Source organism: Amycolatopsis sp. CA-161197, assembly GCF_050942255.1.
Classification (GTDB): domain Bacteria; phylum Actinomycetota; class Actinomycetes; order Mycobacteriales; family Pseudonocardiaceae; genus Amycolatopsis.
This window is the reverse complement of sequence record NZ_CP192059.1, coordinates 4,606,973-4,664,643: the sequence shown is the minus strand read 5'-3', so window position 1 is coordinate 4,664,643 and position 57,671 is coordinate 4,606,973. Positions and strand designations below refer to the sequence as shown.

43 protein-coding genes and 6 pseudogenes (1 of these 49 cut by a window edge) are annotated in these 57,671 nt (G+C 67.4%); 32 read left to right on the top strand and 17 right to left on the bottom strand.

What is annotated here, in order from left to right:
* Nucleotides 1–2,011 precede the first annotated feature (2,011 nt).
* The 6 genes and pseudogenes from ACQPXB_RS22215 (at nucleotide 2,012) to ACQPXB_RS22190 (ending at nucleotide 7,181) form a co-directional block, all read left to right on the top strand.
* Nucleotides 2,012–2,215: a recombinase zinc beta ribbon domain-containing protein gene (locus ACQPXB_RS22215; protein WP_366585310.1), complete on the top strand. Its 204-nt coding sequence runs from the start codon at nucleotides 2,012–2,014 to the stop codon at nucleotides 2,213–2,215.
* A 663-nt stretch (nucleotides 2,216–2,878) separates the two neighbouring features.
* Complete coding sequence (locus ACQPXB_RS22210) at nucleotides 2,879–3,235, top strand: YciI family protein (protein WP_432855359.1); 357 nt, start codon at nucleotides 2,879–2,881, stop codon at nucleotides 3,233–3,235.
* A gap of 16 nt (nucleotides 3,236–3,251) precedes the next feature.
* Entirely contained in the window at nucleotides 3,252–4,508 is a 1,257-nt protein-coding gene (locus ACQPXB_RS22205) for an RNA polymerase sigma factor (protein WP_432855356.1), read from the top strand.
* 512 nt (nucleotides 4,509–5,020) lie between these two features.
* Nucleotides 5,021–5,962 (top strand): IS481 family transposase, encoded by a 942-nt coding sequence (locus tag ACQPXB_RS22200; protein ID WP_432855353.1) that lies wholly within the window; start codon nucleotides 5,021–5,023, stop codon nucleotides 5,960–5,962.
* A 383-nt stretch (nucleotides 5,963–6,345) separates the two neighbouring features.
* Nucleotides 6,346–6,540: pseudogene (locus ACQPXB_RS22195) on the top strand (IS630 family transposase); the annotation flags it as partial.
* Between the two features lie 239 nt (nucleotides 6,541–6,779).
* Nucleotides 6,780–7,181: a hypothetical protein gene (locus ACQPXB_RS22190; protein WP_386955779.1), complete on the top strand. Its 402-nt coding sequence runs from the start codon at nucleotides 6,780–6,782 to the stop codon at nucleotides 7,179–7,181.
* A gap of 48 nt (nucleotides 7,182–7,229) precedes the next feature.
* Here the strand turns inward: ACQPXB_RS22190 and ACQPXB_RS22185 are convergent, their stop codons facing one another.
* A complete protein-coding gene (locus ACQPXB_RS22185; RefSeq protein WP_432855349.1) occupies nucleotides 7,230–10,076 on the bottom strand; it encodes an ATP-binding protein in 2,847 nt (948 codons plus the stop codon).
* Nucleotides 10,077–10,222: 146 nt separating this feature from the next.
* Here ACQPXB_RS22185 and ACQPXB_RS22180 point away from each other — a divergent pair, with 146 nt between their 5' ends.
* Nucleotides 10,223–11,584, top strand: coding sequence for a S8 family serine peptidase (locus ACQPXB_RS22180; protein WP_432855346.1), 1,362 nt, complete (start codon nucleotides 10,223–10,225; stop codon nucleotides 11,582–11,584).
* Nucleotides 11,563–13,950: a PQQ-binding-like beta-propeller repeat protein gene (locus tag ACQPXB_RS22175; RefSeq protein WP_432856748.1), complete on the top strand. Its 2,388-nt coding sequence runs from the start codon at nucleotides 11,563–11,565 to the stop codon at nucleotides 13,948–13,950. The genes ACQPXB_RS22180 and ACQPXB_RS22175 overlap by 22 nt, the downstream gene beginning before the upstream one ends.
* 763 nt (nucleotides 13,951–14,713) lie before the next feature.
* On the opposite strand, the gene ACQPXB_RS22170 is transcribed toward ACQPXB_RS22175, so the two are convergent.
* The 3 genes from ACQPXB_RS22170 to ACQPXB_RS22160 all read right to left on the bottom strand — a co-directional run bounded on the left by ACQPXB_RS22170 (nucleotide 14,714) and on the right by ACQPXB_RS22160 (nucleotide 16,749).
* Nucleotides 14,714–14,893 (bottom strand): Imm32 family immunity protein, encoded by a 180-nt coding sequence (locus ACQPXB_RS22170; protein ID WP_432856745.1) that lies wholly within the window; start codon nucleotides 14,891–14,893, stop codon nucleotides 14,714–14,716.
* An 890-nt stretch (nucleotides 14,894–15,783) separates the two neighbouring features.
* The gene (locus tag ACQPXB_RS22165; RefSeq protein ID WP_432855343.1) at nucleotides 15,784–16,068 is read right to left on the bottom strand and encodes an Imm53 family immunity protein; all 285 of its coding nucleotides are present in this window, start codon (nucleotides 16,066–16,068) and stop codon (nucleotides 15,784–15,786) included.
* 15 nt (nucleotides 16,069–16,083) lie between these two features.
* Nucleotides 16,084–16,749, bottom strand: coding sequence for a Hint domain-containing protein (locus ACQPXB_RS22160; protein WP_432855340.1), 666 nt, complete (start codon nucleotides 16,747–16,749; stop codon nucleotides 16,084–16,086).
* A 691-nt stretch (nucleotides 16,750–17,440) separates the two neighbouring features.
* On the opposite strand from ACQPXB_RS22160, the pseudogene ACQPXB_RS22155 reads away from it, so the two are divergent.
* The 3 genes and pseudogenes from ACQPXB_RS22155 to ACQPXB_RS22145 form a co-directional block, all read left to right on the top strand.
* A pseudogene (locus ACQPXB_RS22155) lies at nucleotides 17,441–17,573 on the top strand (IS481 family transposase); the annotation flags it as partial.
* A gap of 7 nt (nucleotides 17,574–17,580) precedes the next feature.
* On the top strand, nucleotides 17,581–17,760 hold the full coding sequence (locus ACQPXB_RS22150) for a hypothetical protein (protein ID WP_366585322.1): 180 nt from the start codon (nucleotides 17,581–17,583) through the stop codon (nucleotides 17,758–17,760).
* Nucleotides 17,761–18,207: 447 nt separating this feature from the next.
* Nucleotides 18,208–18,597 carry a ferric reductase-like transmembrane domain-containing protein gene (locus tag ACQPXB_RS22145; protein WP_366585306.1) on the top strand — a complete coding sequence of 130 codons (390 nt, stop codon included), beginning with the start codon at nucleotides 18,208–18,210 and terminating at the stop codon, nucleotides 18,595–18,597.
* Here the strand turns inward: ACQPXB_RS22145 and ACQPXB_RS22140 are convergent.
* Nucleotides 18,483–20,147: a PucR family transcriptional regulator gene (locus ACQPXB_RS22140; protein WP_432855337.1), complete on the bottom strand. Its 1,665-nt coding sequence runs from the start codon at nucleotides 20,145–20,147 to the stop codon at nucleotides 18,483–18,485. The genes ACQPXB_RS22145 and ACQPXB_RS22140 overlap by 115 nt on opposite strands.
* A 270-nt stretch (nucleotides 20,148–20,417) precedes the next feature.
* Between ACQPXB_RS22140 and ACQPXB_RS22135 the strand changes: the two genes are divergently transcribed.
* The 15 genes from ACQPXB_RS22135 to ACQPXB_RS22065 all read left to right on the top strand — a co-directional run bounded on the left by ACQPXB_RS22135 (nucleotide 20,418) and on the right by ACQPXB_RS22065 (nucleotide 34,054).
* Nucleotides 20,418–20,879, top strand: coding sequence for an Hsp20/alpha crystallin family protein (locus ACQPXB_RS22135; protein ID WP_366585189.1), 462 nt, complete (start codon nucleotides 20,418–20,420; stop codon nucleotides 20,877–20,879).
* Between the two features lie 10 nt (nucleotides 20,880–20,889).
* On the top strand, nucleotides 20,890–21,438 hold the full coding sequence (locus ACQPXB_RS22130; RefSeq protein ID WP_366585187.1) for a general stress protein: 549 nt from the start codon (nucleotides 20,890–20,892) through the stop codon (nucleotides 21,436–21,438).
* Nucleotides 21,438–23,315, top strand: coding sequence for a molecular chaperone DnaK (gene dnaK, locus ACQPXB_RS22125; RefSeq protein ID WP_366585185.1), 1,878 nt, complete (start codon nucleotides 21,438–21,440; stop codon nucleotides 23,313–23,315). The genes ACQPXB_RS22130 and dnaK overlap by 1 nt, the downstream gene beginning before the upstream one ends.
* A 9-nt stretch (nucleotides 23,316–23,324) precedes the next feature.
* Complete coding sequence (locus ACQPXB_RS22120; RefSeq protein ID WP_432855333.1) at nucleotides 23,325–23,864, top strand: nucleotide exchange factor GrpE; 540 nt, start codon at nucleotides 23,325–23,327, stop codon at nucleotides 23,862–23,864.
* A 6-nt stretch (nucleotides 23,865–23,870) separates the two neighbouring features.
* Complete coding sequence (locus tag ACQPXB_RS22115) at nucleotides 23,871–24,797, top strand: DnaJ C-terminal domain-containing protein (RefSeq protein ID WP_432855330.1); 927 nt, start codon at nucleotides 23,871–23,873, stop codon at nucleotides 24,795–24,797.
* On the top strand, nucleotides 24,797–25,093 hold the full coding sequence (locus ACQPXB_RS22110) for a chaperone modulator CbpM (protein ID WP_366585179.1): 297 nt from the start codon (nucleotides 24,797–24,799) through the stop codon (nucleotides 25,091–25,093). The genes ACQPXB_RS22115 and ACQPXB_RS22110 overlap by 1 nt, the downstream gene beginning before the upstream one ends.
* Nucleotides 25,084–27,714: an ATP-dependent chaperone ClpB gene (clpB, locus tag ACQPXB_RS22105; RefSeq protein WP_432855325.1), complete on the top strand. Its 2,631-nt coding sequence runs from the start codon at nucleotides 25,084–25,086 to the stop codon at nucleotides 27,712–27,714. The genes ACQPXB_RS22110 and clpB overlap by 10 nt, the downstream gene beginning before the upstream one ends.
* Nucleotides 27,711–28,214: a thioredoxin gene (gene trxA / locus ACQPXB_RS22100; protein ID WP_432855322.1), complete on the top strand. Its 504-nt coding sequence runs from the start codon at nucleotides 27,711–27,713 to the stop codon at nucleotides 28,212–28,214. The genes clpB and trxA overlap by 4 nt, the downstream gene beginning before the upstream one ends.
* A complete protein-coding gene (locus ACQPXB_RS22095; protein WP_366585173.1) occupies nucleotides 28,211–28,474 on the top strand; it encodes a ubiquitin carboxyl-terminal hydrolase 14 in 264 nt (87 codons plus the stop codon). The genes trxA and ACQPXB_RS22095 overlap by 4 nt, the downstream gene beginning before the upstream one ends.
* Nucleotides 28,471–30,162 carry an FAD-dependent oxidoreductase gene (locus ACQPXB_RS22090; protein WP_432855319.1) on the top strand — a complete coding sequence of 564 codons (1,692 nt, stop codon included), beginning with the start codon at nucleotides 28,471–28,473 and terminating at the stop codon, nucleotides 30,160–30,162. The genes ACQPXB_RS22095 and ACQPXB_RS22090 overlap by 4 nt, the downstream gene beginning before the upstream one ends.
* A complete protein-coding gene (locus ACQPXB_RS22085) occupies nucleotides 30,162–30,611 on the top strand; it encodes a DUF1931 family protein (protein WP_366585169.1) in 450 nt (149 codons plus the stop codon). Before ACQPXB_RS22090 ends, ACQPXB_RS22085 begins: the two co-directional genes overlap by 1 nt.
* 55 nt (nucleotides 30,612–30,666) lie before the next feature.
* Entirely contained in the window at nucleotides 30,667–31,215 is a 549-nt protein-coding gene (locus ACQPXB_RS22080) for an STAS domain-containing protein (protein WP_366585167.1), read from the top strand.
* 40 nt (nucleotides 31,216–31,255) lie between these two features.
* Nucleotides 31,256–32,155 (top strand): PrsW family intramembrane metalloprotease, encoded by a 900-nt coding sequence (locus ACQPXB_RS22075; RefSeq protein ID WP_432855314.1) that lies wholly within the window; start codon nucleotides 31,256–31,258, stop codon nucleotides 32,153–32,155.
* A gap of 82 nt (nucleotides 32,156–32,237) precedes the next feature.
* On the top strand, nucleotides 32,238–32,570 hold the full coding sequence (locus ACQPXB_RS22070; protein ID WP_432855311.1) for a hypothetical protein: 333 nt from the start codon (nucleotides 32,238–32,240) through the stop codon (nucleotides 32,568–32,570).
* Between the two features lie 929 nt (nucleotides 32,571–33,499).
* Nucleotides 33,500–34,054 (top strand): YceI family protein, encoded by a 555-nt coding sequence (locus ACQPXB_RS22065; protein WP_432855308.1) that lies wholly within the window; start codon nucleotides 33,500–33,502, stop codon nucleotides 34,052–34,054.
* A 13-nt stretch (nucleotides 34,055–34,067) separates the two neighbouring features.
* On the opposite strand, the gene ACQPXB_RS22060 is transcribed toward ACQPXB_RS22065, so the two are convergent.
* The 3 genes and pseudogenes from ACQPXB_RS22060 to fmdA all read right to left on the bottom strand — a co-directional run bounded on the left by ACQPXB_RS22060 (nucleotide 34,068) and on the right by fmdA (nucleotide 37,332).
* Nucleotides 34,068–34,583: a hypothetical protein gene (locus tag ACQPXB_RS22060; protein WP_432855305.1), complete on the bottom strand. Its 516-nt coding sequence runs from the start codon at nucleotides 34,581–34,583 to the stop codon at nucleotides 34,068–34,070.
* Between the two features lie 411 nt (nucleotides 34,584–34,994).
* Nucleotides 34,995–35,775: pseudogene (locus tag ACQPXB_RS22055) on the bottom strand (transposase family protein).
* A gap of 309 nt (nucleotides 35,776–36,084) precedes the next feature.
* A complete protein-coding gene (gene fmdA / locus ACQPXB_RS22050; RefSeq protein ID WP_366585157.1) occupies nucleotides 36,085–37,332 on the bottom strand; it encodes a formamidase in 1,248 nt (415 codons plus the stop codon).
* Between the two features lie 531 nt (nucleotides 37,333–37,863).
* Here fmdA and ACQPXB_RS22045 point away from each other — a divergent pair.
* Together ACQPXB_RS22045 and ACQPXB_RS22040 are read left to right on the top strand one after the other, a co-directional pair.
* Entirely contained in the window at nucleotides 37,864–38,040 is a 177-nt protein-coding gene (locus ACQPXB_RS22045; protein WP_366585155.1) for a hypothetical protein, read from the top strand.
* A 149-nt stretch (nucleotides 38,041–38,189) separates the two neighbouring features.
* A complete protein-coding gene (locus ACQPXB_RS22040; protein ID WP_432855301.1) occupies nucleotides 38,190–38,534 on the top strand; it encodes a hypothetical protein in 345 nt (114 codons plus the stop codon).
* Nucleotides 38,535–38,877: 343 nt separating this feature from the next.
* Here the strand turns inward: ACQPXB_RS22040 and ACQPXB_RS22035 are convergent, their stop codons facing one another.
* Both ACQPXB_RS22035 and ACQPXB_RS22030 read right to left on the bottom strand, forming a co-directional pair.
* On the bottom strand, nucleotides 38,878–39,015 hold the full coding sequence (locus ACQPXB_RS22035; protein ID WP_432855298.1) for a hypothetical protein: 138 nt from the start codon (nucleotides 39,013–39,015) through the stop codon (nucleotides 38,878–38,880).
* An 11-nt stretch (nucleotides 39,016–39,026) separates the two neighbouring features.
* On the bottom strand, nucleotides 39,027–39,263 hold the full coding sequence (locus tag ACQPXB_RS22030; RefSeq protein WP_432855295.1) for a hypothetical protein: 237 nt from the start codon (nucleotides 39,261–39,263) through the stop codon (nucleotides 39,027–39,029).
* Between the two features lie 325 nt (nucleotides 39,264–39,588).
* On the opposite strand from ACQPXB_RS22030, the gene ACQPXB_RS22025 reads away from it, so the two are divergent.
* Both ACQPXB_RS22025 and ACQPXB_RS22020 read left to right on the top strand, forming a co-directional pair.
* Nucleotides 39,589–39,912, top strand: coding sequence for a hypothetical protein (locus ACQPXB_RS22025; RefSeq protein WP_432855293.1), 324 nt, complete (start codon nucleotides 39,589–39,591; stop codon nucleotides 39,910–39,912).
* Between the two features lie 294 nt (nucleotides 39,913–40,206).
* Nucleotides 40,207–41,217, top strand: a complete 1,011-nt coding sequence (locus tag ACQPXB_RS22020; protein ID WP_432855290.1) for a pentapeptide repeat-containing protein — start codon at nucleotides 40,207–40,209, stop codon at nucleotides 41,215–41,217.
* A gap of 1,828 nt (nucleotides 41,218–43,045) precedes the next feature.
* Here the strand turns inward: ACQPXB_RS22020 and ACQPXB_RS22015 are convergent.
* The 6 genes and pseudogenes from ACQPXB_RS22015 to ACQPXB_RS21990 form a co-directional block, all read right to left on the bottom strand.
* Nucleotides 43,046–43,903 (bottom strand): Hint domain-containing protein, encoded by an 858-nt coding sequence (locus ACQPXB_RS22015; protein ID WP_432855287.1) that lies wholly within the window; start codon nucleotides 43,901–43,903, stop codon nucleotides 43,046–43,048.
* 63 nt (nucleotides 43,904–43,966) lie between these two features.
* Nucleotides 43,967–49,219, bottom strand: a complete 5,253-nt coding sequence (locus ACQPXB_RS22010) for an RHS repeat-associated core domain-containing protein (protein ID WP_432855284.1) — start codon at nucleotides 49,217–49,219, stop codon at nucleotides 43,967–43,969.
* A 108-nt stretch (nucleotides 49,220–49,327) separates the two neighbouring features.
* Nucleotides 49,328–51,517 carry a LamG domain-containing protein gene (locus ACQPXB_RS22005; protein ID WP_432856740.1) on the bottom strand — a complete coding sequence of 730 codons (2,190 nt, stop codon included), beginning with the start codon at nucleotides 51,515–51,517 and terminating at the stop codon, nucleotides 49,328–49,330.
* Between the two features lie 39 nt (nucleotides 51,518–51,556).
* A pseudogene (locus ACQPXB_RS22000) lies at nucleotides 51,557–51,802 on the bottom strand (hypothetical protein); the annotation flags it as partial.
* 398 nt (nucleotides 51,803–52,200) lie between these two features.
* Nucleotides 52,201–54,108, bottom strand: a pseudogene (locus ACQPXB_RS21995) (LamG domain-containing protein); the annotation flags it as partial.
* Between the two features lie 114 nt (nucleotides 54,109–54,222).
* On the bottom strand, nucleotides 54,223–55,119 hold the full coding sequence (locus tag ACQPXB_RS21990) for a hypothetical protein (protein ID WP_432855281.1): 897 nt from the start codon (nucleotides 55,117–55,119) through the stop codon (nucleotides 54,223–54,225).
* A 479-nt stretch (nucleotides 55,120–55,598) separates the two neighbouring features.
* On the opposite strand from ACQPXB_RS21990, the gene ACQPXB_RS21985 reads away from it, so the two are divergent.
* Entirely contained in the window at nucleotides 55,599–56,195 is a 597-nt protein-coding gene (locus tag ACQPXB_RS21985; RefSeq protein WP_432855278.1) for a hypothetical protein, read from the top strand.
* A 516-nt stretch (nucleotides 56,196–56,711) separates the two neighbouring features.
* Nucleotides 56,712–56,854, top strand: a pseudogene (locus ACQPXB_RS21980) (IS256 family transposase); the annotation flags it as partial.
* Between the two features lie 510 nt (nucleotides 56,855–57,364).
* On the opposite strand, the gene ACQPXB_RS21975 reads toward ACQPXB_RS21980, so the two are convergent.
* Nucleotides 57,365–57,671, bottom strand: the 3' portion of a protein-coding gene (locus ACQPXB_RS21975) for a hypothetical protein (RefSeq protein WP_432855275.1). Its footprint extends 176 nt past the window's final position; the window shows 307 of its 483 coding nt (coding positions 177–483); its start codon lies beyond the right edge, outside the window; the stop codon is at nucleotides 57,365–57,367.

The window sequence follows — 57,671 nt, the reverse complement described above, 5'->3', positions numbered from 1 at the left end:
GTCCTGCCGGAACGACGGCCACGGATGCGCCGCCACCAATTGCGCGCTCGCGAACGGAGCGTGCCTGCCACCAGGACGATGGCGCTCGGGGTTCCGCGCGGGGCGACGGGTGCCCCGCGGAACCGCGGTCTTCTCCACCGCCACCCGCGAACTGCTCGAACATCCGCCGGCTGACGTCGCCGGAGAGTGCCCGACCGAACTGGGCGATCCGCCCGGTGAGGTAAAGGCAGTGGTGGCCCGCAGCCGCCCCCCGCCCGGCTGGTCCTCGGCGACCAGCACGATGTCGGCCTGCGTCCGGCCGCCACCAGCGTCCTCGCCCTGGCCGAAGACGCGGAGCCTGTGTGCGCCGGCGTCACGTTCGGCCGCGTGCTCGATCCCGGCGAACGAGAGCCGGATCGGGCCGACTGCCGCCCGCGCCCGGCCGCGGTAGCGGTCGTCGCCGACGTGCTTGGTGAGCTCCGCCCGGACCGGGCGAGGAAGTGTCATCACCGCTTTCCCCTCGTGGCGAAACGGTACGCGCGCGCCAGCTCCCGCGCACCCGGCGCGGACAGCAGCCGGCGCCGGTAGGCGGGCGAGCCGTGCGGGTTCTCGGCGGTGTCGACAAGCTCGCCGCCGAGCGCCGCCGCCGGTTCAGCGAGAGCACCCGCGTCGCCTCCGGCATCGCGGTGACATCGCGAGTGACCGCTCGATCGGACACACCGAAGGCCGTCATCACGACCTCCTCCACCTGCCCACCGGACACCCGGACCCGGATCACGACGCCGGCGAGCGCGAAGTCGCCGTGGCGCCGGGCCACCTCGGCGAACCGGAAGCCCACACACACGGCAGCGGGAACCGGTCGACGGCGAGCACGTCCTCAGAGCCGAGGTCGCTCCACTGCGCACCGTTGAAAAACCCGGGGTGAATAACTCCTCACCACCGGGGGTCCGACCTCTATCGGCAAAAGGTCGGCAGCGCACTCCCACGTCACTGACGTGGCCCGCCCCGGGCCGACCGTTCGGTTACCGCGATCTCGGCGCGCAGACGCGCGGTGGTCTGCTCATCGCGGCCACCGCTGAGCTCAAGCGCCGCGCGTAGCCGCGCGGTCGCGGCGTCTGGGTCACCGAGGTCGCCCAGTACCAGGGCAGTTCGAGTGCGTCGGCCCGGCCCAGCTGTCGATGGAGGCGGTGAAGTGGGCAACAGCCTCTTCGGCGCGAGCGAGGGTACGCAGGTTTTCGCTGAACCGGCAGTGTGCCACGACCCACCGACTGCCCGTGCAGTACTAGACGCGGGCGCTGCCCCCTTGCATCTGGAGGCGAGCGGCAATGCGTCCATCCGGGTGCAGATCAGCCCCAACTCGTCATCGGTACCGGGTAACAGCGTTCCGTCCTCGACCCGGATCCGCCTCAAGCACCGAGGTGCACGATGATCACTACCGCCCTACCAGCCACCCCGACAGGCGCGGTGTCTCCGCGTCGGGCCGGTGCCCGATGTCGCCAGCAAACCGTGGGAGGCCGTGGGCTGAGGTTCGCGTTTTACGGGCGGATGTCCACGGTCGAGTTCCAGGATCGGACGACGTCGTTGGGCTGCCAGCGGGAGGTCGCCGACGAGACGATCCGAGGGCACGGCGTGATCGTGGCGGAGTACTTCGACGAATGATGTTCGCGTCGGCTGCCGTGGTCCGAACGGCCGGCCGCGGCACAGCTGATGGCAGCTGCGCGGCAGCCGAACCGTTCGTTCGATGCTGTCGTCATCGGGGAGTACGAGTGAGCGTGCTACGGAGTTCAGTTCGGCGCGGTGCTGACCGCGCTGTGGGTGCAAGGTATCGAACTGTGGCTCCCCGAAGCGGACGGTCCGGTAAACCTCGACGACCGCTCGGGTCCCAGTCGCGTCGCGAGGTGTTGCGAGCGCAGCACCGCGTGCTGGCAGCTATGCATACGCAGACCACCGTTCAAGGGAGGTTCCTCGGCGGCCGACCACCATATGGGTTCCAGCTCTCGTGGACGAGGCAACGTTCCTGGCGGTCCAGGGCATGCGTGCGGCCAGAACCACACGGCACGGCGACACCAGGACGTACATGCTGGCCGGCCTCGTGCAATGTCCGCTCTGTGGCCGCCGACTGGAGTCGCGCTGGGCGAACGGCCGACCCGGCTACCGCTGCCGCCACGGTCGCACCAGCGCCCGCAACCGCCCACAAGGGCTTGCAAAGAACGTCTACGTCCGCGAAGACCGCTAACTAAACGACCTTCGCGCCTGGTTTGCCGAAGAGTTGGGCCACGACACTTCCGCGATCGCGGACTACTTGAGGTCGGGTCACCTGACAATCATGTACGGCGGTCCCACGCGTGAAATCAAACCTTGTGGCCCACCACGCATACATGCCGCAACAGCCGAAACCACCGGAGGGCAGTTCCTGTTACTCTGACCTCGCCGCGGCATGCGGCTCTGTGGGGTAATTGAGTGTCCGTGACGATCTTGCACGTTAGCCACACGCCTCCAGGTGCTGAGATGATATCCGGTTGCGTCCGTTGAGCACGCTCGCACGCAGATAGGGATTTGGCAGTCCGTTGGGCCCGACATTGGGAACGCCGACCTGGATGGCGCAACCACCATGTGCGCGCTGCTGTGCGCAACGTGCTCGCACCTGACGTCGCACGAGGGCTGCGGGTACGCGGTGTGGAAGGTCCTCGGGTGGGGGCGACGCGGCGGTGATGCCGAGGGGCGTGCGGGTACACGAACACACTGGCGATGCGATCGCCGGGCGCGCCGTGAACCTGAGCCGTGGTCTCGCACGGATAAAGTCGACCGGGAGAGCGGCGGAGCATCGATTCGTGGCTGGTTCGTTCGTCGTAGAAACAGACGGGCCGAACGGAGGCCCCGAACCGATGGGATGCGTGAGATGGCGAAGTACCTGCTCCTCATCTATGGGGACGAGCAGATCTGGGAAGCGGGCTCCGCGCAGGAGAGGGCGGAGGTCGAAGCCGGGCATGCCGCGTTCAACGCCGCAGCCGGTGCCGCGGTCATCTCCGGCCACGAGCTTCTGCCGACGGCGACCGCGACGAGCCTGCGCGGCAGCGTGAGTGGCCGACCGACGCCGACCGACGGACCGTTCCTCGAGTCCAAGGAAGCGCTCGGCGGCTACTACGTGGTGGAAGCACCCGACCTGGACGCTGCGGTCAAACTCGCCGAGCGGCTGCCCGAGCTCAGGGTCGCGCACAGCGGGGTCGAGATCCGGCCGATCAACGAGCCGGACTAGACCGGATCGGCGCGCCTTGACCGGGAACGTCGACGTCACGGAGGCGGTCGCGCAGGCGCACCGTCGCGAGTGGGCCAGAGTGCTCGCCGCGACGGTGCGTGTCGTGCGCGATCTCGACCTTGCCGAGGAGTGCGTCCAGGACGCGTACACCCAGGCTCTGCGGAAGTGGACGGTGAGCGGAGTGCCCGCCCGGCCGGGCGCGTGGTTGACCAGTGTCGCGCGCAACCGGGCGAAGGACCTGCTGCGGCGGGAGTCGGTCCTGCGCTCGGCGTTGCCGTTGCTTGTCACGGACGACATCGTGACCGGGCCGGAGGACAGGGCGGACCCGCAAGCCGTCGGCGACGACCGGTTGCGGCTCATTTTCACCTGTTGTCACCCGACGCTGTCTCGCGATGCCCAGGTGGCACTGACCCTGCGACTGGTGTGCGGGCTGTCCACGACCGAAGTGGCTCGGGCCTTCTTGGTGCAGGACGCAGCGATGGCGGCGCGGATCACGCGGGCGAAGAGGAAGATCAGCGGTGCTCGGATCCCCTATCGGATGCCCGACCCCGCTGACCTTCCCCGACGTGTGGACTCCGTTCTCGACGTCGTGCACCTCGTCTTCACCACCGGCCACGTCACGCCGGTCGGCAACCAGCTCGTACGGCGGGACCTCGTCGACGGTGCCCTCCACCTCGCCCGCACCCTGCACCAGCTGCTGCCCGGCAACACCGATGTCGCCGGCCTGCTGGCGTTGCTGCTGCTCACCGACGCCCGCCGGGACACCCGGATCTCCGGGGACGGGGCGCTGGTCCTGCTCGCCGACCAGGACCGGCGACGGTGGGATGCGCGGCAGATCGAGGAGGGGACCGCCCTGCTGACCCAGTCTTTGCGGCGTACGGGGCCGACGAGGTACTCGGTCCAGGCCGCGATCGCCGCGGTGCACGCGGAGGCGGCGACCTGGGAGGACACCGACTGGGTGGAGATAGTCGGGCTGTACGAGGTGCTGCGCCGCTTGTGGCCGTCCGCGGTCGTCGACCTCAACTGGGCCATCGCCATCGGATTCCGAGACGGTCCGGAGGCCGGCCTCGCCGCGCTCGCGCCCCTGCTGGACGAACCCGCGCTGGGCACCCACGCCTACCTGAGCGCGGCCCGCGCCGACTTCCTGCGCCGCCTCGGCCGGTGGCCCGAAGCAGCCCTGTCATACGAGGAGGCCCTGACGATGACCGACAACGAGGTGGAACGCGCCTTCCTGCTCAGACGGCGCGAAGAAGTCGCGCTCCATCTCGACTGATCCAGTGAGCGGCGCGGGCTCAGTGTTCGGCACACCTGGACACACGTGGTGGTGCCAGCCTCGGGAACTGGGGAGTTGACGCGTTCCACTGCGAGGAGCCGGCCGACCATGCACGTCGCCGGTCTGCTTGCCCTGATCAATCCCGTGGTCGCCAGTCGGTGAACCGCGGGCCGAGCGGCCGCCGCGATCTGCTGACGTGGCCTGCTCACCTTCCGGGTGTTCCATGACCCAAGTCTTTCGCGAGGGTCGTCGGTGAGCTTTCAGGCGGCTGCCACTCACCGCCGTCAGGTCGCGGAACTCCTGAATCGATGGGCCCCACCAAGCGGAGATGGTCCCGTTGGTCCAGAGCCCCGCCGTAACGTCCTTGAAGACAACTGCAATGAGTTCCGCGGAGTCGACCGCGGCGTCGGTCGATATGCCTGCGACGCCCAGGTTTCACATGCACGTGCCCGAAGCTGGATTCGCCACTTGCGGCTGCGAGTTCTTAGGTGTGAACATGCTGGTCAGAGGCGTTGGGGGTAGGCAGGCTGCTGGTCGTCCAACGTCACCGGGCGGGATGGCCGCAGGCGCATATCGCGGCCGCGATGGGGATCTCCCGTAAAAGCGTGAAAACCTGGCTGGACCGATACGCCGCGGAGGGCGAGCCCGGTCTTCGCGACCGGTCCTCGCGCCCGCATTCCTCGCCGCGGCGGACCAGCGAGGAGACCGAACGCCGGATCGTGCACCTGCGCCAGCGCCAGCGCCGTGGACCGGACTGGCTGGGAGCCGCGCTGGGGGTGCCGACGAGGACAGTGTCGCGGGTGCTGGCCCGCAACGATATCCCGCGGTTGTCCGCGCTCGATCCGATCACCGGCGAGGTGATCCGGGCCAGCAAAACCACCGCGGTGCGCTACGAACGGGACCGGCCGGGCGAGCTGGTCCACATGGACGTGAAGAAGATCGGCCGCATTCCTGACGGCGGCGGCTGGCGAGCACACGGCCGCGCGAACCAGGACGCCACCCGTGACCGCAGCGTCAGGATCGGGTTCGACTACGTCCACTCCTTGGTCGACGACCACAGCCGGCTGGCCTACTCCGAGATCCTCCCGGACGAGAAGGGCCCGACCTGCGCAGCGTTCTTCACCCGAGCGATCACCTACTTCGCCGGCCACGGCATCACCCGCATCGAGCGGCTGATGACCGACAACGCCTGGGCCTACCGCTGGTCCCTGCGCCAGGTCTGCGCCAAAAACGGCATCCGGCAGAAGTTCATCAAACCCCACTGCCCCTGGCAGAACGGGAAAGTCGAGCGCCTCAACCGCACCCTGCAAACCGAATGGGCCTACCGGCAGGCCTTCACCAGCAACACCGAACGCACCGCAGCCCTTGCCCCCTGGATCGAGCACTACAACACTCAACGCCGCCACAGCGCACTCGGCGGACACCCACCCACCAGCCGACTGCCACCAACCTGATGGCCAAATACAACTAGTGCCGCGGCCGTTTGCGTGGGCGGACGTGCATGTACACAAGGAGACCTGCTCTCGCCCGATCAGCCTAAGGAAAGCGTTGTGGTTAGCGAGCAAGATCGTCCTCGGACACACAGCTTGGTCTCTGACCAGCGAATTCTCCACAACCGTGGTCCGGGCATTACGGTGAGACACGAGAGCCTCCGGTTGGAGTGGGTCCTAGACAAACCACACCCCAACCGGAGGCTCTCTCCATGTCAACCAAGACCACCCGCAACCAACGTCCTGGCCAAATACAACTAGTGCCTCGTCAAGGAACGTTGACGTGGTAACCGTGTCGCCTGGACATCGGGACTGGTGAGAGTGAGGCTGGCCGGTGGAGATGAGCCATGGCACGTCAGCCGGAGGTGTTCGCGCGGTCCCTGGAGCTGGAAGAGGCCCAGCGGCTGGTCAAGATCACGAGATCGACCCGGGATCGGGTGCGTCTGCGGCGGTCCGGGATCGTGCTGGCCTCGTCGCAAGGCCGGTCCGCAGGTGAGATCGCGGTGATGTTCGCCGCGACCGAGGGCTATGTGCGGGAGGTGATCCACGCGTTCAACGACTCCGGGTTCGCGGCGTTGTCCCCAAAATGGAGGGGCGGCCGACCAGCTAAATTCGGGCCGGCCGCCCGGGAGCAGATCTGCCGCATCGCCGCCTGCAAACCGACTGAGCTGGGACTGCCGTTCACCACTGGAGCCTGGCCAAACTGGTCGGCTACCTCGCCGAACACGCCTGGATCAAGGCGAGCACCGAGACCGTCCGGCAGATCCTGCGCGCGGAGGGCGTGTCCTGGCAGGCCACGAAGACCTGGAAAGCCAGCAAGGACCCGCACGAGGCCTGCACCAGACCCGGGGCGCATCACGATGGCCAGATGCAGCTTGGTCGTCCAGCCTCCCCTCGACCGGCCCAGCGCGTGGTCGGACGGCTCGGGCTCGCCGATACCGCCTGGCGGTTCTTTCTGCAGCTGTTGCTCGTCGAAGCCCGGCAGGGGCTTGATCCGGTCGGCCCAGTTGCCGGCTCGTACGCGCGGGCGTCCGTGTCAAGCACGAGCCAGACCTTCGCGGAGCGGGATGACTCCAACATCGTGCACCGGAGCCGGTTCGAGAAAGGCGGCCACTTCGCATCGCACGAGGTGCCCGAGGTCGTGGTCGGCGACATCCAGGCGTTCTTCGCCGCACCGCACTGAGTTCGCGGAACGCAGGCCAGGCCCACCCCGCGGGCCCGGCCTTCCGCGTCACGCGGGCTTGGAGTCGTCGAGGAGAGGGCCCGCCAGGTCCTTGCGGGACGAGCAACCGAGCTTGCGCAGCGCGCTCGAGACGTGGCTCTCGACCGTGCGGCGGGACAGGAACAGCTCGGTCGCGATCTCCTGGTTCGTCCGGCCCGCCGCCGCGAGGGCGGCCACGCGGTGCTCCTGCGCCGACAGCGTCTGCCCGAGCGCGGGCCGCCCGCCTCGCCACGGATAGGGGATCGGCACGTTGTGCAGCCGCATCGCGCGGCAGACGCGGGCGATGTCACGGGTGGCGTGCAGCGCGCCGTACCGTCGCAACGCGGCCTCCAGGTCCGCGCCGCCACGCGGGTCCCCGTGCCCGCAGCGCAACAGCCCCAGCCGTTCGGCGGCCTGCGCCTCCTCGTAGCTCAAGCCCGCGCCCGCCGTGACGACGCGGGCCTCGTCGAGGAGCCGGCCGGTCTCGCCGTCGGGGGCCAGGATTGCCTGTGCGGCAAGGAGAGCACCCCGCGCGCGGGGTGCGTCGGTCTGGTCGAGACCCGCCGCCAGCTCGTCGACGACGGCCGCGACCTCAGCTGCCCGGCCCAGCGCCTCCGCCAGGCACAGCACGGCCTCACCACCCCACACCCAGTTCCCCTTCGCGCGGACCTGGGTGATCGCGGCCCGGGCGTGCTCGGCGGCGCCGCCTGCGTCGTCCAGCGTCAGCAGCAGCCGCGCCATGGCGGTCCGTGCCGAGATGAGCGGCCACACGGCCCCGACCCGCTCCGCGACGGCGATGACCTCGCCGAAGCACTCCGCAGCCTCCTCCGCCGGCCCGATCGCCGCGAGCAGCGAACCCCGGAGCAGCCGCGAATCCAGCGCCGCTGCCCCGAACGCGGCGTGGGTGCCGCCGATCAGCCGGACCCGGTCCAGCAGGCCGTCCCACCGGCCCGCCGCGTGGTCAACCGCTGCCGTCACCAGGTCGAGCACCACCGCTACCCGCAGGTACTCCGCGTGGTCGGCGACCCGCCGCCCCTCCGCGAGCAACGCCTCCGCGTGGTCCAGACGGCCCGCGTGCAGCGCCCCCTGCGCCCAGTTCAGGCACGCGCGGGCCCGCTCGCGGGCGGACAGGCCGTCGCCACCGAGCAGCTCGTCGACCAGCGGCCAGCCGTCCGGCCGGCCCAGCTCCATCAACAGGCCCGCCCGCGTGATCCGCACGGCAACGTCGACACCGCGGTCACCGCTGCGGCGCGCCGCCACCGCCGCCTCGTCGCAGCGGGCGAGGTGCTCGTGGACGTGCCTGCCCGTGACGGTCTCGGGCGCGGCCAGGACGGCGAGTGCGCGCCCGAGAAGGGCGGGCTCGTCCGCGAGATCCTCGACGGCACGCTCGATCTCCAAGTGACCGGCTCGGGCGTCGCCGGATTGCCGGAGCAGGCGGCCGTGCGCGAACCGCAGCTCGCCCCGGACCGCGACGGGCAGCCGCTCGGTGGCCAGCAGCCGGTCGACGATCGGCAGCGCCTCGGCGTGCGCGAGCCCGTCGACGGCGGCCCGGCCGAGCTTCACCGCGAGCCGGACCCGGAGCTCCTGCGCGACTCCGTCCGCGCCGAGCGCCGTCAACAGGAACCGCGCGGCGGTGGCGTCGTTGCCGTGGGCGAGCGCGGTCTCGGCCGCAGCCTCCGCGTGGACCACCATCTCGGCGTGGTGACCGGCCTGCAGGTAGTGGTGCGCGAGCCGGGCAGGGGAGGCGTGGCGTGCCTCGAGCGCGCGACCGGTGCGCAGGTGCAGCCACCGCCGCCGCGCTGCGGGCACCGACTCGTACACGACCTGCCGTGCGAGCGCGTGCCGGAACCTGCTGTGCCGGTTGTCCTCCTGCAGGAGCCCGACCTCCTGCGCGCGGGCGAGCGCGTTTGCGATCCCGGCCGAGTCGCGCCCGGTCACCTCGGCGAGCAGGGCGTCATCGGTCACCAGACCGGTGACGGCGGCCGCGTCGAGGATCTCGCGGGCGTCGTTGCCGAGGGAGAAGAGGCGCTGCAGGACCACGTCGCGCAGCACGGTCGGCACCGCGAGGTCGTCGAGCGCCTCCGGCCGCCCCGACAGCTCACCCGGCTCCTCCAGATAGGTGCGGAGCACCTCCTCCACCACGAAGGGGATGCCGCCGGTTTTCTCGTAGAGTCGCTCGGCGAAGGCCGGCGCGGGTGGCGTGGCGAGGATCCCGCCGGCGAGCTGCGCGACCTCGACCCGGTCGAGCGGGCGCAGGCCCACGACGCGGGCGGCACCCGACGGGGCGCGGGCCAGCGCCTCCCGGATCGGCAGCCGGCCGGTCTCGGTGCGCGCGGTGATGATCAGCGCCAGCTCCGGTGGGAGGTGCGCGGCGAGGAAGGCGAGGAAGTCCAGCGTCACGGGATCAGCCCAGTGCACGTCCTCGAGCACGAGCAGCAGAGGGCCGACCCGGTCGAGGAGAGCGACGGCCGCGCGGAACACGCGGTGCCGGTCCGCGCCCGGGTCGGAGAGCGGCGGCGGGGGCGGCGGCAGGTACGCGGCGACCTCGGGCAACAACGGGGCCAGCGCGCCGATCACCGGGTTGAGCGCGCCGCCGGTCAGCGGGCCCGCCTGCCGGAACGCGTCGAGGAGAGCCGAGAGCGGCAGCGGCTCCTGGAGCTGTTCGCACTGGCCGACGAGGACCCGGCGCTCGGCGGCCGGGGGCAGGGCGAGCAGCTCGCGGACCAAGCGGCTCTTGCCGATCCCGGCCTCGCCCTCGATCAGCAAGACCGACGGGGTGGCGGTGATTGCCGCCTGGGCCAGGGCCAGCTCCGCTGCCCGACCGATCAGTGCACCGGCGGGTGGGTCCGCCCTGGTGGCCGGCGCTCCCGAGATCATCCGCCAACCTCACTCATGCCGCGTTCTCCCTGGTCGGCCTAGGTTACCGCCATTCTTCCGTGTGCGGTACGGATGGCACCCGGGTGGTCCGTCGCTAGCGTCAGCGAAATTCTCGACGCGGAGGGTGAGCGATGGAACGGTCCACAATGTCCAGAGCCCGGCGGTGGCTGCCGGCCGCCGTGGCGGTCGCGGTGGTGGCGTCGGCGGTGACGCCCGTCGCCGCCGCGGCCGAACCCGGCACCGCCGCGGCGCGGCAGACCTATATCGTCCAGATGGCGCTGGATCCCGTCGTCGCCTACGCCGGTGGCGTCGCCGGGCTGCCGCCGACCAAGCCGGCTCGCGGCCGCAAGGTCAACCCCAGGTCGGCGCAAGTCGCGGAGTACGCCGACCACGTCCGGGGCCGGCAGGACCAGGCGGCGCGGGCGGTGGGCGCGAAGAAGCGCAGCACCTACGTCTACTCCTTCGACGGGTTCGCGGCCGACCTGACCGGCGCGCAGGCCGCGCAGCTGCGGGCGATGCCCGACGTCGTCGCGGTCACCGCCGACCGGAAGGTCACCACGCAGACCTCGTCGACCGCCGGCTTCCTCGGTCTGGACAAGCCGGGCGGGCTGTGGGACCAGCTGCAGGGCCCGGAAGGCGCGGGCGAGGGCCTGGTCATCGGCGTGATCGACAGCGGCATCTGGCCCGACAGCGCGAGCTTCGCCAACCCCGACACCGATGGGAAGATGTACGCGCCGCTGAGCGACTTCCACGGCACGTGCGAAACGGTCGCGAACGCCTCGTGGCAGCCGGACGACTGCACAGGCAAGATCGTCGCCGCGCGGCACTTCGACGCGGCGTGGGGCGGCGACGCGGGTGTCACGAGCGCGATGCCGTGGGAGTTCCCCTCCCCGCGTGACTACAACGGGCACGGCACCCATACCGCTTCGACCGCGGGCGGCAACCACGGCGTCGCGGCTACCGGCCCGATGTCCGTGCTCGGTGCGATCACCGGCATGGCGCCGCGCGCCCGGATCGCCGCCTACAAGGCGCTGTGGTCCAGCGAGGACGGCTCGACCGCCTCGGGTGCCACCTCCGACATCGTCGCCGCCATCGACCAGGCCGTGGCCGACGGTGTCGACGTGCTCAACTTCTCCGTCTCGGGGACCACGACCGACCTGCTCGACCCGATTGAGATCGCGTTCCTCGCCGCGGCCGAGGCCGGGGTCTTCGTCTCGGCCTCCGCGGGAAACAGCGGCCCGGCGGCCACGACGGTCGCTCACCCGTCGCCGTGGGTGACGACGGTCGCCGCGAGCACCACAACCGGAGCACGACCGCCACCGCCACCCTCGGCGACGGCACCACCCACACCGGCGCGTCACTCGCGACCACCGCGGCCGGCCCGGCGCCGCTCGTCTACTCCGGAGCGGCCACGACCGGGCAGTCGACGGCCAGCGACCAGCTCGCGAGGCTCTGTTACGCCGCGGTCGACAACGGCGGCACGCCCGTGCTCGACCCCGCCAAGGTGACGGGGAAGATCGTCGTCTGCGAGCGGGGCAACAACGCACGCATCAACAAGAGCCGCGCGGTGAAGGAGGCCGGCGGCGTCGGCATGATCCTCGTCAACACGACCCCGGACGACGACGGGCTCGTCGCCGACGTCCACGCCGTGCCGACCGTGCACCTGACGGCCACGAACCAGGCTGCGATCCAGGCGTACGCCGCCACGCCCGGTGCCACGGCGTCGGTCTCGGCGGCCACGATCTCCTACAACACGCCCGCGCCGTACATCGCCGCGTTCTCCTCGCGCGGGCCGTCCACGGCCGCGGGCGGTGACCTGCTCAAGCCCGACCTCACGGCACCCGGGCAGGACATCCTCGCCGCGGTCGCGCCGCCGGGACAGGGCGGCCTGGACTTCAACCTGATGAGCGGCACGTCGATGTCGGCACCGCACGTCGCCGGGCTCGCGGCGCTGCTCAAGCAGCGGCACCCGGACTGGTCGCCGATGGCCGTCAAGTCGGCGCTGATGACGACCGGCAGCGATGTCCTCGACGGGCCGGGCAGCGACCCGGCGGTCGCGTTCGCACAGGGCGCCGGGCACGTCGTGCCCAACAGCGCCGTGGACCCGGGGCTGGTCTTCGACAGCGGCGCCGACGACTGGATCGCGTTCCTGTGCGACACCACCAAAGGCGTGACCCAGACCGCCTGCGACGCCGAGGCGAAGAAGGGAAAGTCGTTCGACCCCAGCGACCTGAACACGCCGTCGATCTCCATCGGGCGCTTGCCGGGCACGCAGACGGTGACGCGCTCGGTGACCAACGTCGGCCGCGACCAGACGACGTACACCCCGGTGGTGACGGGTCTGCCCGGCGTGTCGGTGAAGGTCAAGCCCGACCGGCTCACGCTGCGCGGAGGCGAGACGAAGTCGTTCACCGTGACGTTCACCCGGACCAGCGCGGCCGTCAACACGTACGTCTCCGGCCAGCTGACCTGGCGCGACGCCCGGCACAAGGTACGGATCCCGATGGTGGTCCGCCCGGTCGCCCAGGCGTGGACCGCGGATCACGGCGTCGCGGGCGTGCAGGACTCGGGTGAGCAGGTCGTCCTCGCGCCCGACGGCAAGCGGGTTTTCGTGACCGGCGTCAACTACGGCTCGGCGCCCGGGCAGTACAACCTGAGCATCGCCACGGTCGCCCACGACGCGAAGACGGGTGCCGAGCTGTGGTCGGCGAAGTACGCGGGCCCGGCAGGCACGTACGCCGAGCCCCACGACATGCAGGTGAGCCCGGACGGGCGGACGCTGTACGTCACGGGAGCCACGGCCGCGGACGCCACCGGCAACGACGCCGTCACCATCGCCTACGACGCCGCGACGGGCAGGCAGAAGTGGGAGGTGCGGTACACCGGCCCGGGCGCCTTCACGGCCTGGAGCAACGGGATCGTGGTGAGCCAGGACGGCAGGCGCGTGTACGTCACGGGCATGACGACCCTCGCGGACGACGGCATCGACGATTTCTTCACCGCCGCCTACGACGCCACCACCGGCAGGCAGGTCTGGGCCACGACCTACGACGGCGCGGGCAAGGCGACCGACGACGCCCGGATGATCGCCCTGGCCCCGGACGGCAGGACGGTCTTCGTCAGCGGGCAGAGCCCGGGGCCGACCGAGACCGGCTACGACTGGGGCACGGTCGCCTACGACACGGCCACCGGCAAGCAGAAGTGGGTGGCCCGGTACGACAGCCCGACGCACGGCTACGACATGCCGTCCGCGATGACGGTGTCGGAGGACGGCCGTTCGGTCATCGTGACCGGTGCGAGCACCGAGGGCGCGACGGCGGTCGACCTGACGACCATCGCGTACGACACCCGCACCGGCGCCGTGCGGTGGTCGGACAACTACGACGGCCCGGGACACGCCACCGACAACCCGTACGCCATCACGGCTTCCCAGGGCCGGGTGTACGTCACGGGCAACACGGAGGGCGCAGGCACCGGGTTCGACATGACCACGGTCGCCTACGACGAGCGCACCGGCAGGCGGCTGTGGCTCCAGCGGTTCGACGGCAAGGCCCACCAAGACGACACGTCATCGGGCATCGTGGTCACACCCGACGGCAAGAAGGTGGTCATCACCGGCACGAGCGCGGATAGCGGCGCGGGCAGCGACTACGTGACGATCGCCTACGACGCGGCCACCGGCAGGCAGACATGGCTCGGCCGGTACGACGGCCTGGCCGGCGGCCCGGACGGCGCCCACGCGATCGCCATGACCACGAAGAAGGACGGCATCCGGTTCTACGTGACCGGCCAGAGCGCCACGGCGGGCAGCCTCGAGACCGGCGTGGAGGTGGAGATGACCACCATCGCCTACGTCGACCCCTGGCAGCAATGAGCAGCTGATCACCTGCCGTGAAAGGCGCTTTCGGGACGCTGGACAACCCGAAAGCGCCTTTCACGGCGTATGGCATCCTCATTCCGGGCAGGGCGTTTCAGTCAGGATGGGTGTCCGAGATGGACGCTCGGCCTGATTCGCTTTGGTGAAAACACTTTCTGGCGCGATTGGCCGTCGAGAGAAGACAGTCCTGGCGCTGCTCGGAAACCGGGCGCCGGCCTGAGCTTCGTGAAGGTGAATGGACACGGCGACGACGGTCCTCGAGATGGCGGCGTCCTGCCGGGCCGGCGGGTCGGCCGTGGGTACGGACACTGGCCCCACCTGGGCGGAGTCGACTCTGGCCCAGGTAGTCGCCGGCCAGGCGCCGCCGCCCGACGGGGTGGTGCGGAACCTGGTTCGCGGGCCACCGGCGCAGCGACCGATCACGGTCGCCCACGAGCTGGTCGGCGAGTTGAGGCGAAGAGCCACGCGCGAACGCGGGAACCGTCCATCTTCATCAGACTGCTGACAACCACTGCGCTTCGACAACACCGGCGCCCGTGACCGACCCAATGGCCGCCGCTACCAAACAACGAGTAGGCAACGACGGACACCGAACCACCGGGATCCGAGAAAGTGTCACAGTCCTCCAATCGGTGTAGTCACGATTGCGGAACAACAAGCCGCTGGGATCCTGCTCAGTCGAAATGGTCGGGCCTTCGTCTTCCGCGTGTCCTTCAGGAGTTGACGGCCGTTGCTGTAGCTGCCGGCCGAGACGTGGCCGTCACAAATCAGCGCGTTCGACAACGAGGTCAGCGTCACCGTCGAGTTCGGAACCTCCCGTGAGATGTAGGTGAGATCCGGCGGGGACTGACTCTTGAGCCAGTGTGAGCAGGTGGCGCGCAAGCGACCTCAGCCCCGCAGGGTTGCCCCGGACAAGTACCGCTGATCCATCGATGGTCACGTCCAGGGCAAAACCGTCGTCCCAACGGAACTTCAAGCCCTCGCCCAGAACGTACTGATCGAATTCGATTCGTGATTCCAATTTCACTCCGGTTCGAAGTAGCCGCCGGGACCGAGCCACTTCTCGGCAGCGTCCAGTGCCGCGTCGGTGCTGATCCTAGTTCCGTCGATAGGATGCCCGTCCGCGTCGTACGGACCACACGAACTCCATGGTGCGGAGTTGTGCGCGAGATCGGCGCGTCGGCGGTCGATGGCGACGCAGACGCGTGGTCGACCTCAACCGGGCGCAAGCCGATCGAGGGGCCGCTCAGGCAGAACTGATGAGGGCCGGCGAACCTCCGGGACTCGGCGAGGCCGAGGTCTACGCAATGATCGACTCGCTCGGCAAAACGTCAGCGCCGCGCTGGCCAACGGCAGCCGGGCCGGCGGCATGATCTCCACCTCGAAGGTCGCGAAGACGACGTTGATCGGCAGCTGCTCGTCCGGCACGAGGCGCCACAGCACGGCGAGTTGCGCCCCCTGGGTCAGGCCGCGGGCGAGGCGCTGCACGAACCCAACCGCGGCGAGACCGGTGAAAGAGACGGGTCTGCGCAACCTCCCTATGCACGGGTTCGACGCCAACCGGACCTGGATCGCCATCGACTGCCTCGCAACCGAACCAACCGCTCGGCTGCAGCTGCTGGCCATACACGGCACGACGCACGCCGATGCGAACCCAAACGGCTGTGCCTGCGGCTGCTCTCCGCGACGCGGATGCGATCCTCGCAGCGGGTGCGGCGCCGGTGCCGCACTTCGAGATCCGGTCGTTGGCCGCCGGTGGCGTCGGCGGCGAACGCGCCCGGGCCAGTGGAACCCCGGCACCCAACCCGCCGAACGGGTCACCGACTCAGTTTATTTGGCTTCGGCAAACTTCTGAAACTCTCCAATAGCCACGTCAAAGGAGTGCACATCACACACAACATTAAATTCTTCCCCATTGGACCACGATCGAACCCATCGCCTATGTTCCGGTCCCCAAGTGCGTGGCTCCATTACTCGGCCGGAAATATCCGTTTCGGAAAGGTTCACCTGAATTAGCCATCCAGGGTTATCGATGGTCGATATCTTTATGCCGTATTCATGCTCCCAATCACCGTTACAATTATTTGCATACCAGTCCAGGGAGATATTGGACACTCACTTCCAGCGACACTAGCATCCTCCCGGCAATTCCCATTGTTCAAGGGTTCTAGCACTGCCGTCCGGCAGATTGATGTGCGGAGTCGAAATGATTGAACCATCACGGTTTACATGTGCCGGGCCGTAGCGGTCAAAACGCTTCTGCAAAACAAGGGGCTTTGGGTCGCGCGGATCTGACGGTGGCGCCCACTCGGCATACATCTTGATCTCATCGGTGTCTCCTGCGTATCGGAACGTAGTGTGCGGTCCTTCCGCCGCCGGGTCTGGAGCCTGGCGTGGGGGGCGCCCATTGTGCACCAGGATCGCCTGGTCCCCGGACATCACACGATACACGTGGTCAACGTCTACGGTGATGTTGTAGACCCGCAGTGGCCGCATGACCTTGACAGTTGATGCGATGCGCACTTGCCGGTCGATGCCTCGCACCATGTCGCCGGTACGGAGCTCACTCGCCGGTACGCATGCTTGCCTTGTCGGCAACCAGAACGGATGACTGCCAGTGGCCGCAATCGTCTCCGAGCTACCGGTCATCCGAATCTGGATCAGAGTCTTCCAGCCCTCACCTGTCACCGTTCCCACGACTTGCCGCGCAACACTCCGGCCGGTGACAGGGTCAGCGGCTTCTACCCATTCTCCCAGCTTGGTCGACTCGATTGATCGCCGAGATCCGTCAGCCATCAACACGAGTGTTCCAGGTAGGAAGCTATTGCAAGCCCTGATCGTTGACAGTCGTCGCCCTGCACTCTCAACCGCTCGCAGATCAGCCATCTGCATAAACGCGGTCAACGCGGGCCGGGCACCGGGTCCGGACGATCTTCGTCCACCGCCCGGCGAAGGACCTCGCCGAACGGGCGTTGCGGACATCACGAAAACCGTTCGGACCCGCCTGGTTTTTCACCCGCCGCCGCAAGACGGCTCATCCGATCCGCACCGTCAAATACGCGGTGACACCCCGCCCGGTACGCCAGGTGAGCCGGGCTATCTACACGGTGACCAACCCGCTCGGTGCGGCCGAGAACGCGCTTGTCAACAGCCTCTTCGCCGGGCGCGGAAAGAACCGCCGACGCACCGCGACGCGCGCAGCCGCGCCCCGCGCGACACCAACCACCTCCACTTCAGACGTGCGAGCCGCCGAAGGCGCCGCCGCTCACGACCAGCTCGCGGCTTTGACGTCCGTCCAGAGGGAGCGGTTCTCCCCGGCACAGCGACCGGTCATCAACTCGCCCGTCCCGGTCGACCGCGAGGCCCTAGCTGTGCTGTTCGGGCACGTTGGTGACGTGGCGACACGGTCTTGATGATCTTGATATGGGTGAGGACCCCGGGTTTCGGTGTGGATCACCACAACCTGCACCGACTCCCGGAGGCCCTCATGGTCCACCGTAACGCCCCGTTGACCCCGACCGGCAGGCTCCGGTTGCCGCAGTGTGTCATCGATCAAGGCTGGTCACTACGCCGCGCAGCTGAGCGGTTTCAGGTCTCACACACGACTGTTGCTCGCACCACGCGCCGATGCGCCTCGAGCACGAAATCGAGACGGACGGGAGCCGCTCAGGCGGCGAGGACAAACGCCGGACCGGCGGCGACACCGGCATCGGCGATCCCCCGGTCGACACCGGCGCGTTCCGCGGTCCGGCGGATGAATTCCTGGCGGCCGAACGGCGTCGTACTGACTGTGCACACCGTTCTTGAACTCGCCAACAGCGCTGTGCGCGTCCTGTGAGCCGGGCATCCCGCCGAACGGGCTCTCCTTTTCGCTCCGGCCTCCTGTTGCCCAGCAGATCAACGTTCCGGGACTGCGCGAGAGCATCTCCCCCTCGACCGGATCGAGGGGAGATACCGTTTTCTCACCCCGATCACGCCGGAGACTAACCGGGCTCCGGAAGGGTGATGACACCACGTCACCGCCAAGAGAGCCCGCATGTCCCCCTCACGACGTGCTGGCGACATGAGCGACGTTGCTGTTCGTCACCGCGCTCAGGGCGGCGCACCAGGGCCTGCAGCAGCTGGGCTCGGTCGCTTCCGGACTCACGTCCGCGGGCCGCCTGACCGGGCTGCTCTCGTCCGCCCTGCTCCTGCTGCAGGTACTGCTGATCGCCCGGATCCCCCCGGGTCGAACTCAACTCCGGGCAAGACACGCTGGCGCACGGGCACCAGCTGACCGGGTTCACCTCGTTCGTCCTGCTGTGCCTGCACATCGTCCTGATCTCTCTGGGCTACGCCATGACCGACCACAGTGGACTTATCGCCGAGGTGTGGAGTCTCGTCACGACCTACCCGGGCATACTGCTGGCGACCGCGGGTACGGTCGCGCTCGTCTTGGTCGTCCTCACCTCGGTGTGGGCCCCGCGCCGCCGGTTGCGCCACGAGTCCTGGCACCTGCTGCACCTCTACTCCTACCTCGGCGTCTCCGTTCACTCCGAACCCTGCAGCACCTGCCAGACCCTGGTGGCCACGTGCAGGTTGAGTCTGCTGTCGACGTCATTGAGGTCGCGGTCGGTGATCTCCCGGATCCGGCCGAGCCGGTAGCGCAGGGTGCTGCGGTGGATCACCAGCGCGGAAGCGGTCTCGTCGTAGTGTCCGCCGCATTCGAGGTACTGCGACAGCGTCTGAACCAGATTCGTGTTCTTTTGCTCGTCGTAGTCGAGAAGCTGGCCCAGCCATTCCCGCACGAACGCGACGATTTCGGCGCGATTGTCTCCGGTGTCCAGAATGCGGTAAAGGCCCAGTTGGTCGAATGTCGTCGCACCATGGGGTGACCTTGATTTCTGGCGGACGTCCAGGGCTCGCAAGGCTTCCGAGTAGGACCTCGGAAAGTTGCCAGGGCTGTCGCAGCGGGCACCGACCCCGATCGCACAGGCGCTTCCGAGGCTCTCCGAGAGGGTGCGGCACAGCGCGTCCCCGTCCGGGCGTCCGCGGACGAGGAGCACCACGGCTCCCGAGCGCCGGGAGATCATCGAGCTCAGCTGAAGCGAGGCGGCCGCCCGGCCGGTGGCGTGGGCGAGGGCGTCGTCGGCGTGCCTCCCGTCCCATTGGACGACGATCACGTAATGAGGGCCGCGCAGGTCGTGCCCGATCGCGTCGGCGCGAGCGTAGGCGCTCTCGTCGTCGGTGCCGGTGATCAGGTCGTCGACCAGGTCACGGTGAAGGCGTAGTTCGACCTCGGCGAGATTGCGCTGGTGGGACAGCTCCAGCGCCAGCACCGTTGTCCCGTATTCGAGCGCGAACATCTCGTGGCTGCCCACGGTCCTGCGGGGGTCCACGAGCGCGATCACGCCGAGTACCTCGTAGTGCGGTTTGACGAGCGAGATCAACCGGTCCTTCTCCCGGACCGGATGGGGGACCGCCGCGGCGCGCCTGAGCAGCTCCTCGCGCCGGTGGGATTCGGGCTTCGGGTACGGGTCGGGCTTGCCGGCACCGGCCCAGGCCCGCAGGTTGCCGAACCGGTCTTCGATCGCGACCGACAACGATGTCAGCTGGTGCAGCGCATGGGCGATGCCAGGCTCGCCCGCACCGGACACGGAGATGTTGGTGAGTACCTCGTGCACGTGCCCCTGTTGCTCGAGCCGGGCGACCGACGCAGCCAGCCTGCCGTTGAGCTCTTGCAGAACGAGGGCCTGTTCCCGCTCTCGCCGGTGGAGCGCGGCGTTGGCCAGCGCATCCGCCGCCTGTTGACTGAGCGCTTCGAGCAAGAAGAACTCGTCCTCCGACGGCTGAATTGCCGCGTGCACCACCAGGTAGCCTCTCAAGACGTTCAGCCCGCGCAGCGCGAAGCCCCAGCACCAATCGCCGCCGGGTAGGACGAGCGAGCCGCTGTCGCCGTCGAGAAGCCACACCTGCTGGTCAAGCTCCGCGTTCGGCTCCGCGTCATCACAACGCTTGAGTGCGCCGTCGATGATCAGGTACACCGCCTTGGTGCCGCAGCCGCTCAGCGACAGCACCGAGGTGGCGGCCAGTCGAACGATGTCGTCGGCTTCACGGCCGACGAACGACCCCCGCAAATTCGACAAGTGGCCACGCCACCAGCCGTCCGAGCTCTGTGGATTTTGGTGGGTTCCGCCCGCCGCCGCGGGTGCCATCCGGGCCTCCAACCGCCGACTGAACAAAGACTCTACACGGATGATCCTGCTCTGCCGGGTCGATCGTTCGCGCCAGTTTCGGCCTGCCAGGCGCACGCGCGAGCATGGCTCTGCTTGGCACAGTCTGCTGTGTCACGAAAAACCGCTGCGACGGTCCCGATTCTGCCGGTAACCGCAAATTCGCATGCGCCAGGAGAAGCGCGTCACAGAGTTTGTTCGACGCGGTAGGTCCATTCGCGACACGTACTCGGACGAGGAATGAGGAGAGTCATGACATTAATGCGTTTCGACCCGTTCCGCGATCTCGAACGGTTGACCGAGCAGGCCGTGGTGGGCGCCCGCGGCCCGCGGGCGATGCCGATCGAGGCCTTCCGCCGCGGCGACCAGTTCGTCGTCGCGCTGGACCTACCGGGAGTGAACCCCGACGACGTCGACGTGACGGTGGAACGCAATGTGGTGACCGTACGTGCCCGTCGCGCCCCGCTGCGCCGTGAAGGTGACGAACTGGTGGTCGACGAACGGCCGCAGGGTGAGTTCAGCCGCCAATTCTTCCTGGGCGACAACCTGGACAGCACGCGGCTGTCCGCGGAGGTCGACCACGGTGTGCTCATGCTCGGCATCCCGGTCGCCGAAGCCAGCAAGCCTCGCAAGGTCGAAATCGGCGGCGGCACCGAGACGGCTGAAAAGAAGCCTCAGATCAAGGCTTCTCGCGAAGAACACGCGAACGTCTAGGAGCCGGACGATGACTGCGCAGCCCGGCGCCACGGCGCCATCACCGCGTGACTCTTCGGACCAGCAAGCTTCGGATGAGCTCACCTCGGAACAGCGCACCGCGAGCCGGCGTCGTCCGATCGGCGCTTACGAGACCTACAGCGAAGCCGAGCGTGCCGTTGACTACCTGTCGGACAACGGCTTCCCGGTCCAGCGGGTCGCCATCATCGGCTCGGACGTCAAGCTGGTCGAGCAGGTCGTCGGGCGCCTGAACTACGGCGGCGCCGCGCTGCGCGGAGCCGGCTCGGGTGCCGTCACAGGACTGCTGATCGGTTGGCTGTTCGGGATCTTGAACTGGTTCACGCCGTTGCTGGCGGCCTTCACCCTCGCCGTGTACGGCCTTGTGTTCGGCGCTGTGATCGGCGCGATCTTCGGCCTCGCCGTCCATGCGCTCCAGCGTGGCCGCCGCGACTTCGCCTCGGTCCGGGTCATGACGCCCACCCGCTACGAGGTCGTCGCCGACGAAGCGGTGGCCGACGAAGCCAAGAAACTGCTCGCCAAGATGAAGGGAAGTGTGTGATGGCCAAGGCGGTCGGCATCGACCTGGGCACGACCAACTCGGTGATCGCCGCCTGGGAAGGCGGCGAGCCCACGGTCATCGCCAACTCCGAAGGCACCCGGACCACCCCGTCGGTGGTCGCGTTCACCGAAAGCGGCGAGCGGCTGGTCGGCCAGCTCGCCCGCCGGCAGGCGATCCTCAATCCGAAGGGCACCGTCTACTCCGCGAAGAGGTTCATCGGCCGGAAATACGACGAGGTCGGCGACGAGGCCAAGGCTGTCGGCTTCGACGTCGTCGAGGGCGAAGGCGGCGTCGTCCGGTTCAAGGTCCGCGACAAGCTCTACTCGCCGGAGGAGATCAGCGCGCAGATCCTGCGCAAGCTCGCCGACGACGCGGGCAAGTTCCTCGGCGAGCGGGTGACCGAGGCCGTCATCACCGTGCCGGCGTACTTCAACGACGCCCAGCGGCAGGCCACCAAGGACGCCGGCAAAATCGCCGGCCTCGAGGTCCTGCGCATCATCAACGAGCCGACCGCCGCCGCGCTCGCCTACGGGCTCGACTCGAAGAGCCACGAGACGGTCCTCGTGTTCGACCTCGGCGGCGGCACCTTCGACGTGAGCCTGCTCGACGTCGGAGACGGCGTGGTCGAGGTCCGCTCGACCGCCGGGGACACCCATCTCGGGGGTGACGACTTCGACCGCCGGATCGTGGATCACCTCGCCGATCAGTTCCAGAAGGACAACGGCATCGACCTGCGGGCGGATCCGCAGGCGCTCCAACGGCTCTTCGAAGCCGCGGAGAAGGCGAAGGTCGAGCTCAGCTCGGTCAGCCAGACGAGCGTGAGCCTGCCGTTCATCACTGCGGATAAAGACGGCCCGAAGCATCTCACGACCACCTTGATGCGCTCGGTGTTCGAGCAGATCACCACGGACCTGGTCGAGCGGTGCCTTGGCCCGGTCAAGCAGGCGATGAGCGACGCGAAGGTGACCGCGAACGACATCGACGAGGTCATCCTGGTCGGCGGATCGACGCGGATCCCGGCCGTGCAGAGCCTGGTCCGCAGGCTGACCGGCGGCAAGGACCCGAACATGAGCGTCAACCCGGACGAGGTCGTCGCGCTCGGTGCGGCGGTCCAGTCAGGTGTGCTCAAGGGCGAGGTCAAGGACGTCCTGTTGCTCGACGTCACACCACTGTCCCTCGGCGTCGAAACCCAGGGCGGCGTGATGACGAAGATCATCGAGCGCAACACGACCATCCCGGCGCGGCGGACCGAGGTGTTCTCCACCGCGGAGGACAACCAGCCCGCGGTCGACGTCGTGGTGCTCCAGGGCGAGCGGGAGAGGGCGGCCGACAACCGGGTGCTCGGGCGCTTCCAGCTCACCGACATCCGGCCGGCTCCGCGGGGCGAGCCCCAGATCGAGGTCACCTTCGACGTCGACGCCAACGGCATCCTCGATGTCACGGCCAAGGACAAGGACACCGGCGCGCAGCAGGGCATCACGATCAGCGAGAGCTCGAATCTCGACCAGGCCGAGATCGACCGCATGGTCACCGAAGCCGAACGCAACCGGTCCGAGGACCTGCGGCTGCGCGAAGAGGTCGACGCGCGCAACCTGCTCGACTCGGCGGCATACCAGGTCGAACGGGCGATCACGGACACCACCCCGCCGCATGAGAAGGCGCGGGCGGAGATGCTCGTCAACGAGGCTCGTGAGGCCGTGAAGAACGCGGCTCCGGTGGACCAGGTGCGTTCGCTGACCTCGGAGTTGCAGCAGGTGCTGGCCGGGCTCAACGCTTCCCGGGCGAGCGGCGGCGAAGGTGGCAGCGGTTCCGGCGGCGGCACGCAGCAATCGGCCGACGAGGACGACGTGATCGACGCGGACTTCGACCGGGCGTGAGGCGGATCGATGACCACCCCAGGAAAGGCCGCGGAGCAGGGAAACCCCTCCGCGGAGGTCGCCGAGGCCGGCACAGTGCCCGGCCCGCAGGCAGTGCCGGCCCCGGCGGCCGGGGCGGAGGAGAAACTCGCCGAGCTCGAGGACCGGTGGCGGCGGGCCGTGGCCGACCTCGACAACGTGCGCAAGCGCCATGCCACGGAGATGCGGCGGGAGGTGGAAGCCGAGAGGGCCAGGGTCGCGGCGGCCTGGCTTCCGGTGCTCGACAACCTCGAACTGGCGCTCGCGCACGCCGAGGCGGACCCGTCGGCCATCGTGCAGGGCGTCCACGCGATCCGGGATCAAGCCGTCCAGCTGCTCGCCGGTCTCGGCTACCCGCGGGACGACGAAACCGATGTCCGGTTCGACCCGAACAGGCATGAGGTCGTCGCCGTCGTCGAGGACCCGGCCACCGAACCGAACACCGTGACCCGGGTGGTGCGCCCCGGCTACGGGACCGACCGGCACCAGCTGCGGCCGACGGCCGTGACGGTGTCCAAGTCACCGGGGTGATGCCCGGTGGCAACCGATTTCTACCAGGCTCTCGGTGTCGCCAAAACGGCGAGCACCGACGAAATCCAGCGGGCATACCGAAAACTGGCGCGGCAGCACCACCCCGACGTGAACTCCGACCCGGGCGCCGAAGAGCGCTTCAAGGAGATCAGCGAGGCCTATCAGGTCCTGTCCGACCCGGAACAGCGCAAAAAGTACGACCGGTTCGGCGCGGATTTCCGCCGCGTGCCCGACGACTTCGACGAGCGGGTGTACGCCAGTGCCGGCGGGCGGGGTGGCGGCCGCGGCCGCTCCACCCGGGCAGGCCCGGGATTCGGCGGCGGGTCCGAGGGCTTCGAAGGCGTCGACCTCGAGGACCTGCTGGGCGGCTTCTTCCGGAGCCGGGGCGCCGGTGGGCCGATCGCCGGCGCCGACCAGGAGGCCGAGCTCGAGCTGACGGTCGAGGAGGCCTACCAGGGCGGGCGACGGCATTTGAGCATCACCGGCGCGGGTGAGCGCGGATACGACGTCGACATCCCGGCCGGTGTACTCGACGGCCAGCGCATCCGGCTCGCCGGTCAGGGCGGGCGGGCGTCCGGGAACGCGGCGCCCGGCGACCTCTACCTCGTGGTACGGATCAAGCCGCACCCTCGCTACCGCCTGTCCGGGCGCGACATCACGGTCGAGCTGCCGGTGTCGCCCTGGGAGGCGGCGCTCGGCGCCACGGTTCCCGTGCTGACCCCCGGCGGTGAGGTGAAGGTGCGAGTCGTGCCCGGCTCGTCGACCGGACGGCGGCTGCGGCTGCGCGGCGAAGGCCTGCCCAACCCCAAGGGCAGGCCGGGCGATCTCTACGCCGAGGTCCGCGTGATGGTGCCGAAGAAGCTCGGCAAGCAGGAGCGCGAGCTCTTCGAAGAGCTCGCCGCGGTGTCCGATTTCGACCCGAGGAGGACCTGATGGCCGAGTACCTGCTCGCCCGTCCCGTCCGGCTCAGCCTCGACACGGTAGCCGCGCGAAGCGGGCTGCATCCGGATCTGATCCGCCGGTTCGTCGCGCTGAGCCTCGTGGACGGCGCCGCCGATGCGAGCGGGCGGCTGTGGTTCGCCCCGTCCGCCGTCGCCACCCTCGCGCGCATCCAGCGCTTGCGCGCGGGCCTTTCCCTCAACTACGCGGCCATCGGGCTCGTGCTCGACCTGCTGGACCGAATCGACGTCCTCGAAGCCCAAGTCAGGAGCCACCGGCGATGGACATGAACAAGCTGACCCAAAAATCGCAGGAAGCCCTGCAGGAGGCCCAGAGCGTGGCGCAGCACCACGGCCACACCGAGACCGACGGTGAGCACCTGCTGCTCGCCCTGCTCGATCAGTCCGACGGCCTGGCGCCCCGGCTGCTCGTGCAGGCCGGCGCGGACGTCGACGGCCTGCGCGAAGCCGTCGAAGGGGAGCTCGCGCGGCGGCCGAAGGTGACCGGCCCCGGCGCCACCCCCGGGCAGGTCTACCTCACTCGCCGCCTCGCCGGCCTGCTCGACGCCGCCGAACGGGACGCCAAGCGGCTCAAGGACGAATACGTCTCCGTCGAACACCTCGTGCTGGCACTCGCCGACGAGGGTGCGAAGTCCGCTGCGGGGCGGCTGCTGACCCAGCACGGCGTGACGCGCGAGTCGTTCTTGACAGCGCTGACCAAGATCCGCGGCAACCAGCGGGTCACCTCCGCTACTCCCGAGGGCGCGTACGAGGCGCTCGAAAAGTACGGCCGGGACCTCGTCGCCGACGCGCGATCAGGCAAGCTCGACCCGGTGATCGGCCGGGACGCCGAGATCCGCCGGGTGGTCCAGATCCTGTCGCGGAAGACGAAGAACAATCCCGTCCTGATCGGCGACCCGGGGGTCGGCAAGACGGCGATCGTCGAGGGCCTCGCCCAGCGGGTCGTGCGCGGCGACGTGCCGGAAGGCCTGCGGGACAAGACGATCTTCTCTCTCGACATGGGCGCGCTCGTCGCCGGGGCGAAGTACCGCGGCGAGTTCGAGGAGCGCCTCAAGGCCGTGCTGGCCGAGGTCAAAGCCGAAGAGGGACGCATCCTGCTCTTCGTCGACGAGCTCCACACGGTCGTCGGGGCCGGCGCCGCCGAAGGCGCGATGGACGCCGGGAACATGCTCAAGCCGATGCTGGCGCGCGGTGAGCTCCACATGATCGGCGCGACGACACTCGACGAGTACCGCAAGCACATCGAGAAGGACGCCGCGCTGGAGCGCCGGTTCCAGCCGATCGTCGTCGACGAACCCTCCGTCGAGGACACCATCTCGATCCTGCGTGGACTGCGGGAGCGGCTCGAGGTGTTCCACGGGGTCAAGATCCAGGACGGCGCGCTGGTCGCCGCCGCGACCATGTCCCACCGCTACATCACCGATCGTTTCCTCCCGGACAAGGCGATCGACCTGGTCGACGAGGCGTGCGCGCGGCTGCGCACGGAGATCGATTCCATGCCCGCCGAACTCGACGAGCTCACCCGGCGAGTCACCCGTCTGGAGATCGAGGAAGCCGCGTTGTCCAAGGAACCCGACAAGGCCAGCAAGGCCCGGTTGGCGGACCTCCACCGGGAACTCGCCGATCTTCGTGCCGAAGCGGACTCGAAGAAGGCCCAGTGGGAAGCCGAGCGTCAGGCGATCCGGCGGGTCCAGCAGCTGCGGTCCGAGCTGGAACGGCTGCGCCACGAAGCCGAGGAAGCGGAACGGAACTACGACCTGAACCGCGCGGCCGAGCTGCGCTACGGCGAGATCACCGAAGCCGAGCGCCGGCTTGCCGCGGAGGAAGAACAGCTGGCGGGCAAGCAGGGCCGGAAGCGGCTGCTGCACGAGGTCGTCACCGACGAGGAGATCGCCGAGATCGTCGCCTCGTGGACCGGGATCCCAGTTTCCCGGTTGCAGGAAGGCGAGCGGGAAAAGCTGCTGCGGCTCGATGAGATCCTGCACGAGCGGGTCATCGGCCAGGACGAGGCCGTCCGGCTGGTCGCCGACGCGATCATCCGGGCGCGTTCGGGTATCCGCGATCCTCGCAAGCCGATCGGGTCGTTCATCTTCCTCGGCCCGACCGGTGTCGGGAAGACCGAACTGGCCAAGACCCTCGCGGCCGCCTTGTTCGACAGCGAGGAAAACATGGTCCGGCTCGACATGAGTGAGTACCAGGAGCGGCACACCGTCTCGAGGCTGCTGGGAGCTCCGCCGGGTTACGTCGGCTACGACGAGGGCGGGCAGCTCACCGAAGCCGTGCGGCGCAAGCCTTACTCGGTAGTTCTGTTCGACGAGATCGAGAAGGCGCACCCGGACGTGTTCAACACGCTGCTCCAGGTGCTCGACGACGGCCGGATCACCGACGCGCAGGGCCGTACCGTCGACTTCCGCAACACGGTGATCATCATGACCTCCAACATCGGCTCGCAGCACCTGCTCGACGGGGTCACCTCCACCGGCGAGATCAAGCCGGATGCCCGGGACGCCGTGCTGGGCGAGCTGCGGCACCACTTCCGGCCGGAGTTCCTCAACCGCGTCGACGACATCGTGCTGTTCACGCCGCTCGGGCCGGCCGAGATCGAGCGGATCGTCGACCTGCAGTTCGACGAGTTGCGCCACCGGCTGGCCGAACAGGGCATCTCGGTCGAGCTCACCGCGCAGGCGAGGAAACTCATCGCCCAGCACGGATTCGATCCCGTGTACGGCGCCCGGCCGCTGCGCCGGTACATCTCCCACGAGGTCGAGACCAAGATCGGCCGCACGCTCCTGCGCGGTGAACCGACCGAGGGGCTGGTGATCACCGTCGACGCCAAGGACGGCGAGCTCGTCGTCACCTACAGCGGGGGCGAAGGGAGGTCCGCGGCATGAGCACCGGCACCGGTAACACCTCCGGCACCACCGGCACGGTCGTCTGCGAACACTGCGGGCACAAGAACCGCCTGCCGGCGGCTGCCGCGGGCAAGCCGACCTGCGGGCACTGCCACGAGCCGCTGCCCTGGATCGTCGACGCCGGCGAGACCGACTTCGCGGAAGTCGCGGAGCAGGCCACGATGCCGGTGCTGGTCGACCTCTGGGCCGCCTGGTGCGGGCCCTGCCGACAGGTCAGCCCCGCGCTGGCCCAGCTCGCACGGGAGCGGGCCGGGAAGGTCAAGCTCGTGAAGGTCGATGTGGACAACGCACCCGGGCTGGCCCAGCGGTTCGACGTGAAGGCCGTGCCGACGCTCATGGTGCTGCGCGGCGGTGAGGTCGTCGCGCGGCAGGCGGGGGCTGCGCCCGTGAACGTGCTGCGCGAGTGGCTCGATCAGGCGCTGGCGCGGGCCGAGAACACCTCCGAGGCCAAGTCGATGAGGGAAGGTGACGTGCGATGACCAGTGTCGTCGACCGGCATCTCGAGTTCGTCCGGGACGTTGGGCCGCGAACCCCGCAGGGTTGCGAGGAGTGCCTGGTCGCCGGCACGCCGTGGCTGCATTTACGGCTGTGCCTGACGTGCGGGCACGTCGGCTGCTGCGACTCGTCGCCGATGAAGCACGCCAGCAAGCACGCCCACGCCATCGGACATCCGATCGTGCGCTCGTTCGAGCCCGGCGAGACCTGGCGCTGGTGCTACGTCGATCAGGCATTCGTATGACCGCCTTGACAGGGATCGACCTCAGCGCGCCGCTGACCGAGACCCCGGATCCGCACGGAGCGTTCCCCTCGCTCACGGACGAGCAGATCCGCACCCTCGGCAAAGGCGGCAAACGCCGTCCGGTCCGGGCGGGCGAGGTGTTGTACGCACAGGGCGAGCCGACATCCGAGTTTTTCGTGATCCTGACCGGCAAGGTCGCCGTGGTGGAAGGAACCGGGCGCGACGCGAAGGTCGTCCGCGTCCACGGACCTCGCCGGTTCCTGGGTGAACTCGGGCTGCTCGAAGGGCAGCCCGCGTTCGTCGGCGCCGTGGCCGTCGAGGCCGGCCAGGTGCTCGCCATCCCGGCAAGCGCGTTGCGGCGCCTGGTGCTCGGCGATCCGGTGCTCGGCGACCTGATCCTGCGTGCCTACCTCGTGCGGCGGACGCTCCTCATCGGATCCGGCACCGGGCTGCGGATCGTCGGCTCCTGCTATACCCCGGACACCAAGCGGCTGCTGGAGTTCGTGGCGCGCAACCGGCTCCCGTACCGGCTGGTCGACGTCGACAAGGACCAGCAAGCCGAAGCGCTCCTGGAGCGCTTCGGCGTTGCCGTCGAGGACACCCCGGTGGTCGTGCTGAACGGCACCGAAGTGCTGCGGAACCCGAGCACCGCCGAGCTGGCCCGGAGAATGGGGCTGCGGCCGCCGGAACCGGAACGCGGTGTGCGGGACTTGCTCGTGGTCGGTGCCGGGCCCGGCGGGCTGGCCGCGGTGGTCTACGGCGCTTCCGACGGGTTGCGGCTGTCGGCGTTCGACGCCCTGGCGCCGGGCGGCCAGGCCGGAACGACGTCCCGCATCGAGAACTACCTCGGCTTCCCGCCGGGGATCTCCGGCGCGGAGCTGGCCGAGCGATCGGTGATCCAGGCGGCCAAGTTCGGGGCTCGAGTCGCCGTCCCGGCCGAAGCGCGCACCCTCGAACCACGCGCCGGCCGCTACGTCGTCGGATTCGACGACGGCATCGAGATCGTTTCCCGTGCCGTCGTGATCGCCACCGGTGCTCGCTACCGCAGGCTCGTCATACCTGGCATCGAGACATTCGAAGCGACCAGCGTCTACTACGCCGCGACTCTGCACGAAGCGCGTCGATGCCTCGCCACCCCCGTCGCAGTGGTCGGTGGCGGCAACTCGGCCGGCCAGGCGGCGGTCTTCCTCGCGGAGGGTTCGCCGGTGGTCCACCTGGTCGTGCGCGGCGGCGATCTCGCTGTGAACATGTCCCGCTATCTCGTCGACCAGGTCGAACAGCATCCGCGGATCACCGTGCTCAAGCACACCGAAGTCCGCGAGCTCGTCGGCGGCGACAGCCTCGAATCCCTGGTCGTCGAGGACAACCGCACCCGCGAGCGCCGCGTCCTCGACGCCCGTGCGCTCTTCGTCTTCATCGGGGCTTCCCCGCACACCGCCTGGCTTTCGGGGATGGTCGCCCTGGACGAGGACGGGTTCGTGCTCACCGGTGCGGACGCCGAGGGGCACCGGGACCCCGACGTGTGGCGCGGGGTTCAGCGCCCGCCGCTGGTGCTGGAGACGAGCAGGCCGGGCGTGTTCGCTGTGGGCGACGTGCGCCACGGCTCGGTCAAACGAGTGGCCTCGGCGGTCGGGGAAGGCGCCATGGCCGTCCGGTTCGTACACGAACATCTCTCGATGGAGGCCTGATGCCGGTCATGGGCGCGGCAAGGTTCGAACGGTTCTTCCGGGTGGCCGCGAGCCTGAATGTCGACAAGAGCGATCTGAAACGGTACGACGAGTTCTTGGACCGCAAGATCTACGACCTCTTCGTAGTCGCCAAGGCCACGGCCAAGGCCAACGGGCGGGACGTCATCGAACCGAGGGACCTGCCGATCACCAAGGGGCTGCAGGAGTGCATGCACGAGTTCCTCAACATGGAAGACGACCTGGAAGTGGTGCCGCTGATCGAGCAGCTCCTGAGGCGTCCCCCGCTCGAGATCGCGATCGCCGAAGACACCGAGGCACGGCTCCCGGCCATCGCCGGCGGCCTCAGCGTGGCTCTCGCGCAGGCGTTCAAGATCATCGCCCCGCGGGTCAAGAACCCCGGCTCCGCCGAGTGGGAACAAGTCTTCCGGATGTTCGAACTGCTCCTCTGAAAGGGCGTCAGGCATGGTCAACGGACTCTCACGCAACCTCGATCAGCCGGCGTACGTGGCCGCGTTCGCCGAGCTGCAACGCCTCACCGGACAGGCGCGTGGCGCACCGGCCGAGGCCGCCCACACCACGGGGGATCTAACGGTCACCTCGACGATGCGGGGCGAGCGCTACACAGTCGTCACGATCGGTGGTTCGATCGACGCGCGGGCGCTGCGCCTACTGTCCGCTCACTTCGCCGGACTGCTCCACGCCGGTACCCGGCACCTGGTGGTCGATCTGTCCCAGGTCAAGGAGGTGGACGACAGCCTGTTCGGACTCATGCACAAGGTGGAGGACAGGCTAACGGCGCTCAACGGCCTGTTCGAGCTGACCGGGCTCGCGCCGCCCGTGCTGTACGCAATGGACGACGCCCTGCTGGCCGGAGTCTTTTCCTGGCACCGCGCCGTCATCGAGGACCCGAGACCGCGTGCCGCACTGTGGTCGGCATTGCGCTGCCCGCAAGGGCTCGAGAACGTCGCGGAGCCCGGATCCGCGGACCGGCACCGGACTTTCATCGACACGGCCGCCCACGGCCGCGGCGAGCGATGGGGGAAGCGCAGGTGAGAGCTGCTGCCGAACGACCGAAACGAGTACGTGGCTTCGGATGCTCAGAGTCGGCCTGCTCCTGTGGACAATGTCCGCGGTCGTCACCTACCTGACCGGAAACCCCAACCTCATCCCCACCCTGGTGCTGCTCGGCAGCTTCCTGGTGCCGGTGACCTTCGTGGCGTGGGCGTTCGAGCACCGGGACTCCGGCGAGATCACCGCCGAACTCGTGTTCCGCATGTTCACAGTCGGCGGTGTTCTCGGCGTGCTCGGCGCGTCGGTGCTGGAAACATACCTGCTGTACCCGTCGCCGTGGCTGTACGTCGGCGTCGGACTCATCGAGGAAGCGGTCAAGCTGGCCGCGCTCGCCCTGCTGACGAGGCGCTTGGCCGTGAAGTCCGTGCGCGATGGGTTGATCCTGGGTGCCGCGGTCGGGTTCGGGTTCGCCGCCTTGGAGTCGGCCGGGTTCGCGCTGACCGCGCTGTTCACCTCTCAGGGACTGTCTCTGGCGAACTTGGTGACCACCGAACTGTTGCGCGGGCTCCTCGCCCCGGTCGGCCACGGGCTGTGGACCGCGGTTCTCGGCGGGCTCCTGTTCGCGTGGAGCACCCGCGACCATTTCGTCCTCACCGCCCGGCTCGCACTGGCCTACCTGGGCGTTTCGCTGCTGCACGCGCTGTGGGACTCGATGTCCGTGATTTCCCTGTACATCACGCTGCTGCTGACCGGTCAGCCGTGGCAGTACGACCTGCTGGCGCGCGGCCTGCCGGCCGCTCCGACCGGCACCCAGGTCGGGTTGTACACGACGCTGACCTGGGTGGGCCAGGGCCTGATCGCGGCGACCGGGGTGGTGTGGCTGCTGGTGCTGGTCGTGCGGGCACGCCGGGAGCGGCAGGGCACGCGACCGGCACTGACCTACCGCGTGGCGACGTCCCGGCATCCGGCTCTTCCGTTCTGACCCGCTGTCCGAGCCAATAGCCGAGCTCGCTGCCGGGCCGGGTGATTTGGCCGGCGCCACCCGGGGAATCCGACGGGTACCGATGAGCGAGGTGAAACGGATGAAGGCACCACGCCAGGTGGCCGTCGGAGTGCTGGCCGACGAAGGGCTACCGGAGCAGGTGATCACGACGATCGCCGACGACCTGCCCGGGATATTCGCCGCCCAGGTGAGCGAGAAGACGCGATGGCGGGTGGCGGACCAGGTGGAGCAGTTGCCGCTGGACGAAAACGATGACCTCCCGATGCGCACCTTGTTACAGCGGCACCGGCAAGACCAGCGCTGGGACCTGCTGGTCCTGATCACCGATCTGCCCCGGCGCGCAGGGACGAAACCCGTCGTCGCGGGAATCGACGTCGAGCACCAGTCGCGATGATCTCGCTGCCCGCGCTCGGCGCCGTCCTAGTGCGTCACCGGGCACGGGCGTTGCTCATCCGCGTGATGCGGCAGCTGGTGTCGCGGCTCGGAATCGACGCGGATCACGGCCGAGTGGCTTACACGGAAATCGTGACAGGGCCCCGCCCGGGATATCGCTGCCGCACGGCCGCACCTCGACCGCCTCATCGGCCGCGCAACGTCTATATTCGGGAGGACCACCTTCTGGTGACGTTGACGGGCTTGCTTCACGAAGACGGACAGGCCCACGACCGCAGCCCGCGCGAGATACGTGAGGACCTTCGAAACCGCGGATTGGCGGTCTTATGCGGTCGCGAGACTCGCGAACTTCGGCCGGCCGTCGCGCAACACGTCGCCTGCCCGCCACGACCACCGAATCAGCTCACCCTCGAATTGGACTGCAGTCACCACGCGGGCACGGCACCGGAGCACCGGACAGCGGCCGTCGACGAGCATCACCGCACATTCCCTGCAACCGGCGAGCGACCGATATCATCAGGCGGTGGCAGCCGTGGACCGATATAGAAGTACCCCACGGATCTGAAGATTCGTGGGGTAAAGGAGTGTCCGAGACGATCTTGCACGCTAGCCACAACGCTCCGGATCCCCGGCTGACGTGCAGGTTCTCACTTGTCGACCCCGAAGCCACCCCACGCCCCATGGGTAATTGAGTTTCCGACACGATAACTACAACACTGGCCGCTATCGAGAAGTTCGCCCGCTGACAAGTCGCCACCTCGCCCGGCAGGGCGGGGTGGCGATCCGGTCGATCGTGTTGTTGTCGCAGTCGATCTCGACCCTGACCGGGACGACGTAGCGGACCCGGCGCCGGCCAGGAAGCGCCCGCGTCGCGACCCGGACGGCGACGTCGACTTGGACGGCTGAGCGTCCCGGCGTAACGTCGAGTTTATGTCGTTTCGGGACGGCCAGTACCGGTCCGGTCCGCAGTCGGCCGAGCTATTGGTGAAGACGCGGCGCACTGGACTCGGCTCGCGCGTCGGGCACGATCTCACGATCGAGGCGTCAGAGTGGGTTGCCGCCGTGTCGGTGAACACGGCGGACCCCGCGCTGTCCTCGGTCTTGGTCGACGTCGTCGCCGGCTCGCTGCGGGTGCGGTCCGGAAGCGGCGGAATCAAACCGCTCACCGACTCCGACCGCGCCGAGATCGAGAAAAACATTCGGACGAAGATTCTGCACACCGACCGATATCACGCAATCACGTTCCACTCGACGCGAGTCATTCAAGATGGCGAATCGCTCACCGTCGACGGCAATCTGACCATCATGGACCAGTCACACCCGATCACCGTGCTGGCCACGGTCAGCGACGACCGCAGGATTCGAGGCGGCGCAACCATAGTCCAGACACAATGGGGCATCAAACCCTATTCGGCGTTTTTCGGGGCGCTGAAGCTGGCAAACGAGGTCGCAATCGAGTTCGACGCGGAACTCACCGCGCTCTAGCCACGCAGAATCATCAGGCCGGCCGCCGCTCGCCGAAATGCAGCATACTGGGTGCCGGCTGAGCGCGGTGGTCGTGGACAGTGGCCAGGCTGGCCCGGCAGGCGCTCACAATCTGGCGAGTGGCAATGCCCTTGGGGGTGCGGCGGCAGCGCGGGCAAGCCATTGTCACGTCGCCAGTGAGCTCGTCGATAGCCACCGTGACTGCGCACTGACAGTCACGGCACCAGCGATGACCCGTGACTGGGCTGGCGTGCTCGGGGGAGGCGATGCACTGATGGATCCACCGGCGGTGGGCGGGGCAGGTCAGCCGCTCGAACGGGGACAGGCCGGTCTCGACGGCGGCGTCTTCGGCGGCCAGCTTCGCGGCCAGGCTGCGGTCGGCCAGGTCCGCATAGCGGCGGCTGGCGGACGCGGCCGCGCGATGCTGGGCTATCAGGGACACGACAGCGTCGGCCCGCCGGTGGACAGAGGGCCGGGTCTCGCCGCCGGTCGGCGTGGTCGCCGGAACGAAGGTCTGCTGGAACATCATCGCCCTTTCCTGCGAGAACAAGGCCGGTCAGGACCTCGCTCCTGAGCCACGCACGCCATTGGTCGCTGTCTGAGGTCAAGCCTCGCTCACCAACCCGGGTATGTCGTCACAGCAGGCAACCATCTTGGCGTAGCTGCTCGCCGGGGCTGCGCGATACCAGCTACCAGGAAGCGGCACAGCTGGCTCAAACTTTGTCGCGCTGACTCATTCCCCCTGGCAGCGGCGCATCGTGGTCGTCCGGAATTCCCCGGGGGATGGTCAGCGCGGAAAGCGCGCCGGCGGCAGCCGCGACGGCGAACGCCACCCGGAACCCGTCGGCCCTGGGTACGGACACTGGCCCCACCTGGACGGTGAGCGTGGCTAAGGGCTGTCTCGTAACTGGTGTTGTGGTTGGTGGGGCTGGTGGTGCGGTCAGCCGGCGAGGATGATGTTGTGCAGGTGCGCGATTGCGGACACCGTGTCGGCGAGTGTGCTCGCGGCGCGGCGGTAGTCGCGAAGGATCTTGAAGTTCTTCATCCGGGACAGAACGTGCTCGACGCGGGCTGGGACCTTGCGGTGGGTGGCGTTGAGGTCTTGCTTCCAGCCCGGCAACTCGCCCCCGTCACGGGGTTTGCGATAAGGCATGACCACGTCGGGGGTGCCTTGGTAACCGCCGTCAGCCATGACCGGCCGGTCGGCGAGTTGTTCGGCGATGCCGGAGTCGCGGTAGACGGTGCAGTCGTTGCGGCCGCCCGGCTGTGGGGCGCCGGTGGCGCTCACCAGCCGGGTGTCGGCATCGATCGCGACCTGCACATTCGTGGAGTAGCGGTAGTTCTTCGACGGGGTGGCCAGCCGGTGATCCCGGGTCGGGACCAGAGTGCCGTCCACGATCGCCACCGCGTCGATCCGGCGTTTACGGACCGGCGCCAGTGCCAGCAACGGGCCGATCGTGTCGCTTCCCCCGGTGCGCTGCGGAAGGCAATACCCCGAACAGCGGCCCGATCTGACGCATCGTCAGGTTCGTCCGCCAGTAGGTCGCGACCAGCAGAACCCGGTCTGCCAGCGGCAATGCCCACTGCCGGCCAGGGCTACCGTCCGCGATCTCGTCCCCGCCCCGCTTCGCGACCAACCGCACCAGCTTCCGGAACTGCCCCGGCTCCAACCCGGTAAACGGGACAATCCACTCCGGCCGCGATGCTGTGATCACCTGCACCACGACAACATGATCACCGACCGGCCCAGCGAGACCGAGACCGGGTTACGAGACATCCCTTAGTAAGCTAACGACCCACCGGCCGCATTTGGCGCCACGACGACCGGCCTGAGCGAGCCGTGCTCGACGAACGCCACCGGTCGCCCGTGATCGGTCGCGCGGAACCGGTTCGGACGGCGGTCCACCGCGACGGACCTTGCTCCGCAGCACAGCCGCACGGAAACGCTCGGCTGGGAGTCCCAGCCGAGCGTTTCGCCACTGTCGGTCGACACCGAACGAAGTCCGGCCTCGCTGAAACCCCTCCGCAGGTCAGGACGTGACCGCGCACTGTCCGCGATCGGCCCTCACCGGGCCTTCGCTCGTCGGGCGCACGTCGAAATCGAAGATTTCGGTGGGCACGTAGAGCGTGCAACACGCGTTGGGGATGTCCACGATGCCGCTGATCCGGCCTTCGATGGGCGCCGAACCGAGCAGCAGGTAGGCCTGTTCACCGGTGAAGCCCCACTTCTTGAAGTACTCCACCGCGTTCAGGGCCGCATTGCGGTAGGCCATGGTCGCGTCGAGGTAGAGGTTCTCGTCGGTCTCCCGGTCCACTGAGACGCCCACGAACGAGAGGAACTCGGAATAACGGGGTTCGACGTTTCCCGGCATGAACACCGGATTCGTGGTGATGCCGTACTTCTCCATGCCGCCTTTGATGAGGTCGACGTGGAAGTCGATGTACCCGCCCATCTCGATGGCGCCACAGAAGGTGATCTCGCCGTCGCCCTGGCTGAAGTGCAGATCTCCGCCGGAGAACTTGGCGTCGTCGACGTAGACCGGGTAGAAGACGCGCGATCCCCGGGTGAAGTTCTTGATGTCGTGGTTCCCGCCGTTCTCCCGGGCCGGCACCGTGCGGGCGCCCTCGCGGGCGATGTGGTCCGCGGTCGACCCGTCGGCCGTTCCGGCGAGGGTCCCGTCGAGCAACGGCGGCAGGCCCAGCGGCGGTACGCGGTCGGGCTCGCGGTCGACCAGCGCCCGCTCCCTGCGGTTCCACCGCTGGAGCAGCTCGGCCGAAGGCGCGGTGCCGAAGAGGCCGGGGTGGGTGATTCCGGTGTACCGGATGCCCGGCAGGTGGCGCGAGGTGGCCTGCTGACCGTGGAAGTCCCAGATCGCCTTGTAGGCGTCGGGGAAGTAGTCGGTCAGGAACCCGCCGCCGTTGGCCTTGGCGAACACCCCGGTGTAGCCCCAGCCCTGCCCCGGCGCGTCGCCGGTCTCCTGCGGAACCGGGCCGAGGTCGAGGATGTCGACGACGAGCAGGTCTCCGGGTTGGGCACCCTCGACGCCGATGGGACCGCTGAGCATGTGGCAGCGTGACAGGTCGACGTCCCGCACGTCGTTGGCCGAGTCGTTGTTGCCGAGCTGGGCGTCGGTCCATTCCCGGCACTCCACGCGGAACTCCTGCCCGGGACGGACCATCGCGGCGACCGGTACGTCCGGATGCCACCGGTTGTGGCCCGGCACCGCCTGATCGCGCATGGATTTTGTCTGGTCGACGCTGAACACTACTTCTGGCATGCGAATTCTCCTCTGTTTGCGGGCCCTTGACGATTCGCCCGCCGTTCTCGGGTCAGTACCTGTGAACCTCCCGGTCATATTCGGCGACGTTCGGCAGAAAAACCGACGCCTGGATTTACGAAAAACCTGATTTCGCCGACGATATGAAATTCTGCAAAAAGACCTTCGCTGTTCGGCGATCCGTACCCACGCCCTGAGGCAAGCATCGACGACTCCGGCCGGCGCTGATCGCCGTTGCGGTTGCGGTCGCCACACCGACTGCTTGCGGGCTACTTTCCGTGACGGCCCGGGCGGACTCACGAGGACGTTCGGCCACTCCCGAGACCAGGACGGCACTGGCCCGACGCCGCATCTCGAACGGGATCGCGCTGTGCGCAGCGTATTCGCACGTCGCGCAGGGATGTCAAGGGCAACGAAAAACCACGCTCCGGCTTGACTTAAGGTATATCGTTTCGTTATCTTGCCTCGTCTTGCACCGGCTGCCCGTTACGGGCGTCGAACCAATGCTGATCAAGAAAACGATGGAGCGTCGTGGAAGCGAAGTCCGACGACGACGGCTCGATGGAGTTCGTCGTCCTCACCGCGTGGGAATGCGCCAGCTGCGAGGTCGCCGGGCGGACTCCGCCGGGGGCGGCGGTCGAGTGCTGGAGTTGCGGCGGCTCGGTCGTGATCACCGCACGGCCCAGCATCCGGCGCTTGGCCGGGTAGCCGCACGCGGCTCCACCTGCGGTTTCGTCCGCGACCCGCGAGGCCCTGTCTGTCGCCCCGAGAACCCGAGTTGACTGGCCTTCCGAACGGCACCTGCGCGACCTGCTCGGCGTGGCGCGGTTCACAAGTCGGCCTACGCCTCGCACGTGATGACGCTGGTCGACCTGCCCTGGCGCTCGGCCAAGGCCAGTACCCGGCTGCAGTCGTTGCGGGCGTGGGGCAACCGAGGCCCGGTGCCCCACGACCTCCTCGGCGTGCGGTGGGACCCGACGCCGACGCCTGACTTCACGACGCTGGTGCCCAAGGCGTTGGAAGGTGATCTCAACTCGCGGGCAACGCTGCAGGTGGCCGGCGGCATCGCGCTGGTCACCGACAAGCTTCTGATGAGCAACCGCGGGTCGGCCGCCAGCAGTGGTGAAGTCCCCTTCCGGGCCAACGTGAATGACGTCGTCGACAACCTCGGACCTCACCGGCGCCGAGAACGGCCTCGATGACCTCACCACGCTCGGCGACACCGACGGGGCACTGCACCCGTTGCTGGTCGACACCGAGACCTGGAGCCGTCTCACCGGGATCACCTGGTCGGGGACCGTCAAGCCGGGCCACGCCCATCGATCCCCGCGAGTTCTCGTGCCATGATCTGAGGAACGCGGTTTCTGCTACACGGTTCCCTTGCCACTATTGGATGGTCGCGACGGTCCCCAGGTCTCACCAGAAGAGGTGCGTTCGTTCGCCAGCGCAGAACCGGCGCGCGGCGACGAACAGCCGCAGGTAGAGCTGATCGAGTTTGAGGTAGTTGGCAATGAGGTCGGCGGTGGTCAAGGTGGCCTCGCTGTATCAGAGGCCGGTGTCGGTTCGGGTGGCGTAGCGTGCGGGCACGCTGTCGCTGTCGGCAAGCCTGATCGCGTCGTCCAAATCGATGTCCACCAGGCCGGATACCTGGGCCTCAGCGAGCGGGATGTCCTCCAACGCCACGTCGAGGGGGATCAGGTGCCAGTGTTGGAACTCGCGTTCGATGTAGTCGGGGGCGAAGGTGACGGCGGTCGGCCGCAGGCCGATCGGGTGCAGGTCGCCGTAAGCGACGGGAGCCCCAGCTCCTCGTGAACCTCCCGCACACCGTCGGGAATGGTTTCGCCGGCCTGGTAATGGCCGCCGACGGTGATGTCGGCGTAGTCGGGCCGGTCGAAGCTGTACCAGCGCGGAGCTTTCTTCTGGAGGAGCACGCGCTGGGTGGTGGGGTTGATCCCGAGCGCGGAGAAGGTGCGATGCCACAGACCCTTGGCGTGGGCGGTCTTCTTGTCCTCGGTGCGGCGCAGCTCGGCGATGAAGTCGGCGATCTTGCCGCCCGCTCGGACTTCCCATCGCCGCCTCGCGACTGGCCGGTGGGTCGGGTCGCTTGCTGCTCAAGGGCAACTCGGCTACGCCAACCAGGCGAATCCGGAAGTTCGGCGCACCGCGAGGTCGTGACTCGCTCGGGCAGCCGTAACGCGCGCCGGCGGTCAACCGACATCCCTGAGCACAACTACGCGAAGGGGACCAGACCAAACAATGGCCAACTCGAACGGCAAGCCGCCGCGGCCCTCGCGGCTTGAGACCGCGACCAGCGGCGGGTTTTACTCGGCGACGCTCGTTGGCTCGTACTTCCACTCCGACGCCAAGCGCGGCTGGCAGGGCTGCGTAGTCGCCGAACCCACACCAGGCACCTACCTGGTCGAGCTGTTCAGCTGGGTCATGGGTGAGTCGACGGACCAGCAGCTCGTCCGACTCAGTGAGATGTCCGACTGGCGCTTCTACGACGATGCCGAGTGGCTGCGGAACTCTGCAGACGCAGCAAGGAGCCGCTGGGATAGGGAGCGCGAGTCGGCCGAATAACAATTCGAACATATGATCTAACGTAGGCGATGTCCGGCGGACGGACGGAGAAGTTCCAAGGGCCACCAAAGTACCGGGTTTTCTAGATTCAGCCCTGGGCGCGCACCGTCTTGCAGAGTCCGCCGGATACCCGCACGTTCGGGTCACCCCCTGGTCAGCCGATCACGCGGGACAGGGACCCTGTACCCCTTGTAGCCGTAGTCCGCCGCAGCCCCTGCACTCGACGCCCGATACATCCACCGCCAACAGGCGCGAGGACGGCGGGGGCGCGCAGCATTGCCAGACTTCGTGATCATGAGGGCGATCAACGCCGGGTCGGCGAGACTACGCCGGCGGTGGCGCGAACGAAGGGGCACCTGGTGGTGGGCGATCGTCGTGATCGTCGTGCCGGTCGCAGGGATTGCAGCTGCCGCCGTCACGGCCCTGCTGACGTTCGTCACCCCCGGGAGTCCCCAGAATCAGATCGAGCTGATCAAGACCGGACTGACTGTCGGCGCCGGCACTGGCGGCGTCGTCGCACTCGTGCTCAATGGCCGCCGACAATGGTCCACCGAGCACGACGCAACCGAACGGCGCCTGACCGATCTCTACCTCAAGGCGATCGAGCAGCTCGGCTCAGACCACGCCGCCGTCCGAAACGGCGGTCTGCGCGCCCTCGAACGCGTCGCACAGGACAACCCCGAGCAGCGCCAGACCGTCGTCGACGTAATCTGTAACTACCTGCAAGCCCCGTACAACTCAGGCAGCGCGCCGGACAGGGCACGGCGACTTGGCGTACGACGGCCATTGCTCCCTACGGACGCCAGAAAGCGCACGACGCCTACTGTCCGGACGTCGCCACCGCCCGAGCGTCCTTTCGGCGAAGCCGTCGCGGCGCATCAGCAGGAGCGCGAAGTTCGACTGACCGCCCAGCGCATCCTCGCCCGACATCTCCGCAAACCAGTCGATCTGCGACATCCACCTGCCACCTACTGGAACGACATCGACCTCAACCTGACCGGCGCAACCCTCATCGACTTCGACCTTCGCGATACTAAACTCGCTAGTGCCACCTTCAACGGAGCGAGCTTCGCCCAGGATGCGAACTTCGACGGGGCCAGTTTCTCCGGAAGAGTCAGCTTTAACGAAGCGAGCTTCGCTGGTGCGTCAGCGCGGAAGTCAGGACGAAGCCCGACGCCTTGCCCGCCCGCGGCCGCAAGCCCTGCAAGACCAACTGACGAAGCCACTGACTCCGGCCACACACTACGACCGAAGATCCATGGGCTCAGACTCTCTTCAAGAACAAGAGGACCGCACGACGAGTGAGGGCGCAGAGACATTTTCATGGTGCCCTTTATGGACCAGGCCGGACACCCGCGTGTCGTTGCCCTCACGCTCTCGCCGAGCGACCGTCGTCGCATCGCACGGCCACGATCGCGCATGTCCCCGGCGCGAGCGGGCGGCAGGCCGCCACAGTCTGCGGTGGACAGCCACCAACGTGAATTTCGGCCAACTCGACAATTTCAGCTCGAGTACTATCCACATCTTCCGCGGAAAATGAATCAAAAGTTCGCTCTGTCGAGACCCCCCAGCGCAGGCCGGTCCACGCGGCGGCGACGATAAGGAGGGCGACCTCGGGTCCGTAGGCCGGGGTGGCCACCAATCGCAGAGGCTCCTTCGCAGCGGATAGGGCGTGAGCTCCACGCTCCGGGACGCGCCTTGGCCGATGTCGTCGCGCATCGGAGTGCCACAGATTCAGCGGCGCGAGGAGAAGCCGCTATGACGACCGCATACGGCGCCCGAGGTACGAACGGCACCGCGCATGTCGCGGCACCAAGCGTCTGAGCGAGCCGTGTCGCCCGGGCTTGACTTGGCCCCAGCCGTCCGGTCCTCCCCCGCTCGGCCTCGTGCAGTCTGACAGGAACCGTGGCAGCACACCGATGACGAGCGGCCTCGTGACGGGCCTCGGCAATGCATCGATATGTCGCGCTCCAGCCGCAGGCCTCACACCGCATGCGGGCGCTCACGCCCGCCTGCTCGTGGCTCCGCAGATGCAAGATATGGGACCGACAACATCAAGTCATTTAGGTTCAAGGAAGGATGAGGAGCCAATGAGCGGGGACAGATCCGCTGGCGATCTGCCGCCCGAGCAGATTTTGCCAACGTCATTCCAGTTTGCCAGCTGAAGGCAGAAGAAGAGGCCGTGATTCATTGACACCTTTGGTCGACGTCACCCACCTGCCTCGCGCCCCTGCGCACCCCGCAGGCGCGCGAGGTTCTCACGGGCGCCCAAGGTTTCGGGATGGTCGGGCCCAAGGACGCGGTGCAAATCCGGCAGCAAGCCTTCGAGCGCCGCCACCGCTCCCTCCCGATCCCCGCCTATGGCGCGAAAGCCAGCGAGAGTATGCCGAGCCGTCAAGGTGTCAGGACGGTCCGGCCCGAGAACGCGGTGCAAATCCGGCAGCAGGTTCTCGTGCGCGGCAACGGCTCCGAGAATGTCCCCAGATGCCCCCGGTATCTGGCCAAGGTGCTGCGGGCGGTCAACGTCATCGGATGCTTCCGTCCGGCCACGCGATGCAGGTCCGGCAGCAGAGCGGTTCACGCCCCCGTTGCCGTCAAGACGCCCGGAAGCCCTCTCCCTGAACGTGCCATGAGAAGTTCTTCTACCATAGAAAACTATTCACCTGGAGCTAACTAAGCCCACTATATAGAATTGTTTCCTCGCGTGCCGGGCCGGTCACTGGAATCCTTTTCCACCACCATTCACGTTCACGGCCAGGGCGAGCGTCCAGCTTTTCCACACGGAGCAGACTATCCAACTCCGTAAAGGAGATGAAAATGCTGTCGATTTCCGAGAGAACGACTTTGAATCGAGATCGCAGCCCGAAATCAAGAGAACTCATTCCATCCTGTATGAAATCCCGGAGAATTAAGGCGGCAATCAAGTCGTGCACCCCCCATGAGGACCTATCCGAACTCGGCAGGTCTAGATCTGCCTCAAGTTTCTCGACGTGAGCCTTCCAGGAAGCCAGGAGAGCGGGAAGAGAGATACTTCGCTCGTCAGATAAGTGGATGATTACGCCCTCTAGTGCACGAAATTCATCAGGCGAAAGGTGTCCAGAAATCCAAGACAGATCAGAATCAGTCACAATAGTCACGGCTTTCCAAGCGAACCGGGGTAATAAGACGTGCTCTTCCATGGAATATTGTAGTTAATAATCACCCGCACGCCGTTATAGTCAAACTGCGCAGCGTTCTGTTCGCCGATACGAACCGGGCCAGCTTGACGCAAAGTCGTTTCGACTTCCGCTGCCGTCGGTCGCCCCATCGTTGGGTTCCCGCCTCCGGTATGCCCCTCCACGAATCCCACCATCTCATCAAGTGAATACTCGGTGCCGTGAAAGTCCTCTTCCCCACGATTGTCACCATTCCTTCCACCAATCGGCGTTCCGCAGAATGGACCGCTATTGTGCACCAGCACCGGTACGTTGCCGGCGAGTACATAGTACGTGTGGATGGTGTCGATGGTGAGGTTGTAGGTGCGGATGCTGCTGATGTAGCGGTTGAGGGTTTGGATGGTGGCATGGCCATTGCCGGGCGTGTCGAGGAGGTCGCCGGGTGTCAGGTTGGTGGCGTCGGTCCAGTTGTGCGTGGTGACGTCCCACCACAGATGGTGTGCTGTCGTGGTGATCTTCTTGGGCCCGTCCGGGGTGGCGATGATGACGTCGACGAAGTCGCGGTCGGTGTCGGTGATGTGCAGAGCAGTGACGGTGTGGATCTCCGTACTGCTGTCATCAGGTTCGGCGTTGCGAACCTTGTCGCCGACCTTGACGTCCTCGATCTGCTTCGTCGACCCATCGGCCATGAGCACGGGGGTGCCTCCGGAGAAGCTGTTACGACACGTTGCGACAGCGTCTTCGGCGGCGGTGGCGTCGGCTCGGCCAGATGAAGCGCCGGCCGCGCGATACGCATCCCCAATTGCTCCACCGCCGAGTAGGAGCAGATCGATCATCGAATCATGAACAAAGTTTCCCCAATATTCTTCACTGGAACATTCATCAGCGTGATTGATGCATTACGTCGCTGCGATGTTTTTAGCGCCCTGGACGTCATTAGGATTGTCATTCAGATGAATCCAAGCCATTCGACACCCACGAAGACCAAAGTAGGCCTGCTCATCGCCAACTCCGGTGTCCGTCTGCCAGAATCCTCGATCTCCTCCGATTGATTGAGCATAGGACGACCATGTGCTGATCAGCTTGTTAGCGTCATTTGTTCGCAGCGTCCAACGCCGATTCCAGTCTGCCGCCTGCTGAGCCGCCACGCGCTTGGTGTCATCCTCCCAGGATTTTTGGGGAGCATATCCGTAGCCCTCGTTCCGACACTCAAGCAAGCTGCCTTTGCAACCGACTGGAATCACCTGAGGCTCGAGACCCGATGGGTCACTGAATGTGATGGGACTGTTGTTCGCGTACGCGTAGCCATTCACTTGCTGCGGATTGGTTGGATCGAACACCGGATCCAGTGACACGAAACGCCCGGTAGAAGCGTCGTACGCACGGGCACCGAGTTGGGTGAGGTCCGTTGAGGTGTCCTCGGTGCCGCCGACGAAGCCGCGGTCGCCGGGGAGGTCGATGGCGGGGCCGCGAGGGGCGCCGAACGGGGTTTGGCGGCGTTGGGTGACGCTCAGGTCGGTCGAGTTGATGGCTACCTGGCTGGTGCCCTGGTGGTCACCAGCCAGCCAGGTCAACGTGCCCGCAGTGCGAACGGCAACGTTCGTACCGCCGTGGCTGTAGTAGCGGGTCGTGGAGGCCTGGCCGGCGTTGTCGACGTGGACCTCTTGCCCGCCGAGGTACAGGGTGGTGCCGGTGGGGTCGTGGCGGAGAAGGCGGCTGCCGTTGGCGTCGTAGGTGTAGCTGGTTGTGGTCGTGCCTTCCGTCACGGAGTCGAGCTGGCCTTCGACCGTCCAGTCGAGGTTCTGCGTTGCCGACGTACCCGGCCGAGTCTTGGTGTTCCCGACCTGGTCGTAGGTGTAGGCAGCGTCCAGCGCGCCTGGTGTGGTGATCGAGTTCAGGAGGTGTGGTTTCGCGGCACCTGGGTCGGCATAGTTGTACTTGCGGGTGACGTCGCCGGCGCCCGTGTGTTGGGTGTCGGTGAGGCGGTTGCCAGACTTGTCGTAGGTGAAGGACTGCCAGTACGGAGCCGGTCCCGCCAGAGAAGCCGCATTCGGGTCGTTGTCACAAGCTCCGGCCGACGGAGTCCACGCGTCGGTCAGCCGCTGGAGGTAGTCGTAGCGGAAGCATTGGGTGTCCGAGGGCTGGTCCAGCGGCGTGTTGGAGGTCGACGTGATGTTGCCGGCGGGGTTGTAGGCGTAGTGGGTGTCCGCCTGCATCGAGTGCGGGACTTCGGCGTCGACGACGGTGCGGTCCAGGCGCCGGGTGTGATTGTCGTAGACGTACGTCATCCAGGCTCGGTGGCCCTCTTCACCAAGTTGGAGGCGCTGGATCTCGCCGTAGGGGCTGTAGTCGGACGAGGTGACGTAGTCCGAGTCCCCCGTGGTCGTGGTGGGGTTGCCGAGGTCGTCGTAGACGTAGAGCATGCTCTCGGCGGTCGCGTCGGCGGTGGCCGGGAAGCTGGATCCGCCGAGGCTGCCGTCGGGGTTGTAGGACAGAAACGTCTGGTAGGAGCCGGCGAGCTTCGGCCCCTCGGTCGCGGGAATGGTCACCGTCTGGATCGCCGGCTGGTAGAGCGGTGAGTACGCGTTGACCTTCTCGGTGTTAGCGTTGCCGTCGGTCCAGCGGGTAGAGCTGGCCACTTGGCCGACGCCCTTGAACGCGGTGTCGTATGCCCATTCGGCGAGCTTCGTGCCGGTGGTGCTGCCCCGGTATTCGCCGGTCTTCCGACCCAGATCGTCATAGGTGTACGCGAGGGTGACGTTGCGGGCGTCGGTCGTGCTCGTCTGCTGACCGAGCTGGTTGTAGGTGTACGTCGTCGCGCCGCGGTCGGGGTCGTCGGCCTGCTTGAGCTGCCCGTGGATGTCATAGGTGTAAGCCCAGTGGTTTCCGCTGGAGTCGGTCACCGAGGCCAGCTGATCGCCGGGCGTGTACGTGTAGGTGGTTTCGTCGTAGTCACCGGTGGGCTGCGGGCCGTGATACTGCCACAATGCTCTGGTGTGACCGCGTGCGTCCGTAATCGTGGTCGTGGCCACGCCACCGGCCGGCGGCGTGACGTTGGTCCGGTCACCGTCATAGGTGGTCGTGGTGCGCCACTTCTCGGTGCCATCAGCCTCGTAGATCGAGGCGGTCGGGCGACCCGCGCCGTCGAACTTGCTCAGTGTCAGGCCAGGGATGTCGGTGTCGCTGGCTACCCAGAGCTTCGTGTCGACGTTCTGGTCGTTGAAGAACGGCTGAGTCGTCTTGTACGCGCGGTTCTGCGAGTCGTAGCGGGTGTCCACCAGCAGTCGACCGCCGCCTGGTGCCGGTGTCTGGACCTGACGTGGCCGGTAGAAGCTGTCGTAGATCGTGGTCGACGTGGTGAACCGGCCGTTGGCGTTCACCTGGGTCGTGGTTACGGAGCTCGGCGCGTCGTTCCGGATGTCGTAGGTGTAGCGGAGGTTGCCCTGTGGATTGTCCGAGCGAAGGCGGTTCGGCTGCCACACCTCGGTGTTGCGGCCGAGCGCGTCGTAGGTGATCTCCGTGACGCGCGCGTTGGCGTCCGTGGTGGTCTTGGCCGCGCCCCACGCGGGCTCGAACACCGTCGTGGTCTTCTGCTTGAGCGTGTTCGCGGTCTCGAGCTGCGTGACAGGACCGCCTGTGGCGGGTGTGTACGTGCTGGTGGCTTCGTGGCCGGCTGCGTCGATCACCTTGGTAGTGCGGCCGTAGACGTCGCGCTCGGTCTTCGCCGCCGTCCGGTACACGGGCTTTCCGGCGTCGTACGCGTCCAGATCCTCCGCCATTGTCACGTCACCGGTTGTGGGAGCGGCGCCGAAAGCCAGCTTGTCGTAAGTGGACCGGGTGTCCGAGATGACGTCGCGCGGGTAGACCGGAGGAGTTCCGCAGGCGACAGCTGTGTTCTCGACTCGCGATGGGTACGACAGGAGCCACAGCGTGGAGTTCTGCGCGTACGTCGTGGTCGTGCAGCGGTCATCGGTGGTGTCGTTGACGTCCCCGAGGTCGTTCACCTGCGTAGGCAGGCCGTTCGCGTCGTACGTCGTGGTCGTTTTGGTGGTCCGCCAGCCACCAGCGGCGAGAGCGGTGAACGACCGGGAAGTGCCTGGATGCACGATGTACGCGTTGTACGCGGCGCGTGTTGCCGTCGGACCTTGCCAGCTGGGTTCGGTGATGGACTTGCCGACGACAGCCCCGTTGGCGCCGTTCTTCGTGATGCTCTCGAGGGTGAAGCCCTGCAACCAGTCTTCGTCGACGTAGCTGCCGTTCTCGTCGTCAGCCACCGAGATCGACCGCTTGCCGTTGCTGGGGAGCTTGTCCCCGTTCATGCCCCGGAAGTACCGGGTTTCGGTGTAGGTCTGCGGGCCGTCCGGGTCGTCAGGCCGCCCGGTTCTGACGATTACCTTCCCGAAGCCGCGGAACTCGTCCCAGCTCTTCTTGTCGTCCGGGGTGAACTCCGAGGTGCTGTAGTGCCACGCCGCGCCTTCGGGGTACTCGTAGCTCGTGAGCTGCTCGGTGCTCGAGCTGATCCGATCCGACTGCACGATCGAGGAAACGACGTACTTCTGGAAGTAGTCGGTGCGCTCGGCGAAGCTCTTCGGAGCCCAGGTGACCGGGAAACACCGCTTGGTGTTGGTCTCGGGATTCGCCGGCAACGACGTCGCGGTGCAGTCCGGATCGGCGTAGTTGACCGTGGTCACGCCACCAGACTCGGAGACGATCGCCGACAGCCGGTAGCGGTTGAGCGGTCCGATGCCGTCAGCCTTGTCGACCCGGTTCGCGAGCTTTTTGCCTTCGAAGGTGACTGGCGGCAGGGAAGTCGGGGTACCGACAAGGCCGGTACGGGTGACGCTCTTGAGCCACAGGGCCGCCTTCTCACCGTCTCCCGGGTCGGGGAAACTCTGGTCCAGCGACCAGCTGGTCACGTCGGCGTAGCCGGATCCGGACCGGACCTGCGCGGTGATCTTGGCGAGACGCTTCGTGGACCAGAACGTGGGGCTGGGGTGGTCCTTGCAGCTGGCCGTGTCGCATCGATCCGTCAGCGGTACGTCCGGCCAGTTCTCGGGCTTGTCGAACGTGCACAGACTGCCCGGCACACACCGGTCCGCCGGTGTGAAGACGACCTTGCCGACGGCAGGGGCGGCGACGTGGGTGTTCAGTCCGTACTGGATCTCCCGGAGCGTGCCACCGCGGACGTACGAGACGGGAGTGTCCTTGCCGTCCTGGCCGTATTTGTTGGTCTCGACGTCGTAGGTGTAGAGGATTTCGTTGCCATGCGGGTCGGTGACCTTGTCGAGGTTCCAGCGATAGCCCTGGACGCACGAAGAGTCCTCGAAAACGTTGTTGGCCGCGTGGCAGGGCTCGCCCGCGTCGTCGCCGTAAACGGGAACGGTCCACGTGGAGTTTGCTGAGGCGGTAGAGCCGAAGAAGTACTGGGTGCCGTCGACCGTCGTGATCTTCCAGGACTCGCCGTTCTGAGCGCCGTTGCCCGAGCCGGTCACGTGCTCGATGCGGGCCCCGCTGTCACTGCCTTGCCGCCAGACGTTCTTGGTGGTGTCGTGGATCAGCATGCCGCCGGAGCCGTTGTACGCGGCCGTGGCATTGTCGGACTTCCAGCACAGGTCACCAACCTTGGGCGGGGTTGTGCCGCCTTCTTTGTCTTCCTGGCATGAGCCGTAGGTGCGCTCCACAAATCCCGGGGCGAGGTCCCAGCCATCACCGATCCACGAGGCTTGGTTGTTCGTGGCGCTGGTGTGCCCGTCGACCGAGGACGACGAATAGGACAGCGCCAAGCTCGGAGTCAGATCCCCGGGAACCGGCGGCACGTCGAGCGGGTACGACCAGCTGAAGTCGCCGGTCTGCGCAGTCACGTCCCAGGTCGCGGACGGGCTGAGCGAGGTTGCCCTGGTATCGCCGCCGCCGTCCGGTGCCGTCGAGCCGGCCGGCTGATTGCCGGTGAGCGCTTTCGTGGACGCCTCGTCGGGAGCCCGCGGTGTCATGGTCTGCTGAGTAACCGGTGTCGACGGGTAGTCCGGCAGCTGCACGCTCGGACCGCCGGCAGCGTTGGCGACGCTGTTGGTGCTGACGGCGGTCAGGACAAGCGAGCAGACGAGCGCCGTGATCAGGCCGCGACGACCGCGGTGCGTCGGCGACGTGCGCATGGTTCCTCCAGGCTGGGCAGGACGGGGTCCTGGAAACGCGGGGCAAGGTGGCGATGGGTGGTGAGGGTGGCCCGGCACCACCCATCGCCGTTGTCGGTTCGGAAGGGATCAACCAGGCGAAACGGCAGTCCTCGCCGGGGTCGAGGTGGACTTGTCCGGAAGAATCAGCGCGGCGGCCGAGCGAGCACCGGCCGGGAACGCCGGTGCATCGTCGGGCACCTTGTCCAGGGCGTAACCGAGCAGCTTGTCGACGCTCCAGCCCTCACAAGTAGCCACTGTGCTGATCATCGACTCCCCTGCCGGGCTGACGCAGCGGTAGATCGGGTTGGCCACGACGCCGGCCGGGGCCGCGGTCCACAACCGGCCCGTCGTGCCGATCACCGTCTTGCCTTCGCAGAGAGCATCGGTCGACACGAACTGATCCGTGTCCGTCACGCAACTGGTGATCGCCTGGATGCCGGACGGCGAGTTCAGTGCCACGAACCCGTGCTGCCCCTCGAGGATGTACCCCGGCCGCACGCCCTCCGCCGTGGTGAAATGGTCGTCCGTCGTACTGCTGTTGTAGCGGAGCAGGGGCGCGTAGGCGAGCGTGTAGCCGAGGATCCCCTCCCCCGTCGCACCTTCGCACGCGGCGTCGAGCGACTCGAAGTGATCTGGACCGTTGTTGCACCGGTAGACCGCGACCGTCGCGATGTTCGTCGGCTGAACCGTGTACACCGACCCGATCGGCCCGCCCACGGTCTGGCCCTCGCATGCCGGGTCAGGCGAGGTGAACGCGTCCAGACCCAGGTAGCACGAGTACAACGTGCGGGTGTTCGGCTGGCTATCGTCGACCAGCAGGCCGAGGCTCTGGTCGAAGTGGTAGCCGTCGGGAGCCTTCCCGGTTGTCGTGTAGGTCCCCCGTCGGCCCGCTCCGTCCGCGTAACGTCCGAGCTGCCCTGTCGTCGGAGCCGGCCAGCCGGCCCGGCGCTGGATGGCGTCCTCGGGCATCGCGTCGTAGTGGGTCGAGACCTCGTCGATCATGCCGGGGAAGAACTCGGCCGGGCTACCGTTGACCAGGTCGCGCCCGATCGCGAGGCCGTGAGTCGCCGGCCACGGAGCGACGTTGTTCTGCACGCCGCCGAGCTGCCCGTCGACATACAGCCGGAACTGAGCCGCGCCGGCGTCGTAAACACCGGTCAGCGCGGTCCAGCGGTTCACCTCGGGCACCTGAAACGACGCCGTGTAGTTGAGCGGCGCAGCGTCCTTGTCCTCAGTGGCGCCACCGAAGACCCAGCGGTTGAGCTGCGGCCGGTACTGCAGGACGAACCCGCTCATCCGGGTGCCGTCCTGACTCATGACCGTGGCGACCTTGTCGATCCGGGTCAGCTTCGCCCACGCGGAGACGGTGAAGCTGCGCGCCATCGGCACTCCCCCGTCCGATGTGGTCGCGACTCCGGTCATGCCGTCGAGCTGCAGCGCGTTGCCCATGACACCACCGGCGACGATCGACGCGCCTCCGGACAACGTGGCGTCGTTGTGCCGCCAGGAGTAGTCCTTCGGGGTTCCGTTGTCGAAGTGCCACTGCCCAGCGTCTGCTTCCGAAACGTCCGCGACGACACGGCGGATCTCACCGTCGCTGAGCGCCTTGCCGAAGACGCGGACATCGTCGATGCCCTGAGGGAAGAACCCGCTGTTCTGGCCGTTCCACTTGCCCCGGCCGATCGTGAACGGCCCAGCGGACGCTACGAGCGTGACACCGACCTGGACGGTCGTGAGCGCACCGTTGACGTAGAGCTTCATCTCATGTGCGGGGGCGTCGTAGACGACCCCGAGGTGGGTCCACTCGCTCGGGGCGACCTTCACGTTGGACACGACCGTGGTGACCGGAGGATTGTCCTGGTCCGCTTGCGGAACAACGACGCTCCACTTTCCGCTGTCACCGCTGTACCGCAGCTGGAACACACTGGTGCGATTGCCGTCTTGGCCGAGGACCACGTAGTTGCCCGTGTCGGTCTTCGTGAGGACGACCCACGCCGCAGCCGAGAAACTCTTGGTCGTGTCGAGCACCGCTCCCGCGGTCTCGGCGTAACCGGAGGTGCCGTCAAGCCACGCGGCGGCTCCGAGCCGTCCACCGAACCACGACGCCCCACCCTTCATGGTGGCGTTGTGCCCGAGGCTGCTCGAATCCGACACCGTGACTCCGGTGTTCTCGTCGAACTTCCAGTACGCCGTGTCGGCCACCGGAAGGTCCGGCGGTGTCTCGTCGAGGGCCGGGTAGGCCGCGTAGAGGGAAAGAATCCGGTCCTTGTCCAGCACGCCGGAATACAGCCGCACGTCGTCGACGCGGCCTGGCCAGAACTGGGCCGGCGCACCGGCCACCTTTCCGCGGCCCAGCTCGGCACCGCCGCTCGCCTGCCACGCGGTGTCGAGCGTGCCGTCACCGACGCGCTTGCCATTGACGTAGAGCCAGGTCTTTCCGGTCTGCTTGTCGTAGACGCCCTCAAGAACGCCCAGGTGTTGATCTCGGCCGGCAGCGTGGACACCGCAGCCTTCGCCACCACGGGGCTGTCCACGTCGGACCCCGCCATCTCGAAAACCCACTTGCCACAGGCGTTCGGGTCGTCGGACATCCCGTCGAAGCAGAACGCGGACATGTCGTCCGCGACGTGCCCGAGGCGGAACTTGCTGGTGTGCACGCCGTCCAGGCTGACCGCGGTGAACTTCGACGTGGTGTCACTCTTGCGATCGAGGTACACCCAGGCGGACACGGTGAAGCTGTCGTCGCTCCTGAGCTCGACACCGCTCGTCGAGACCGCACCGGTCTGGCCGTCGAACGAAACCGCGTTCCCGACCCGGCCCGGCACGAGGCGCGCGCCGCTGCTGAGCGATCCAGGCCGGTTCCCTGTCGAGTCGGCGACGTTCGTGCCACTGGACTCGTCGAGCTGCCAGTCGTGGACCAGGTTCAGCTCGCGTCCCGCCATCGTGCGGATCTCATCGCTGAACAACGCCCGGGGATAGACCTTCACATCGTCGACAGCGCCCGTGAGCTGGCTCGTCCACGCACCCCGATCCTTGCCACGGCCGATGTCGAACTCGCCGGTGGCGTTCCACACGGCGCTCGTGGTGGTCGAACCCGCGAGGCTCCCGTTGACGTAGAGCTGCATTTCCTTCGTGGCGGCGTTGTAGCTGGCCACGAGATGCGTCCACACTCCCGTCTGCACGGGCTGGTCGGACTGCACCGTGACCGCTGACGGGCCGTCGACGTCGGCGGAGCTAATGGCGAATGCCCACCGGTCGATCGCGCTGCCGGTGTAGCCCAGGATGAAAGACGAGGCCCTCGAGCCGCTCTGGCTCGCCACGGTGCCCGTGCCCGCCGTCTTGGTACCCAGCTTGACCCAGCTGGCGACCGAGAAGCTCTTCGTCGTGTCGACGGCCGGCGGTGCGCTCACCGCACCGTCGGCGCCCGTGAAGTTCGCGGCCAGGTCCTTGGGATCCGGGTTGATGTTCTGGCCCGGCGCCCAATCGACCTGGCCGCTGACCGTGCCGTTGAGACCGCGGCTCGAGCCGTCCTTCGCATCGCCGTCGAGTGCCCACGCGGTTGCCGGAACGTTGTTCTGCGCGACGATGCCCTGGATCTCTGAAGCGCCGAGGGGACGGCTGTAGGCACGCACCTCGTCGACCGCCCCGGCCCAGAAGCCGGTGGGTCCGCCGTACTGCCCACGTCCGATGACGAACGGCCCGTTCGCCATCCACGGCGTGGTCGGCGCCGTTGTGGTGCCGGCCTGCACACCGTTCACGTACAGGGTCAGTGTCCTGGCGACGCTGCTGTACACACCGGAAAGATGCGTCCACACTCCCGGTTGGACAGTGTTCGCGGCCGATCGCGCTTCGGCGGCTGTGCCACTGGTGGCGTCTCCGGCGTTCATGCCGAAGACCCAGCTGCCGCCGATCTGCTTCAAGTACAGGCCGCTGGCGTTCACCCCGTCCTGCGAAACCGCCGCCATGTCACCGATCGTGTTCGGCTTCACCCAGGCGTTGACGGTGAAGCTCTGGTCGGTACGCACCGCAGGTCCGCTCGTCGACGCGTACCCCTGGGTACCGTTGAGGGTGAGGGCGCCGTTGACGGCACCCTGTTGCGTGAACGCGGCGCCGGTGTGCAGCGCCGCCATCTCTCCCCCGGCCGCACTGTTTCGGGCCGTCGTGCCGTCGGACTCGTCGAAGTTCCAGTAGCCGGCGGCGACGTTGTCGAGGGTGACAATCGACTTCACTTCCGAGTCGGTCAAGACGCGGTCGTAGGTACGGACCTCGTCGACCGAGCCGGACAGATAGTCGGAGCCCGTTCCGGCAGGTGTGCTGCGGCCCAGGGCGAACTCTCCGTTCGCCTGCCACGGCGAGGTCCAGTCGGCGGCGCCGGCGAGGTCCCCGTTGACGTAGAGCCGGACCTTCTTCGCGGCCGCGTCGTAGACACCTGCCAGATGCGTCCACGTCCCGGTCTGTGCCTTTTCGGACGACAGGACGGTCGTCGGCGTGGCGGAAGTGGAGTCCGAAGGACGCAACTCTAGCGCCCATTTGTCGCTCGCCGTACCCGTGTAGCCGAGCCGAACCATGGTCGCCGCCGAGCCGTTCTGGCTCAGCATGGTCGACCAACCCTGCGTCTTCGCCGCGAGGTTGACCCAGCCCGCGAACGTGAACCCGGCGGCGGTGCTCGCCGATACTGGGGCGGTCGCGTAGTCGTTCGAGCCATTGAGCTTGAGTGCTGATCCGATCGATCCCTGGACGTAGGTCGGTGCGCCGTGCAGAGTGGCGTCGCGGAAGCCGAGCGTCGCGGAGTCCTTGGTGGAACCGTCGAACGACCACTGGGCGAGCGGGCCGTTCCCGGCTCGCACGTAGAAGTGGTACACCTTCATCGGGCTGCGGTGCCCGGCACGGTCGACGCTCTGCACGAAGAGGTCACGTGGTCCGTCGCCAGGCGGCGTCAACGTGACCGATGCGGTACGAGGTCGGGCTCGCCGCCGCGCTGGTCACCTCCGGACGCGTCCGGCCGTTGGTGAGCGCGGTGGTGGGGCCGGAGGAAGTACCCGCCGTGCACGAGCGGATCCGGTCGGGTTGAAGACCTTCGCCCACATCGACTGGTTCCACGAGTGCATGTCCGGGTCGATCACCACAGGGAACCGCGTCCCCGGATCCTCGAGCATCGCGACCGCGGGGTGGAGCAGCAGCGTCGACTCCTTCACCGTCGCCTCGACCGGCGCGCTCGCGACTTCGGGGCCGCGCGCGTCCCACATCGTCGACGTGGGCGCCGCGAAAACGAGGTTGCCGGCTGCATCCACCGCCTCGATCCGGCCCGACTGGTCACTGGAGACGGTGACGCCCTTCGCGGCAAGCTTGAACGCGATGGACTTCAGCGCCGGGTTCTTCGCTGCAGTCGCGTTCTTGACGACGAGCCGCTCGTTGTACCCGTCGGCGGCAGCCTGCATCACCAGGTCGACGCCAGGAAACACTTCGTGGTAAGTCGCAGTCGGCCCGTCGAGAGTCGGGACAGGCAATTTCTGCGGCCACGACAGCGACAACGTCTTGTCACCCTTGCCGAAGGTCACCAACGGCGCGTCCCCGCCCGCCGAGAACGACAGGTCGTCCACAGTGGCCTGTGGGTGAACAAAGCCGCTTCCGGACTTCGTCAACGTCGTGTTCACCGGCACCCAGCCGGCTCCGCGGCGCACCCGGACCGGCATGGACGCCAGCTCTGCGTTCAACTGCCCATCAGGCTGCGCGAAAACCCGCTTGGTCTCGGTCGTCTGGTCGGACACCTCCACCGGTGTCCCCTGCCGCCTCGCCGCAGCGAACGCGGCCCCGGCGTTGGGTGCCGACGCCACAGGCGACACCTCCGGCAACGACGGCGAACTCGCCGTCACCACCACGAGCACGCTCGCAACCACGAGCACAACCCAACCCGAACACGCGCAGCTTGAAGCCACGCGAAAGTCTTCGATACTCCACGAAAGACGGCCCCCTCGGCCTGGCCAGCGCGCGTCCCCCGACCCGCGCGACCCAAAAGTAAAAAGAACAATCCACGATCACCAAGGCACCGCAAAGCCGCCGATCGGGTGATCACGATCCACAAGAGACATACAACCCGGCACTATGTCCGCTTTGTCGCGATAGGCCGCTGACATGCAGCAACGCCGGGTGTTCCAAACGGACCAGCGGCTGCTCCGCTTGGTCCAGGCCGTCTACAAGACGTTACAAAGCACCGGTAACGAACATCGACAGCCCACCGATCCAGTGATCAACATCGCCCATGCCTCTTCAAGGACTGCCCGTGACCCAGGAAGTGCCGGTGCTCCCGGAAGTACCCGCCGTCGCAACACCACAGCGCCGTTCACGCCCGGTCTCCCTCGTGATCGCCGCCGCGATAGGTCTCGCCATCGGCGCGACCGGCGTCGGCGTCCCGTGGTTCCTGTCCGCACACGACTCCGGAGCCGTCAGCGGACTACCGCTCAAGGCACCCGACACCCTCGGCGGCGTCGACCGAGCCGACGTATCACCGGTCAAGGCCAAGGACGACGACTCCTACCGCCAACTCGCCCAGCACAACGCCACCAACGACCGCGAAAACGGCAACCGCATCTCCGCCGCCTACGACGCGCCAGCACTCGTACAGACCTACACCGCCCCGAACTTCACACACGCCTTCCAGATCACCGCCGTACGAGCGCACGCCCCAGGACTCGCCGTCCCCTACGAAGACAAGGCCAACGGCCTCGCCGGCCCCCTCAACGAACTCCGCCAGGTCGGCGACGTGTCCTGCATCCTGCGCAACAACCTCGCCCCGTCCGAACAACTCTCCCCGGACAGGACGTCGGTCGTGCTGTGCCAACGCACGGATACAGCCCTGACGATCCAGCTCAAGCCGCTTGGCGACGACACGCCGGAAAACACCGACCCGGCCGTGTGCGCAGCAATGATCAACGAAGCTTGGACCAAACTGCACTGACCCCCACCGACGCGATCGTCTGCGGCTAGGGAGATTGAAGTCCTGAAGATGCACGGCCCCGACCAAGAGTTCACGCCCTAGGAACTTGATCTCCCAGGTGTCCTAGGGGAGCAATGCTCGAGACCAGTGGATCAGCCAGCGAAGTACGTACCTTCCCGGTGATCGAGTAGCGGTTCCAACAAACCGAGGTTGGCGCGTTGGTCGGGACGGCGAGCCCATGCTCGCCGTAGTTCCCGGCCCCACAGCCGAGGCGCCCTCCGACTGCTGGCCGAGAGGCACTCCAGGCAGAGATTGGCGCCTCCATCGCCGCATTCGCCGACGAACGCGACGAGCACGGCCATCGCCTGATCGTGCATAACGGCTGCCACCGACCCCGCGAGGTACTGACCCGCGCCAGCTCGGTGGAGGTGACCGCCCCGCGAATCACCGACAGGCGCGACGGCCCTGAAACGAGCAGACGCCAGCGGTTCGCCTCGGCGACCTGCCGTGCCGAGGCCGACAGCCGGCGAAGGCAAGCTGGCGTTCAACGACAATCCGGCCGAGCACTGGATCCATCTCCGCACCGCCGTCCCGATCGAGCTGGCCTTCACCACGGTGCGGCCCGCACGACCGACACCAAGAGCCCGGCTTCATGGGCGGCAGGGTTGGCGATCGCGTTCAACCTCATCGAGTCTGTCTAGCACCGCTGGTAGACGGTCACGCATTTCTCACCCGAGGTTGGCGACTTCGGCTCTGTGGCTAACGCGCGTGTCCGCAAGGGTCTTCAACCCCCACACCGCTGAGCAGCGCATCCTCTCACCACAAGCTACAGCTCGCAGAGAAAACTCCTGGTCAGAGAACTTGAATATGTGTCCGAGGACGATCTTGCACGTTAACCACACGTCTCCGGCTACCTGGCTGAGTGGAGCTCCACGATCACCAGAACGACGTTCCATCGGTCGGCGCCACGCGCAATGTGGAATTCTTCCGGCCTGGATTGGCCACGGCGCCATCACCGCTTGCGTCTGGTTCGAACCCCGGGCACCGTTGGAGCGAGTGTCGAACTAAGCCTAGCCAGGCCAGGATCATCCCCCGCACGAGTGATGTCGGCCGGTGACAATGCTTCCCCCGCAAGGACCCGCCCGCTTAAGTCCCGGGGGCTTGAGGCACTCCGTCCGACACACGCACCGTCAGTCGCGACCTGCGGCTTCCGGGTACACGTAGTGCTCACCATTGTCCCCGACCGCGAATAGCCGCCAGCTTTCGACCTTCGGCCCCGAACTCTCCGGAATGACCTCGATTCGTATCGAGTCCGAGCCGCTGGTTGCCTCGACAACCACAAGTCCACCGAGGCCGATGTCGGCACCGGCCACCCGAAAATCGCCCTCCGTGAACTTCGACGTCAGAAATGCCGCTTGCACGTCGTACATCGTGGTGAAGTTGTCGAATGCCTCGTCCCGGTCGGTGCCGGGCGTCTTGGGCCAGCGCATGTCGCGC

Coding starts and splice junctions, on each gene's coding strand:
- dnaK (WP_366585185.1), top strand. CDS start 21,438: ATGGCCAAGGCGGTCGGCATCGACCTGGGCACGACCAACTCGGTGATC.
- ACQPXB_RS22070 (WP_432855311.1), top strand. CDS start 32,238: ATGAGCGAGGTGAAACGGATGAAGGCACCACGCCAGGTGGCCGTCGGA.
- ACQPXB_RS22085 (WP_366585169.1), top strand. CDS start 30,162: ATGCCGGTCATGGGCGCGGCAAGGTTCGAACGGTTCTTCCGGGTGGCC.
- ACQPXB_RS22180 (WP_432855346.1), top strand. CDS start 10,223: ATGTCCAGAGCCCGGCGGTGGCTGCCGGCCGCCGTGGCGGTCGCGGTG.
- ACQPXB_RS22065 (WP_432855308.1), top strand. CDS start 33,500: ATGTCGTTTCGGGACGGCCAGTACCGGTCCGGTCCGCAGTCGGCCGAG.
- ACQPXB_RS22160 (WP_432855340.1), bottom strand. CDS start 16,749: ATGGCTGACGGATCTCGGCGATCAATCGAGTCGACCAAGCTGGGAGAA.
- ACQPXB_RS22135 (WP_366585189.1), top strand. CDS start 20,418: ATGACATTAATGCGTTTCGACCCGTTCCGCGATCTCGAACGGTTGACC.
- ACQPXB_RS22210 (WP_432855359.1), top strand. CDS start 2,879: ATGGCGAAGTACCTGCTCCTCATCTATGGGGACGAGCAGATCTGGGAA.
- clpB (WP_432855325.1), top strand. CDS start 25,084: ATGGACATGAACAAGCTGACCCAAAAATCGCAGGAAGCCCTGCAGGAG.
- ACQPXB_RS22020 (WP_432855290.1), top strand. CDS start 40,207: ATGAGGGCGATCAACGCCGGGTCGGCGAGACTACGCCGGCGGTGGCGC.
- fmdA (WP_366585157.1), bottom strand. CDS start 37,332: ATGCCAGAAGTAGTGTTCAGCGTCGACCAGACAAAATCCATGCGCGAT.
- ACQPXB_RS22150 (WP_366585322.1), top strand. CDS start 17,581: ATGCGCCTCGAGCACGAAATCGAGACGGACGGGAGCCGCTCAGGCGGC.
- ACQPXB_RS22215 (WP_366585310.1), top strand. CDS start 2,012: ATGCGTGCGGCCAGAACCACACGGCACGGCGACACCAGGACGTACATG.
- ACQPXB_RS22025 (WP_432855293.1), top strand. CDS start 39,589: ATGGCCAACTCGAACGGCAAGCCGCCGCGGCCCTCGCGGCTTGAGACC.
- ACQPXB_RS22140 (WP_432855337.1), bottom strand. CDS start 20,147: ATGGCACCCGCGGCGGCGGGCGGAACCCACCAAAATCCACAGAGCTCG.
- ACQPXB_RS22110 (WP_366585179.1), top strand. CDS start 24,797: ATGGCCGAGTACCTGCTCGCCCGTCCCGTCCGGCTCAGCCTCGACACG.
- ACQPXB_RS22095 (WP_366585173.1), top strand. CDS start 28,211: ATGACCAGTGTCGTCGACCGGCATCTCGAGTTCGTCCGGGACGTTGGG.
- ACQPXB_RS22120 (WP_432855333.1), top strand. CDS start 23,325: ATGACCACCCCAGGAAAGGCCGCGGAGCAGGGAAACCCCTCCGCGGAG.
- ACQPXB_RS22010 (WP_432855284.1), bottom strand. CDS start 49,219: ATGCGCACGTCGCCGACGCACCGCGGTCGTCGCGGCCTGATCACGGCG.
- ACQPXB_RS22040 (WP_432855301.1), top strand. CDS start 38,190: ATGACGCTGGTCGACCTGCCCTGGCGCTCGGCCAAGGCCAGTACCCGG.
- ACQPXB_RS22060 (WP_432855305.1), bottom strand. CDS start 34,583: ATGATGTTCCAGCAGACCTTCGTTCCGGCGACCACGCCGACCGGCGGC.
- ACQPXB_RS22090 (WP_432855319.1), top strand. CDS start 28,471: ATGACCGCCTTGACAGGGATCGACCTCAGCGCGCCGCTGACCGAGACC.
- ACQPXB_RS22015 (WP_432855287.1), bottom strand. CDS start 43,903: ATGATCGATCTGCTCCTACTCGGCGGTGGAGCAATTGGGGATGCGTAT.
- ACQPXB_RS22075 (WP_432855314.1), top strand. CDS start 31,256: ATGCTCAGAGTCGGCCTGCTCCTGTGGACAATGTCCGCGGTCGTCACC.
- trxA (WP_432855322.1), top strand. CDS start 27,711: ATGAGCACCGGCACCGGTAACACCTCCGGCACCACCGGCACGGTCGTC.
- ACQPXB_RS22130 (WP_366585187.1), top strand. CDS start 20,890: ATGACTGCGCAGCCCGGCGCCACGGCGCCATCACCGCGTGACTCTTCG.
- ACQPXB_RS22185 (WP_432855349.1), bottom strand. CDS start 10,076: ATGATCTCGGGAGCGCCGGCCACCAGGGCGGACCCACCCGCCGGTGCA.